This is a genomic window from Kocuria coralli, assembly GCF_008831305.1.
Lineage (GTDB): Bacteria > Actinomycetota > Actinomycetes > Actinomycetales > Micrococcaceae > Kocuria > Kocuria coralli.
Window position 1 is genome coordinate 1 of the sequence record NZ_ML708615.1, and the last position, 57671, is coordinate 57671.

47 protein-coding genes and 1 pseudogene (1 of these 48 running past the window's edge) are annotated in these 57671 nt (G+C 69.3%); 13 read left to right on the top strand and 35 right to left on the bottom strand.

Going from position 1 to position 57671, the window contains the following annotated elements:
* A pseudogene (locus tag FCK90_RS15525) lies at positions 1–364 on the top strand (hypothetical protein); the annotation flags it as partial.
* A 475-nt stretch (positions 365–839) separates the two neighbouring features.
* Here the strand turns inward: FCK90_RS15525 and nrdR are convergent.
* From nrdR to dinB, 25 genes are all read right to left on the bottom strand, one after another.
* Positions 840–1448, bottom strand: coding sequence for a transcriptional regulator NrdR (gene nrdR / locus FCK90_RS06165; RefSeq protein ID WP_158033435.1), 609 nt, complete (start codon positions 1446–1448; stop codon positions 840–842).
* A gap of 3 nt (positions 1449–1451) precedes the next feature.
* Positions 1452–2789, bottom strand: a complete 1338-nt coding sequence (gene hisD / locus FCK90_RS06170; RefSeq protein ID WP_246180050.1) for a histidinol dehydrogenase — start codon at positions 2787–2789, stop codon at positions 1452–1454.
* A 93-nt stretch (positions 2790–2882) separates the two neighbouring features.
* Positions 2883–6389 carry a DNA polymerase III subunit alpha gene (gene dnaE, locus FCK90_RS06175; RefSeq protein ID WP_246180052.1) on the bottom strand — a complete coding sequence of 1169 codons (3507 nt, stop codon included), beginning with the start codon at positions 6387–6389 and terminating at the stop codon, positions 2883–2885.
* A 209-nt stretch (positions 6390–6598) separates the two neighbouring features.
* Positions 6599–7537, bottom strand: a complete 939-nt coding sequence (locus FCK90_RS06180; protein ID WP_158033438.1) for an RluA family pseudouridine synthase — start codon at positions 7535–7537, stop codon at positions 6599–6601.
* Positions 7534–8238 carry a signal peptidase II gene (gene lspA, locus FCK90_RS06185; RefSeq protein ID WP_181954218.1) on the bottom strand — a complete coding sequence of 235 codons (705 nt, stop codon included), beginning with the start codon at positions 8236–8238 and terminating at the stop codon, positions 7534–7536. Before lspA ends, FCK90_RS06180 begins: the two co-directional genes overlap by 4 nt.
* 199 nt (positions 8239–8437) lie before the next feature.
* A complete protein-coding gene (locus tag FCK90_RS06190; protein ID WP_158033439.1) occupies positions 8438–9076 on the bottom strand; it encodes a DivIVA domain-containing protein in 639 nt (212 codons plus the stop codon).
* A 317-nt stretch (positions 9077–9393) separates the two neighbouring features.
* A complete protein-coding gene (locus FCK90_RS06195; protein ID WP_158033440.1) occupies positions 9394–9687 on the bottom strand; it encodes a YggT family protein in 294 nt (97 codons plus the stop codon).
* A gap of 5 nt (positions 9688–9692) precedes the next feature.
* Positions 9693–10328: a cell division protein SepF gene (locus FCK90_RS06200; RefSeq protein WP_158033441.1), complete on the bottom strand. Its 636-nt coding sequence runs from the start codon at positions 10326–10328 to the stop codon at positions 9693–9695.
* Positions 10329–10369: 41 nt separating this feature from the next.
* Positions 10370–11134 carry a YggS family pyridoxal phosphate-dependent enzyme gene (locus FCK90_RS06205; RefSeq protein WP_158033442.1) on the bottom strand — a complete coding sequence of 255 codons (765 nt, stop codon included), beginning with the start codon at positions 11132–11134 and terminating at the stop codon, positions 10370–10372.
* Entirely contained in the window at positions 11131–11883 is a 753-nt protein-coding gene (locus tag FCK90_RS06210; protein ID WP_158033443.1) for a purine nucleoside phosphorylase YfiH/LACC1 family protein, read from the bottom strand. Before FCK90_RS06210 ends, FCK90_RS06205 begins: the two co-directional genes overlap by 4 nt.
* A 134-nt stretch (positions 11884–12017) precedes the next feature.
* Complete coding sequence (gene ftsZ, locus FCK90_RS06215; RefSeq protein WP_158033444.1) at positions 12018–13259, bottom strand: cell division protein FtsZ; 1242 nt, start codon at positions 13257–13259, stop codon at positions 12018–12020.
* A 348-nt stretch (positions 13260–13607) separates the two neighbouring features.
* Positions 13608–14615: a cell division protein FtsQ/DivIB gene (locus FCK90_RS06220; RefSeq protein WP_158033445.1), complete on the bottom strand. Its 1008-nt coding sequence runs from the start codon at positions 14613–14615 to the stop codon at positions 13608–13610.
* Positions 14615–16063, bottom strand: a complete 1449-nt coding sequence (gene murC / locus FCK90_RS06225) for a UDP-N-acetylmuramate--L-alanine ligase (RefSeq protein WP_158033599.1) — start codon at positions 16061–16063, stop codon at positions 14615–14617. Before murC ends, FCK90_RS06220 begins: the two co-directional genes overlap by 1 nt.
* Positions 16064–16125: 62 nt before the next feature.
* Positions 16126–17259, bottom strand: a complete 1134-nt coding sequence (murG, locus tag FCK90_RS06230; protein ID WP_158033446.1) for an undecaprenyldiphospho-muramoylpentapeptide beta-N-acetylglucosaminyltransferase — start codon at positions 17257–17259, stop codon at positions 16126–16128.
* Positions 17259–18581 (bottom strand): putative lipid II flippase FtsW, encoded by a 1323-nt coding sequence (gene ftsW, locus FCK90_RS06235; protein WP_158033447.1) that lies wholly within the window; start codon positions 18579–18581, stop codon positions 17259–17261. The genes murG and ftsW overlap by 1 nt, the downstream gene beginning before the upstream one ends.
* A complete protein-coding gene (murD, locus tag FCK90_RS06240) occupies positions 18578–20101 on the bottom strand; it encodes a UDP-N-acetylmuramoyl-L-alanine--D-glutamate ligase (protein ID WP_246180038.1) in 1524 nt (507 codons plus the stop codon). The genes ftsW and murD overlap by 4 nt, the downstream gene beginning before the upstream one ends.
* Positions 20098–21267 carry a phospho-N-acetylmuramoyl-pentapeptide-transferase gene (gene mraY / locus FCK90_RS06245; protein ID WP_158033449.1) on the bottom strand — a complete coding sequence of 390 codons (1170 nt, stop codon included), beginning with the start codon at positions 21265–21267 and terminating at the stop codon, positions 20098–20100. Before mraY ends, murD begins: the two co-directional genes overlap by 4 nt.
* The gene (locus tag FCK90_RS06250) at positions 21264–22874 is read right to left on the bottom strand and encodes a UDP-N-acetylmuramoyl-tripeptide--D-alanyl-D-alanine ligase (RefSeq protein WP_158033600.1); all 1611 of its coding nucleotides are present in this window, start codon (positions 22872–22874) and stop codon (positions 21264–21266) included. The genes mraY and FCK90_RS06250 overlap by 4 nt, the downstream gene beginning before the upstream one ends.
* Positions 22871–24541, bottom strand: coding sequence for a UDP-N-acetylmuramoyl-L-alanyl-D-glutamate--2,6-diaminopimelate ligase (locus FCK90_RS06255; protein ID WP_158033450.1), 1671 nt, complete (start codon positions 24539–24541; stop codon positions 22871–22873). The genes FCK90_RS06250 and FCK90_RS06255 overlap by 4 nt, the downstream gene beginning before the upstream one ends.
* Before the next feature lie 280 nt (positions 24542–24821).
* A complete protein-coding gene (locus FCK90_RS06260; protein ID WP_246180039.1) occupies positions 24822–26657 on the bottom strand; it encodes a peptidoglycan D,D-transpeptidase FtsI family protein in 1836 nt (611 codons plus the stop codon).
* Positions 26654–27475 (bottom strand): cell division protein FtsL, encoded by an 822-nt coding sequence (gene ftsL, locus FCK90_RS06265; RefSeq protein ID WP_158033451.1) that lies wholly within the window; start codon positions 27473–27475, stop codon positions 26654–26656. Before ftsL ends, FCK90_RS06260 begins: the two co-directional genes overlap by 4 nt.
* Positions 27476–28453 (bottom strand): 16S rRNA (cytosine(1402)-N(4))-methyltransferase RsmH, encoded by a 978-nt coding sequence (rsmH, locus tag FCK90_RS06270; protein ID WP_158033452.1) that lies wholly within the window; start codon positions 28451–28453, stop codon positions 27476–27478.
* 292 nt (positions 28454–28745) lie between these two features.
* The gene (gene mraZ / locus FCK90_RS06275; protein ID WP_158033453.1) at positions 28746–29177 is read right to left on the bottom strand and encodes a division/cell wall cluster transcriptional repressor MraZ; all 432 of its coding nucleotides are present in this window, start codon (positions 29175–29177) and stop codon (positions 28746–28748) included.
* 365 nt (positions 29178–29542) lie between these two features.
* Positions 29543–29947 (bottom strand): DUF3040 domain-containing protein, encoded by a 405-nt coding sequence (locus FCK90_RS06280; RefSeq protein WP_158033454.1) that lies wholly within the window; start codon positions 29945–29947, stop codon positions 29543–29545.
* Between the two features lie 206 nt (positions 29948–30153).
* Positions 30154–31386, bottom strand: a complete 1233-nt coding sequence (gene dinB / locus FCK90_RS06285; protein ID WP_246180040.1) for a DNA polymerase IV — start codon at positions 31384–31386, stop codon at positions 30154–30156.
* A 175-nt stretch (positions 31387–31561) separates the two neighbouring features.
* Here dinB and FCK90_RS06290 point away from each other — a divergent pair, with 175 nt between their 5' ends.
* Positions 31562–32680 (top strand): polyprenyl synthetase family protein, encoded by a 1119-nt coding sequence (locus tag FCK90_RS06290; protein WP_158033455.1) that lies wholly within the window; start codon positions 31562–31564, stop codon positions 32678–32680.
* Positions 32681–32710: 30 nt separating this feature from the next.
* Here FCK90_RS06290 and FCK90_RS06295 read toward each other — a convergent pair whose 3' ends face one another.
* The gene (locus FCK90_RS06295) at positions 32711–33109 is read right to left on the bottom strand and encodes an Rv2175c family DNA-binding protein (protein ID WP_158033456.1); all 399 of its coding nucleotides are present in this window, start codon (positions 33107–33109) and stop codon (positions 32711–32713) included.
* A 212-nt stretch (positions 33110–33321) separates the two neighbouring features.
* On the opposite strand from FCK90_RS06295, the gene FCK90_RS06300 reads away from it, so the two are divergent.
* Both FCK90_RS06300 and FCK90_RS06305 read left to right on the top strand, forming a co-directional pair.
* Positions 33322–34500: a lytic transglycosylase domain-containing protein gene (locus tag FCK90_RS06300; protein ID WP_158033457.1), complete on the top strand. Its 1179-nt coding sequence runs from the start codon at positions 33322–33324 to the stop codon at positions 34498–34500.
* 113 nt (positions 34501–34613) lie between these two features.
* Positions 34614–36746, top strand: a complete 2133-nt coding sequence (locus tag FCK90_RS06305; RefSeq protein ID WP_158033458.1) for a protein kinase domain-containing protein — start codon at positions 34614–34616, stop codon at positions 36744–36746.
* Between the two features lie 35 nt (positions 36747–36781).
* Here FCK90_RS06305 and FCK90_RS06310 read toward each other — a convergent pair whose 3' ends face one another.
* The gene (locus FCK90_RS06310) at positions 36782–38176 is read right to left on the bottom strand and encodes a class II 3-deoxy-7-phosphoheptulonate synthase (protein WP_425481690.1); all 1395 of its coding nucleotides are present in this window, start codon (positions 38174–38176) and stop codon (positions 36782–36784) included.
* A 179-nt stretch (positions 38177–38355) separates the two neighbouring features.
* Positions 38356–39072: a lysophospholipid acyltransferase family protein gene (locus FCK90_RS06315; RefSeq protein WP_158033459.1), complete on the bottom strand. Its 717-nt coding sequence runs from the start codon at positions 39070–39072 to the stop codon at positions 38356–38358.
* Positions 39073–39261: 189 nt separating this feature from the next.
* Here FCK90_RS06315 and FCK90_RS06320 point away from each other — a divergent pair, with 189 nt between their 5' ends.
* From FCK90_RS06320 to FCK90_RS06330, 3 genes are all read left to right on the top strand, one after another.
* A complete protein-coding gene (locus FCK90_RS06320; protein WP_158033460.1) occupies positions 39262–40227 on the top strand; it encodes an alpha/beta hydrolase in 966 nt (321 codons plus the stop codon).
* A complete protein-coding gene (locus tag FCK90_RS06325) occupies positions 40224–40622 on the top strand; it encodes a hypothetical protein (protein WP_158033461.1) in 399 nt (132 codons plus the stop codon). The genes FCK90_RS06320 and FCK90_RS06325 overlap by 4 nt, the downstream gene beginning before the upstream one ends.
* Positions 40623–40725: 103 nt before the next feature.
* Positions 40726–42027, top strand: coding sequence for an MFS transporter (locus FCK90_RS06330; RefSeq protein ID WP_158033462.1), 1302 nt, complete (start codon positions 40726–40728; stop codon positions 42025–42027).
* A gap of 88 nt (positions 42028–42115) precedes the next feature.
* Here the strand turns inward: FCK90_RS06330 and FCK90_RS06335 are convergent, their stop codons facing one another.
* Positions 42116–43537: a mycothione reductase gene (locus tag FCK90_RS06335; RefSeq protein ID WP_158033463.1), complete on the bottom strand. Its 1422-nt coding sequence runs from the start codon at positions 43535–43537 to the stop codon at positions 42116–42118.
* A gap of 127 nt (positions 43538–43664) precedes the next feature.
* Between FCK90_RS06335 and FCK90_RS06340 the strand changes: the two genes are divergently transcribed.
* Positions 43665–44495 (top strand): ParA family protein, encoded by an 831-nt coding sequence (locus FCK90_RS06340; protein WP_158033464.1) that lies wholly within the window; start codon positions 43665–43667, stop codon positions 44493–44495.
* Between the two features lie 85 nt (positions 44496–44580).
* Here the strand turns inward: FCK90_RS06340 and FCK90_RS06345 are convergent, their stop codons facing one another.
* The 4 genes from FCK90_RS06345 to FCK90_RS06360 form a co-directional block, all read right to left on the bottom strand.
* Positions 44581–45153: a MerR family transcriptional regulator gene (locus tag FCK90_RS06345; protein ID WP_158033604.1), complete on the bottom strand. Its 573-nt coding sequence runs from the start codon at positions 45151–45153 to the stop codon at positions 44581–44583.
* Positions 45154–45476: 323 nt separating this feature from the next.
* Complete coding sequence (locus tag FCK90_RS06350) at positions 45477–46004, bottom strand: bifunctional nuclease family protein (protein ID WP_158033465.1); 528 nt, start codon at positions 46002–46004, stop codon at positions 45477–45479.
* Between the two features lie 68 nt (positions 46005–46072).
* The gene (gene ftsR / locus FCK90_RS06355) at positions 46073–46849 is read right to left on the bottom strand and encodes a transcriptional regulator FtsR (RefSeq protein WP_158033466.1); all 777 of its coding nucleotides are present in this window, start codon (positions 46847–46849) and stop codon (positions 46073–46075) included.
* Between the two features lie 58 nt (positions 46850–46907).
* Positions 46908–47375 carry an FHA domain-containing protein gene (locus FCK90_RS06360; protein WP_158033467.1) on the bottom strand — a complete coding sequence of 156 codons (468 nt, stop codon included), beginning with the start codon at positions 47373–47375 and terminating at the stop codon, positions 46908–46910.
* A gap of 459 nt (positions 47376–47834) precedes the next feature.
* Between FCK90_RS06360 and FCK90_RS06365 the strand changes: the two genes are divergently transcribed.
* From FCK90_RS06365 to cydC, 3 genes are all read left to right on the top strand, one after another.
* Complete coding sequence (locus FCK90_RS06365) at positions 47835–49436, top strand: cytochrome ubiquinol oxidase subunit I (RefSeq protein ID WP_158033468.1); 1602 nt, start codon at positions 47835–47837, stop codon at positions 49434–49436.
* Between the two features lie 135 nt (positions 49437–49571).
* Positions 49572–50603, top strand: a complete 1032-nt coding sequence (gene cydB, locus FCK90_RS06370; protein ID WP_158033469.1) for a cytochrome d ubiquinol oxidase subunit II — start codon at positions 49572–49574, stop codon at positions 50601–50603.
* A complete protein-coding gene (gene cydC / locus FCK90_RS06375; protein ID WP_158033470.1) occupies positions 50600–54157 on the top strand; it encodes a thiol reductant ABC exporter subunit CydC in 3558 nt (1185 codons plus the stop codon). The genes cydB and cydC overlap by 4 nt, the downstream gene beginning before the upstream one ends.
* Before the next feature lie 42 nt (positions 54158–54199).
* Here the strand turns inward: cydC and FCK90_RS06380 are convergent, their stop codons facing one another.
* The gene (locus tag FCK90_RS06380) at positions 54200–55279 is read right to left on the bottom strand and encodes a 2,3-butanediol dehydrogenase (RefSeq protein ID WP_158033471.1); all 1080 of its coding nucleotides are present in this window, start codon (positions 55277–55279) and stop codon (positions 54200–54202) included.
* Between the two features lie 159 nt (positions 55280–55438).
* Positions 55439–56095: a TetR/AcrR family transcriptional regulator gene (locus FCK90_RS06385; RefSeq protein WP_181954219.1), complete on the bottom strand. Its 657-nt coding sequence runs from the start codon at positions 56093–56095 to the stop codon at positions 55439–55441.
* A gap of 85 nt (positions 56096–56180) precedes the next feature.
* Between FCK90_RS06385 and FCK90_RS06390 the strand changes: the two genes are divergently transcribed.
* Positions 56181–57542, top strand: a complete 1362-nt coding sequence (locus FCK90_RS06390) for a YhgE/Pip domain-containing protein (RefSeq protein WP_158033473.1) — start codon at positions 56181–56183, stop codon at positions 57540–57542.
* A gap of 9 nt (positions 57543–57551) precedes the next feature.
* On the top strand, positions 57552–57671 hold the 5' portion of the coding sequence (locus FCK90_RS06395) for a DNA-3-methyladenine glycosylase I (RefSeq protein WP_158033474.1). It continues 480 nt past the right edge of the window; the window shows 120 of its 600 coding nt (coding positions 1–120); its start codon is at positions 57552–57554; its stop codon lies beyond the right edge, outside the window.

Consider the following 57671-nt stretch of genomic DNA (forward strand, 5'->3'; position numbering starts at 1 on the left):
GCAGGTCAGACACATCAACCCCACCACCGGAACCGAGATCACCACTGCAACCGGCCCCGACATCGAGAGCAGCACCGGTGCTGACCCCAGGGCTGAAAACGGCAACGAGACCGGGGTAAAACCAGCGGGACGGCATACCACCGGGGTGCAACAGGCCCCTGCCGGGGTACTGGAATGGACCTCCCCCACCGGGACTGTGCGCCGCACTGTGCCCGGAACCGCCACCTCGATCACCACCAGCTGGCTCACCGGATACCCAGACGGCCACGCCACCACCGGGCCGGCAGCGGCAGAACCGGGACCCCAAGGCCAAGCGGGCGGGCAGCCACAGGCGACCACCCCGGACGACCCACCACCCTTCTAAGCCCTCCCCCCCCTTGAGCGCCTGCGGGAGCCGTTATGGCGCCGTTGAATGAGCGCCCATATGGAGACACGTCCGGCGTAAGTCAGGCGAGGGACAGCACCACGGGAGCAGACGGGACTCGCGACCTCAACCGTGGTCGAGGTTTCCGCGGTATGTCCTGCAGGTGGATTCCCCCAGAAGCCTCAACTAAAGATTGACAATGCCGAGCAAGGTTCGGACTCAGGTTGAAAGTTGAGAGACGTGGTCTCCCCAGGGCACGAGGAGTCCTCATCCGTCATAGAGACAGCAAAAAGCCCGGCAGCTGTTGCGGCTTCCCCTCCGCAACCCCTGCCGGGCTTCGTGGCTTCAGTCTACGACCAGAAATTCCGTGAAAGCAACCCGGATCACGACGTTTTTCCCCTATCTATCGAAAAACCCGGGCGTGTCCCCGTCCTTTTCATAGGTCTGCGCTGACCTGCGGCCTCTCCCGAGAACCCTAAAGCAGACGTTCTTGTTCAGGTGAAGACTCTGTGTCGGTTGGGCGCTTCTTCCTTTGAGTACGACTCTGGACCTTAGCTTGAGGCTTAGCAGATACCCTGCGTGATCGTCGCGGAGCATGGCTCTCGCTCTCCACGAGTGCCTGCTGACCGACCGTCTGGTCCTGCTCCTGCCGCAGAATCTCGATCGCGGACTCGAAGTCGTCCAGGTCGTCGAACGCCTGGTACACCGACGCGAATCGCAGATACGCCACGACATCGAGACGGCGCAAGGGCTGAAGGATCGCCAGCCCGACCTCGTGGGCCTCGATCTCCGCGATCCCCGCGGAGCGCACGGACTCCTCGACCTCTTGAGCCAATTTGGCGAGATCGTCTTCCGTGACCGGCCGGCCTTGGCACGCCTTGCGCACACCAGCCACGATCTTGGATCGCTCGAAAGGCTCGGTCACCCCTGACCTCTTGATCACCGAGATCGAGGTGGTCTCCAGGGTCGAGAACCTGCGACCGCACGCGCTGCACTGCCGACGACGGCGGATCGCGGCACCGTCGTCCGTGGTCCGGGAATCCACCACCTTGGAATCAGGGTGCCTGCAGAACGGGCAGTGCATGAATCACCCTTCCCCGTTCCTGGTCTGATTCCCTCGGATCTCCACCGCGACCCCGTGGCTGGGCAGGTTCTCCGCCTCGGCCAGCGCCACGATGTCGTCCTGCAGCACGCTGAGCGCCTCCTGGGTGTACTCGATCACCTGCACCGCCTTCATGAAGCTGGTGGTGCACAGACCCTGCGCGTGCACAGCTGAACCACCCGTGGGCAGGACGTGGTTCGACCCAGCGGCGTAGTCGCCCAGCGGAACCGGGCTGTACGGTCCCACGAAGATCGCGCCGGCATTACGGACCCTCGCTGCCACCTGGCGGGGGTCAGCGGTGTGGATCTCCAGGTGCTCGGCCGCATATGCGTCTGCCGCTGAGATGGAGGCCTCCAGATCGTCGGTCAGCACCACACCGGACTGAGGGCCGGACAAAGCGGTGCTGATCCGTTCGGAGTGCCGTGCCTGGACCGCGAGTTCGCCGATGGCCTCCGCCACCGCCTCGGCCACCTCCGGGACGTGGGTGATCAGGACGGAGCCGGCGGCCGGATCGTGCTCGGCCTGGGAGATCAGATCGGCGGCGACGAAACGAGGATCCGTGGTCTCATCGGCGATCACGGCGATCTCCGTGGTGCCGGCCTCGGCGTCGACCCCCACGACCGAGCGAAGGAGTCGCTTGGCCGTGGCCACGAACATGTTGCCGGGGCCGGTGATGGTCTGCACCGGGTCCAGGACGTCCCCTGTACGATCATCCGTCACGCCGTAGGCCATCGCGGCCAGGGCCTGGGCCCCGCCGATGGCCCAGACCTCGTCCACGCCGAGCAGGCCGGCCGCGGCCAGGATGGTGGGATGCGGCAATCCCCCGAACTCGGCCTGAGGCGGGGTGCACAGCACCACGGAATCGACACCGGCTGCCTGGGCTGGGACCACGTTCATCACGACCGACGACGGATACACGGCCAGGCCACCCGGCACGTAGAGTCCGACGCGGGCCACGGGCGTCCAGCGGTGCACCAGCTTGGCACCGGGAGCCACCTCGACCTCGGCATCCGGCGGTCGTTGCGCGGTCGCGAATGCCCGGCAGCGTTCGATAGCGGACTCCAGGCCGTGGCGCACGGCGGGGTCCAGCTCCTCGACGGCGCGGCGTATCTGCGAGGAATCCACGCGGATCCGGTCCTGCTCGACATGATCGAACCGCCCGGCGTACTCGCGCAGTGCTTGCGCACCTCTTGAGCGGACATCGTCGATGATGCCGCGGACGGTCTGCTCAGCCTGATCCAGCGACTGCGGACTCTGGCGGGGCACCACAGCACGCAGCTGCGCCCAGCTCAGCTTCTGCCCGCGCAGGTCGATGGTACGCATGGTCGGCGCCGCGGTGGCAAGGGTGGTGGATTCTCGGGAACTCGCATTCACGTCATCCATCCTACGACCGGCGTCCAGTCGCCGGACGCGCCGTCAGCCCGAGACCTCCAGGCAGGCAGGCCCCAGCAGCACCTTCAGGTCACCGAACAGTGCGGGCGACGCGTCGACCCGGTACTGCGGTGGCAGGGACCAGATCTGCATCGAGCGCTGCGTCTCGAGATGCACCCTGACCTCCGAGTCCCCCCGGTGGTTGCGCAGCACCTCCGCCAGCGCGTTCACGGTCTGCTCCGTGGCCTTGTGCTCGGCCAGGGCGATCTTGACCGGGCCGGCGTGCCCGTCGGGATTGATCTCCGGCACGGTCAGTTCCATGGCAGACAGCGACGTCGACCCGTCGTCGCGCTTCTGCAGACGCGCCTTGACGGAACAGATCAGATCCTCAGCGAGAACCCCCGCGATCGGAGCGTAGGTCTTGCCGAAGAACATGATCTCCACGGAGCCGGTCCGGTCCTCGAGCTCGATGCGGGCGTAGGCGTTGCCCGACGATTTCGCGATACGTCGCTGCACCGAGGTGATCATGCCGGCCACGGTCACGATCGCGCCGTCGGGTTTACCGCCGTCCTCGGCCAGCAGTGCCTGCACCGTGGTATCCGAGTACTGGCCCAGCGCCTCGTCCAGCCCACGCAAGGGGTGGTCGGAGACGTAGAGCCCCAGCATCTCCCGTTCGAAGCACAGCATGTCCTTCCGCTCCCACTCCGGGACGTCCGGCACCTCGACGGCCAAGCCCTGGGACTCCTCGGCGACGTCGTCGCCTCCCATGGCGAAGAGATCGAAGGTGAACTCCCCGTTGGCCTCGTTCTTCTTCTGCGCGACCACGTCGTCGATGGCCTGCTCGTGGCACATGACCAGCGAACGCCGGGTATGACCCAGCTGGTCGAAAGCACCCGACTTGATCAGCGATTCGATGGTGCGCTTGTTGCACACCACCACCGGGACCTTGGAGAGGAAGTCGTTGAAGGAGGTGAAGCGCCCCTTCTCCTCCCTGGCCGAAGCGATGCCCTGGACCACGTTGGTCCCGACGTTGCGGACGGCTGACATCCCGAAGCGGATGTCAGTCCCGACAGGAGTGAAGTTCTCCACCGACTCGTTGACGTCCGGCGGAAGGACCGTGATGTTCATGCGCCGGCACTCGTTCAGATAGAGCGCCAGCTTGTCCTTGTCATCGCCCACGGAGGTCAGCAGGGCGGCCATGTACTCGGCCGGGTAATGCGCCTTGAGGTAGGCCGTCCAGTAGGACACCAGCCCGTAGGCGGCGGTGTGCGCCTTGTTGAAGGCGTAGTCGGAGAAGGACTCGAGCACATGCCACAACGTGTTGGCCGCGTCCTCCGAGTAGCCGTTCTCCTTCATGCCCGAGAAGAAGACGTCCTGCTGCTTGTCCAGCTCGGACTTCTTCTTCTTGCCCATCGCACGGCGCAGGAGGTCGGCCTGGCCCAGGGTGTAGTTGGCCACCTTCTGGGCCACCGCCATGACCTGCTCCTGGTAGACGATCAGGCCGTAGGTGGTGTCCAGGATCTCGGCCAGCGGCTCCTCGAGTTCCGGGTGGATCGGGGTGACCTCTTGCTGGCCGGTCTTGCGCAGTGCGTAGTTGGTGTGCGAGTTCACGCCCATGGGGCCGGGGCGGTAGAGGGCGAGCACCGCGGAGATGTCCTCGAACTCGTCGGGCTGCATCAGCCGCAGCAGGGAACGCATGGGCCCGCCGTCGAGCTGGAAGACGCCCAGGGTGTCCCCTCGGGCCAGCAGCTCGTAGGAGGCCTTGTCCCCCAGTTCCAGGGTCTCCAGGTCCAGGACGAAGCCGTCGCGGTTGAGCGTGATGTTCTCGAGCGCATCGGAGATGATCGTGAGATTCCTCAGGCCCAGGAAGTCCATCTTGATCAGCCCGAGACCCTCGCACGTGGGGTAGTCGAACTGGGTGATCACCTGGCCGTCGGCCTCACGGCGCATCAGCGGGATGATGTCGATCAACGGATCCGAGGACATGATCACGCCTGCCGCGTGCACTCCCCACTGGCGTTTCAGGCCCTCCAGGCCCGTGGCCGTCTCGAAGACCTTCATGGCCTCCTGGTCCTCCTCCAGGACCTCGCGCAGCTCCCCCGCCTCGTCGTAGCGCTTGGCGTCCTTCTTGTAGACGTCGGCCAGGGAGATGCCCTTGCCCATGATGTCCGGCGGCATGGCCTTGGTCAGCTTCTCACCCATCGAGAAGGGGTAGCCCAGTACGCGCGAGGAGTCCTTGAGGGCCTGCTTGGCCTTGATGGTGCCGTAGGTGACGATCATCGCCACCCGTTCGTCTCCGTACTTCTCGGTGACGTAACGGATGACCTCGGAACGACGGCGGTCATCGAAGTCGACGTCGAAGTCGGGCATGGAGACGCGTTCCGGGTTGAGGAAACGCTCGAAGATCAGCCCGTGCTCAAGGGGATTGAGCTCCGTGATGCGCATGGCGTAGGCCACCATGGACCCCGCTCCGGAGCCGCGCCCCGGGCCCACCCGGATGCCGTTGTCCTTGGCCCAGTTGATGAAGTCGGCCACCACCAGGAAGTACCCCGGGAAGCCCATCTGCTGGATGATGCCCTTTTCGTACTCGGCCTGTTCCCGGGCCTCGTGGGGGACGCCGTCCGGGAAGCGGTAGTCCAGTCCGGCGTCGACCTCCTTGGCGAACCAGGAGGCCTCGTCCTCGCCCTCGGGGACGGGGAAGACCGGCATGAACTTGCCGATCGACTCGTCGAACTCCACATGGCACCGTTCGGCGATCTCCAGCGTGTTGTCGCAGGCCTCGGGGTAGTCCCGGAAGAGGTCGCGCATCTCGGCCGCCGACTTGAGGTAGAACTCGTCGGCGTCGAACTTGAATCGTTTGGGATCGGCCAGGGTCGATCCGGACTGCACGCACAGCAGCGCGGCGTGGGCCTTCGCGTCCTCGGCGTGCGTGTAGTGGAGGTCGTTGGTGGCCACCAGAGGCAGATTGAGGTCCTTGGCCAGCTTCATGAGGTCCTGGTGGACGTTCTTCTCGATCCCCAGGCCGTGGTCCATGATCTCGCAGTAGAAGTTCTCGGGGCCGAAGATGTCCCGGAACTCGGCGGCGGCGTCGACGGCCTCCTTGTACTGGCCCAGGCGCAGACGGGTCTGGACCTCCCCGGACGGGCAGCCCGTGGTGGCGATCAGGCCTTTGCCGTACTGGTTGAGCAGCTCGCGATCCATGCGCGGCTTGTACAGCTGGCCCTCGAGGGAGGCGTAGGAGGACGCGCGGAACAGGTTCTGCATGCCCTGGGTGGTCTCGGCCAGCAGGGTCATGTGCGTGTAGGCACCGCCGCCGGACACATCGTTCCGGCCGCCTTCGGCGAACTTGACTCGGCTGCGGTCCGTGCGGTGGGTCCCCGGTGTCAGATAGGCCTCGACGCCGATGATCGGCTTGATCCCCGCCTTGTTCGCCTTGGCCCAGAAGTCGTAGGCGCCGAAGACGAACCCGTGGTCCGTCGTGGCCAGGGAGTCCATTCCGTTGGCGTGACACGCCTCGAACAGATCGTCCAGCCGGGCTGCACCGTCGAGCATCGAGTACTCGGTGTGCACGTGCAGATGCGTAAAACCCTTGCCCTTACTCACCCGAGGATTCTACCGCTCCACTCGGACAGGGTCCCTCAGGCGACGCCGGCCCCGCCGACGTCGAGTGCCCACACCGAGTGGTGAGTTGGGCCGCCCATCAGCGCTGATGGGCGGCCCGACTCACTACTCGGCGAAGTGGTTTTGTGGCAGCGTGCCAGTCACGGACCGCCGTCGCGCAAGGTCTCCAGGGCATAGTCGAGGTCCTGCGGATAGGGGCTCTCGAAGCTGACCCGCTCACCGGTGGCCGGATGCTCGAATCCGAGCCGCCGGGCGTGCAGCCATTGCCTGGTCAGGCCCAGGCCGGCGGCAAGGCCAGGGTCCGCGCCGTAGGTCAGATCGCCGCAGCACGGGTGGCGGAGGGCGGAGAAGTGCACCCGGATCTGGTGGGTGCGCCCGGTCTCCAGGTGCACTTCGAGCAGGGTGGCACGGCCGAAGGCCTCGAGGGTCTCGTAGTGGGTGACGGACTCCCGGCCGCCGTCGACCACGGCGAAACGCCATTCGTAGCCGGGGTGGCGTCCGATGGGAGCGTCGATGGTGCCCTCGAGCGGGTCCGGGAGCCCCTGGACGAGCGTGTGATACACCTTCTCGACCGTGCGCTGCTTGAAGGCGCGCTTCAGAGCCGTGTAGGCCCGTTCGGTGCGGGCGACGACCATGAGTCCCGACGTCCCGACATCCAGGCGATGCACGATGCCCTGCCGTTCGGCGGCCCCCGAGGTGCTGACCGGGATACCGGCACCGGCCAGCGCGCTGACCACGGTGGGCCCCTTCCACCCCGGTGAGGGGTGCGCCGCCACCCCGGCGGGCTTGTCCACCACCACGATGTCCGCGTCGCAGTGGATCACCTCGAACCCCGCCACCAGCTCCGGGGTGATCTCCGCCAGGTCGTTCTCCTCCGGCATCAGCACCGAGACCACGGTTCCGGACCCGAGCTTCTCGGACTTGCCGATGGCCTTGCCGTCGACGGTGACCTCGCGCTCGGTCAGGAGCCTGCCCACGACCGTGCGCGACAGGCCGGTGAGCCTGGCCAGCGCCGCGTCCGCGCGCTTGCCGTCGAGCTCCTCGGTGACCGTCACCGCCTCGAGGATGCGCTCGCTCATCGAGCGGGCTCCGACGGAGCCGGATCCCCGGAGGAATCGCCGTTGCGGGAAGCGCCGTCACCGGGCTTCGCATCACCGGGGTCTCGCCCGGCATCGGAGGGCAGCGCACCGGAGGCGGGTGCGGCGGAGCCGGCCCCCTCAGTCCGCTCCGCTGCAGCCTCCGTATCGCGTGCTGCGCCGGAGGTCCGGGTGCCGTCCGGCTCCCGCCCCGTCAGCAGCAACAGGGCGGTCAGGGCGATGCCGATCACCACACCGCAGTCGGCGATGTTGAACACGGCGAAGTGCTTGACGTGGATGAAGTCCACCACATGCCCGCTGGGGAAACCCGGCCAGCGAGTCAGGCGGTCCGTGAGGTTTCCGGTGGCCCCTCCCAGGACCAGCCCGAGCGCCACCACCCATGCCCAGCTGCGCACCCGCGGCAGGAAGATCACGATGCCCACGCTGACCACCGCCATGATGGCGGTGAAGATCCAGGTGTGGTCCTCCCCCAGCGAGAACGCCGCACCGGGGTTGAGGATGTAGTGCCACTGGACCCAGTCCCCCAGCACCGGAATGGTCTCCCCGAGCTGCATATTGCGCTCGACGTAGATCTTGGCCCCCTGGTCCAGGCCGTAGATCAAGGCCGCCGTAGCCAGGGCGCTCACCAGGAATACGGCCTTGCCACGGCGTGGATGCCCGTCGGCCTGCTCTGCTCGGGTCATCGGCTGCCTCTTGGTCTTCTCGGGGTGATCATGGTCAAGCTGTTCTGCTCACGATGTCTGCTCGCGACGTCTTCCCACGATCTCCGCTCACAATGCGGAGACGTTCGGGAAACACCGGCGGCCTCCCATCGTGCCACGACTCATCCGGAGGGGTGAGCCTGACGCGGTGGGAGGCCGCCGGTCGGAGAACCTGTGCGGATCAGGACTCGCTGTCCCCATCGACGACGGGCGGCGCGGTCTCGATCTCCTCCAGCTGTCCCGAGATGAACTCCTTGAGACGCTCGCGGTAGTTCTTCTCGAAGCTCCTCAGACCGCTGACCTGCTGTTCGAGAGCACCGCGCTCCTGCTCCAGGCTGGCCAGCACCTCGTCCTTGGACTGCTGCGCCTCCGCGATCATGCGCTCGGCCTCGGTGCGGCCGTCCGCGACGAGGCGGTCGTGCTCGGCCTGCCCGTTGGCCACGTACTCGTCGTGCAGGCGCTGGGCCATCGCCAGGACTCCCGCCGCGCTCTGGGCGCTGTCCCCGGCCGGTGCGGACTGGGGCTCGGGAGCTGCCGGTGCCGCGGGGGTCTCCTCCACCGCGGGAGCGCTCTCCTCAGCGGGCTTGGTTTCAGTGGGCTCGGCTTCAGCGGGCTCCTCGGAAGACGTCTCCTCGGCGGGCTGAGCGGGCGCCTCGCCCGATTCGAGCTGTTGCTTGAGCTCTGCGTTCTCCTGGTTCAGGCGACGAAGCTCCACGACGATCTCGTCGAGGAAGTCATCAACCTCGTCCTGGTCATAGCCTTCGCGGAACTTCGTCGGCTGGAACCGCTTGTTGATGACATCTTCAGGAGTCAAGGCCATGGGGTGTATCTCTCCTCATACGGGTCATTGCGAGGGCTTGCGCCCAGGACAGATGGATCATGTCTGGTGGTGCCGGACGGGCGAATCATTCAGGCTGCCCGGCAGCAGGGACGGCGACTACGAGGGGGGTAGTCCGTGTGCCCACCGCAATGGTCATGCTGTGGCAACAGTACATCGTCGGGCGTTATCGGCCGCATGCGCGATGATGTTGACTGCAACATTCCGCCGGGAGTCCTGCCGCGGACCGCGGGACCTCGGGACGGCGGATCCGGCTTCCTGCCAGAGCCGGCGGCGACGGTTTCCTGGAAGACAGGGGCTCAGGAGAAGAACATCGCCTGGACGACCCCGCGGGCGATGGCCAGGACGAAGATCATGACGGCCGCGGACAGGTCCAGGGCGATACCCCCCATGCGCAGGGGCGGGATGAGCCGCCGCAGCGGGCGCATGATCGGGTCGGTGATCGCGTACACCACGGAGGCGATCACGAGAACGATCCCGCGAGGACGCCAGCTGCGCGCCCAGGAGCCGACCATTTCCAGCACGAACCTCGTGAGTACCACCAGCACCAGCAGGTGCAGGACGACGTAGAGCAGGCCCAGGATGATGTCCACGCTGCTCAGCCCTCAGCCGCCTCGGGAATCTCCGTCTCGTCGGTGGAGGTGTCGATGACCTCTACGTAGGAGGGAGTCAGCAGGAACACCGTGGTGGTCACCCGCTCGATGGAACCGTGCAGGGCGTAGACCAGGCCGGCGGCGAAGTCGACCAGGCGCTTCGCCTCGGCCTCACCGAGGTCGGTGAGGTCCATGATCACGGGAGTTCCATCGCGGAAGGACTCGCCCACCGCCTTCGCGTCGTTGTACGAGCGCGGGTGCACGGTCGTGATGGTGCGCATGTCTTCAGCATCCTCTCGGGAGGTGGAGGGGGCACGCTTGATGGGCGTGACGGGTGCCCGGTACTCGGCATCGCGACGGGGTTCGTGCGTACCCTTCGCCCGTGCGCCCTGCTCGGCGGGATCCCGGCGCGCCGCGCCGGCGGGCCGGGTGGCGGGGGAACCGGCCGAGGCGGAGCCGGGCTGGGGCGCCGGACGCTGGGCGGCTTGCTGCTGAGGATGACGACGGTCCGGCTCGTCCCGAGGACTCCGCTCGGCCTGACGTCGTTCCGCGTGCCGGTCGTCGAGTTCTCGCTGCTCGGTCTCGGCATCGGGCTCTGCCAGGCCCAGAGCGATCATGGCTCGGCGCATCGACTGGCCCATGGACAGCACTCCTTGATTGAGGTTCGTGAGGGCGCATCCGGTTAGCCGACCGGACGCGCACCGAGAATACCGGAACCGACCCGCACGTGGGTGGAGCCCCACCGGACGGCCGCCTCCAAATCGGCGCTCATCCCCGCCGAGATGTGATCGGCGTGGGGATGGGCTGCCTGCAGCTCCGTGGCACAGCCGTAGAGCCGCTCGAAAGCCGGTTCGGGATCCGCGCCCAGCGGTGCCACCGCCATGACACCGCGCAGACGCAGACCTTCTTCTTCCGCGATCCTATCGGCAATCCGCTCGATGTCCTCCGGGAGTGCGCCGCCGCGGCCGGAAGTGCCGTCCAGGGAGATCTGGATCAGGCATTCCAGGTCCGTCGTGGCCGAAGGCCCCGGTTGCGCACGGCCTTCCTCCACGGCGCTCCGGTGGTTGCGCACGGCCTTGCCCAGTGCCGTGACCAGCGACGCCCGGTCCACGGAGTGCACCCGTGACGCATATCTCACGACCGAGTTCGACTTCTTCGACTGCAGCTGGCCGACGAAGTGCCATCTGGCCCGGGGTACCTCCAGGGCCTTGGCGGAGGCCTCCTGGTCGCGGTTCTCGCCCACGTCCGTCACGCCGAGCGAGAGCAACCGGCGCACATCCTGGGCGGGGAAGAACTTGGTGACCGCGATCAGCTGCGCGGGACCCGCACCGACCTGCCTCCCCTCCTCCGCCTCCGCCATACGACGGCGGACGGCGGTCAGGTTGGCACGAAGCTCATCGGTCCGGGGGTCATCACCCTGCACCTCGGGCAGGGATGCCTGCGTCATACGCGCTCCTTCGGCGAATTCGGAACGGCTGGCAGCGGGCCGGCGATCACTCCGGCGATCCGGCCGCTGCCGGGATCCCTCCTGTGGGAGGACAGCGCCTGATTCTCCACCGTGCACGACGTCGTCGGGGCGTCGGCGGGCCGGGAAGTCCGCACTCCCAGGGCATCGAGCACCCGCACCGCGGTGGCGGGAAGGTCCAGGCTGGGGGTCCCCCAGGAGGTCATGGCACGGATCCCCGGCAGCTCGCGCTCGGCCCCGGCGGCCATGTCCTCGGGCACCTCGTAGCAGGCCCCGCAGACGCTGGGTCCCACCAGCGCCCGGATCTCGACGGCTCCGCGCTCACGCATGGCCTGGGCGGTCGCCTGCAGCACCCCGGCCAGCAGTCCCGCCCGCCCGGCGTGCGCTACCGCCGTCACGCACACCCCGGCGTCGCCGGGGTCCGTGCCGGCGAACAGCACGGGGACGCAGTCGGCCACCATGACGGCCAGGGGCCGGCCCGCCGCGGACACCGCCGCATCGGCGGTGGGTACCGCGCCCAGATCCGCGGCATCGCCGTCGGCCACCGTGGCCCCGTGGACCTGGTCCAGGAACAGCAGCGACCCGGCTCCGGCCTCGAGATCGTGTTCCAGCGCACGACGACGTCGGAGCACGGCCCGCTCGTCGTCGGGAACATGCAGCGCCACATTGCCCAGCCCGCGGTTCGTGAAGCCGACCCGGGCCGGGCCCAGAGTTCCCCGGTACCAATACATGGCTTCAATCCTATCGAGGCCGCGGTGCGGTCCCGGACACGATGAAGGGCTGGCATCTCATGACGAGATGCCAGCCCTTCATCGTGTCCTCGGCGCCACCGGCGCTCAGCCCGCCAGGTCCGACGGGCGAGGGATCACTTGAGGAAATCCGGGAAGTCCAGGGAATCCTTGCGGTTGGGCGAGCCCTTGGCGGGCTCCTGCTCGGCCGGCAGGTCGACGTCGAAGCCCGCGTCGTCCGGGACGTCGTCGTTGGCCGGCGCCGGCCACGCCGCGGTGGAACCGGAGCGTGCTGCCGATCCCTGGCCGCCGCGCTGCGGGGAGCGTGCGATGTTGGCCGGCTGCCCGGCGCCCGAGCCGAAGGCGGCGCGGGTCGAAGCGGCCTGCTGCGCTGCGGCGGAGGTGTTGTTGGCGTTGGTCTCCGGAGACACGGAGTCGAAGCCGGCCGCGATCACGGTCACCCGGGCCTGGTCGCCCAGGGCATCGTCGATGACGGCGCCGAAGATGATGTTGGCCTCCGGGTGCGCGACCTCCTGCACCAGGCGGGCGGCCTCGTTGATCTCGAACAGGCCCAGGTCGGAGCCGCCCTGGATGGAGAGCAGCACGCCGTGGGCACCGTCGATCGAGGCTTCCAGCAGAGGCGAGGCGATGGCCAGCTCCGCAGCCTTGACCGCCCGGTCCTCGCCCTGGGCGGAACCGATGCCCATCAAGGCGGAGCCGGCGCCCTGCATGACGGACTTGACGTCGGCGAAGTCCAGGTTGATCAGACCCGGGGTGGTGATCAGGTCGGTGATGCCCTGGACACCGGACAGCAGCACCTGGTCCGCGGACTTGAAGGCGTCCAGCATCGACACGTTGCGGTCGGAGATCGACAGCAGACGGTCGTTCGGGATCACGATCAGGGTGTCGACCTCGTCGCGCAGCGTCTCGATGCCGTTCTCCGCCTGGTTGGACCGGCGGCGGCCCTCGAAGGTGAACGGCCGGGTGACCACGCCGATGGTGAGCGCCCCGAGGGACCGGGCGATGCGGGCGATCACCGGGGCGCCGCCGGTGCCGGTGCCGCCGCCCTCGCCCGCGGTCACGAACACCATGTCGGCGCCCTTGAGGACCTCTTCGATCTCTTCCTGGTGGTCTTCGGCGGCCTGACGGCCGACATCGGGGTTGGCGCCCGCGCCGAGTCCGCGGGTCAGCTCGCGGCCGACGTCGAGCTTGACGTCGGCGTCGGACATCAGCAGTGCCTGGGCGTCGGTATTGATGGCGATGAACTCAACGCCTCGCAGACCTTCTTCAATCATGCGGTTCACGGCGTTAACGCCACCACCGCCAATGCCGACAACCTTGATGACGGCCAGATAGTTCTGGGGAGTCGTGGTGTCCATGATCACCTGTTTCGCTTCGGGGGTCCGCCCGCCGGGACGAACGGTCTGCTTGAGGTGAGATCACACCGGCCGCACCCAACCTCATTAACTCTCAACTGGGGAGTGAATGTTTGGATGCCAGGGGATGTGAGCCCATCAATTTCTTCCACTCCAAAGAGTAGCAACGCCAATTCACCCACATGGCCATGCACGGGCGTGTTGGTCATCGCATACTGGCAATTTTCATCTTAAGCCTCAACATTCAACTCAGACTTTAGAGACCTGGAGGGTTGCGCCGCGTGCCCCGAGCAGCCGTCACCAAGCATCACCCGGCAGAGACCGGTCCCGAAACGCCTGGTCAGGGGGTGATTAGTCGAGGACCGGGTGCTCGGGCGAGGAGACGTCGTAGACGCCCACCGGCCCGGTCTGCTCTGCAGCGTCCACCAGCTGCGCCAGGACCTCGGCCTTGAGCCCGCCCTGGGTGCCGTCCCCCCACCGAACCGTGATGCCGCCGTCGAGCTCGAGCTCGACCGTAGAGTCGGACTCGGCACGTGCGGAGCCCACCTGCTCGAGGAGACCGGCGGGCAGGGTCGAGAGCACTTGCGCCACGGTGGCGAAGTCATCGGTCCCCAGGACATCCGGCCCGCCCTCCACGACGGGTACCTCTAGGTCCTCCTCGTCGGTCACGGTGCGCAGGACGGTTCCTTCCTGGTCGACGAGGCTCCAGGAGTCCCCGTCGAGCACGGCGGCGACCGGGACTCTCTCCACCAGCTGCACCACGAGGCGGTTGTCGGGCATGGTCATCACGTGCACCGACCGTACCTGCGGCAACGAGCCCACGCTGTCCATGACCTGCCCCTCGGAGATCCGCGTCATCGGCACGCCTTCGAAACGGCTCAGCTGGGCCCGGACCTCCTGCTCGTCCGTCAGCTGGGCGCCTTGGACGTCGATCGTGCGCACCGCCAGGAGCGGGGAGAAGAAGATCGCCCAGACCAGAGCGACGACGAGCACGAGGCCCACGACAGCCCCGGTCAGGCCACGCCGCCGCCGCCGTGCCTTCCGTGCCTCCGGCGTCAGGGCGCCGCCGCGCTTGCGGTTCGACGGGCCCTTTCCGCTCTGCACCTGGACCTTCCGGCGCCAAGCGCTGAACTTCCCGCCACCGGTGGGAACCGTCTCGTAGCGATCGCCGTCCAGCTCGGAGACCTTCGACCCGTTGTTGACCTTGACCTTGACGGGTTCGGAGCGGCCCTCGGGGTCGGAGACGTGCTCGGTGCCGTGCTCGGAGTGCGTACCGGTACCGGCAGGTTCAGGGGCCTCCTCCGCCGCGGGCCGCCGCCCACCCGGCCGCGGTTGATGCGGCCGCTGACTTCTCGGCATCAGGAGTCGTGTCCCGGCGCGTCGTCCTCGCCGGTGGCCGGCCGAGCGTCTTCCAGGGCGGCGAGGGCCTCGACCAGCTGCGGTCCGAAGGCGGTCACGTCACCGGCGCCGATGGTCAGGACCAGGTCGCCCGGCTCGGCAGCGCGGGCGATCTCCTCGACGGCAGCCCGGCCGTCGGCGGCCTCGACCACGTGCTCCCCCGCGACGTCGGTGATCAGGGCCGAGGTGACGCCGGGCTCCGGGTCTTCCCTGGCGGCGAAGATCGGCAGTACCCAGGCCCGGTCGGCGATACGCAGCGCCCCCGCGAACTCGGTAGAGAACGCCTTGGTCCGGGAGAACAGGTGCGGCTGGAACAGGGCGAGGACGCGGTGGGAGCCCGCGACCTTGCGTGCGGCGGTCAGCGCCGCGGCCACCTCCGTGGGGTGGTGCGCGTAGTCGTCGAACACCCGTACCCCGTTGCCCTCGCCCTTCAGGTCGAAACGGCGGGCAGAGCCGTGGAAACGGGTCAGCCCGCGCAGGGCGTCCTCGGCGGGCACGCCTGTGGCCCAGGCGACGGCGAAAGCCGCGGTGGCGTTGAGGACGTTGTGATCCCCCGGTACCGACAGACTCATCCGGTAGCGACGCGCGTCCGCGCCTTCGCCGACCACGAGGGTCGCGGTGGACTCCAATCCGTGGCCGCGGATGTCGCGGATCTCGATATCGGCGGTGGGATCGGTCCCGTAGGTCAGCACCTTACCGCCGGCTTCGCGGACGGTACGGGCGAGCTGGCGGGAACCGGGGTCGTCCTGGCAGGCCACCAGCGTTCCCCCCGGCCGTATGGTGCGGGCGAAGTGCTCGAAGGCCGCGAAGAAGGCCTCGCTCGAGGCGTAGTGGTCCAGGTGGTCGGGTTCGATATTGGTCACCACGCCCACGGAGGGCGCGTACTTGAGGAAGGAACCGTCCGACTCGTCGGCCTCGGCCACGAACCACTCCCCGTGCCCCAGGGCGGCGTTGGCCCCGAGGTCGGCCACGTGCGCGCCGATGGCCCAGGAAGGACGACGGCCGGCGGCCTCCAGCATCACGGCGATCATGGAGCTCGTGGTGGTCTTGCCGTGGGTTCCGGCCACGGCCACCACCTTGGAGCCGTGCATGCTCACGGCCAGGGCGTCCGAGCGGTGCACCACGGGCAGTCCGAGCTCACGGGCTGCCGCCAGCTCGGGGTTGGTCTCGCGGATCGCCGTGGAGACCACGACCGTGTCGACGTCGTGGATGTTCTGGGCGCTCTGGCCGACCGTGACGGTGGCTCCCAGATCCCGCAGCTGCGTCAGAGCCGGGGAGTCCTGAGCGTCGGAGCCGAGCACGGGGACCCCGTGCGCGAGCAGCAGGCGCGCGACCGCCGACATCCCGGCACCGCCGATCCCGATCAGGTGGGTCCGGCCCAGGTCCCGCGGGTTGGTCTCCACGCCCACGACCGTCCCCGTGGCGGGGGCGTCCTGCCGGGCTGCTCCGGTTTCCTTGTGTGTCTGAGCACTCACGCTCGTGCCTCCTGAAGGATCAGCCGCGCCATGGTGCGGTCCGCATCGCGGACCCCGGCACCTTCTGCGGCTCTGGACATCGCCGCCAGCGCTGGTCCGTCGGCGATGAGGGGAAGAATGTTGTCCCGGAACCACTGGGGGGTGAAGGCCTTGTCCTCTACCAGCCTGGCGGCGCCGGAGGCCACGAGCGCGCGGGCGTTGAGCGCCTGCTCGCCGTTGCCGATCGGCAGGGGCACGAAGACTGCAGGGAGCCCCACGGCGGCCACTTCCGACACGGTGGCCGCGCCCGATCTGGCCACCAGCAGGTCCGCGGCCGCGTAGACGTTCTCCATGCCGTCCACGTACTCCACCTGGGTGTAGCCGGGTGCGCTCAGCAGGGACCCGTCGTCGCCGTGCACCTGCTTGCCCGCCCCGGTGATGTGCAGGAGCTGCGCCCCCGCGGCGCCGGCCTCACCGGCCACCTGCGCGATGGTCCGATTGATCGACAGCGCACCCGAGGATCCCCCGGTCACGATGATCGCGGGCCTGCCGGGATCCAGGCCGAGTGCCCTGCGCGCCTCGTCACGGCGGGCGGTACGGTCCAGGTGCGAGATCTCCCGGCGCATGGGCATTCCCACGGTGCGCGCACCTGCCAGGGGGGTGTCCGGGAAGGCCGTCGCCACCACGGCAGCCCACCGGGCCCCGAGGCGATTGGCGATGCCGGGGCGCGCGTTGGCCTCGTGGATCACCACGGGCACCCCGCGGCGCCTGGCCGCCAGGTACATGGGCGTGCAGACATAGCCACCCACGCCGACCACGACGTCGGCCCGGGTCCGGTCGATCACGTCGCCGGCCTGCCTGACGGCATTGCGCAGGCGCAACGGCAGCTTGAGCAGGTCCGGCGAGGGCCGGCGCGGCAGCGGCACCCGATCGATGGTCTCCAGCGGCCACCCTGCGGCGGGTACCAGACGGGTTTCCATCCCCGACGCGGTGCCCACGGCCGTCACCGTCGCCGTGGGATCTTCGTCGCGGACCGCGCTGGCGATAGCCAGCATCGGGGAGATGTGACCGGCCGTGCCGCCACCTGCGATCACGACGGACGGTCCGTGGTCGCCGGTCCTCGGGCTGTCGGGGGAAGCCGTGGAGTTCATCAGATCCTCTCTTCCCGGGAGCGGAGGGGATGCACATTGCCGGGAAGGTCGTCGTGTCCTGGGTTCGGTCCGCCGTCGTCGCGGCTGCGCGGTCCGCCGGAGGAGTCCCTGGTGACCCGTGTCAGGGACATCACCACTCCCACGGCCGCGAGGCACATGATCAGCGAGGTTCCACCGTAACTAATGAACGGCAGGGGGACGCCGATCACGGGAAGCACCCCGGTGACCATCCCGATGTTCACGAACGCCTGGCCGATCAGCCAGGCCAGGATGCCGCCCGTGGTGACGCGCTCGAAGGTCGAGGTGCTGCGCAGCAGGACTCGCGCCATCGCCACCGCCATCACCGCGAAGAGCACGAGGATGAACACGGTGCCGATCAGGCCGAGCTCCTCGCCGATGATCGCGAAGATGTAGTCGTTGTGGGCTTCGGGGACGTAGTTGTACTTGGAGCGCGATTGCCCCAGCCCGACTCCCCACCAGCCGCCGGTGGCCAGCGCCGCCATGCCCTGCTGCGCCTGCCAGCAGGACCCGGCGACGTCGCAGTCGCCGGTGATCCAGCCGGTGACCCGCTCCATGCGGTGCGGCGCCATGACCACCGCGAGCGCCCCGAGGGCGGCCGCACCGAGGCCGGCGACGACGAACAGCAACCGCGGCGCCCCGGCGAAGTACAGGGCCGCGGCGTAGATCAGCCCGAAGATGATGGCCGTGCCGGCGTCTCCGCCCCACGCCACGCCGGCGAGCGGGAGGCCCACGATGGCCAGGGACGGCCACAGGAAGCCCTTGATCCCGCGGATCGTCCCCTCACGGCGGCCGAAGTACCAGCCCAGCATGATGGCCACGGCCAGCTTGGCCGCCTCGGAGGGCTGGAAGGTGAAACCGCCCAGGTTGATCCAGTTCTGGTTGCCGTTGACCTCGTAGCCGAACAGGATCACGGACAGCACCCCGGCGGAGGCCACCCAGAAGGCGACCGGTGCGAAGCGCCGGTAGACACGCGACGGCACGAGGGACAAGGTGAACATGGCCACGACCCCGAACAGGCCCAGGAACGCCTGCCGGGTGAAGTAGTAGAAGGCGGACCGGTCCGCCGAGATCGACTCCACCGCCGAGGAGGAGAGCACCATCATGCAGCCGAAGGCGAAGAGCAGGATCGCGCTGGCAGCCAGGGCGTAGTACGAGTGCACGAGGGGTCCGTCGTGCACCCAGTCCCAGATCCGGCGCAGGATGCCCGCCCCGGCCGCCGGAGGGCGGTACCGGTCGGAGTCCTCGTCCGCGCGGCGGACCGCGCTGACGGTACTGGACTTCGAGCCACCCCGCGGGCTCATGACAGGCGCTCCACCAGGGCCGCCACGCTGTTCGTGAAGGCGTCGCCGCGGTGGGCGTAGTCCCTGAACTGGTCCATCGACGCCGCCGCCGGGGCCATGAGCACGGTGTCACCGTCCACGGCCACCCGCTGGGCCGATTCGACGGCCCGCGCCATCACGGCGTCGCCGTCGTGGAGATCTATGCCGTCCACGGGGATCACCGGAACCTCCGGGGCCAGCTCGGTCAGGGCGGCCAGGAGCTTCTCGTTGTCCGTGCCGATCACCACCACGGCTCGGAGGCGTTTGGCGTGCCGGGCCACCAGGTCGTGGGTGTCCGTGCCCTTGGCCAGGCCGCCGGCGATCCACACGACCGAGTCGAAGGCCGAGAGGGAGGCATCGGCGGCATGCGGGTTCGTGGCCTTGGAGTCGTTGACCCAGACCACGCCGTGGGTCTTGGCGACAGGCTGGATCCGGTAGGCCCCGGGCTCGAAGGCCCGCAGTCCCGTCCCGATGTCCTCGGGGTCCACGCCGGCGGCCCTGGCCAGGGCCGCTGCGGCCAGGGCGTTGGCCACACCGTGCACGGTGGGCACCGGCTTCAAATCCGTCACCGCGGCCAGCTCGAAGGCCTGGTTCCGGCGATCCTGCAGGAACGCACGGTCGACCAGCAGGTCCTCGACGACGCCGAGCATGGAGGGCTCGGGGTGGCCCGCGGTGAACCCGATGGCCCGGCAGCCTTCGACCACGTCGGCCTCCTCGACCATCCGCAGGGTGCGTTCGTCGGCCGCGTTGTAGACGGCGGCCAGCTTGCAGTTCTCGTACACCCGTGACTTGTCGGCCACGTACTCATCGAACCCCCCGTGCCAGTCCACGTGGTCCTCGGCCACGTTGAGGCACACGGCCGCCAGCGGCGACAGGGAGTACTGCCAGTGCAGCTGGAAGCTGGACAGCTCCACGGCCAGCACGTCGTATTCGACCGGGTCCCGCAGGGCGTCCAGGATCGGGGTCCCGACGTTGCCGACGGCGATCGCCTTCAGGCCCCCGGCCTGGAGCATGGCCTCGGTCATCTGGACCGTGGTGGTCTTGCCGTTGGTTCCGGTGATGCACAGCCATTCCGCGGTCTTGCGCCCCGCGCGTTCGCGGATCCGCCAGGCGAGTTCCACGTCTCCCCAGATCTGCACGCCCTCTCCCACGGCGGCCGCCAGCAGCGGGTGCCCGGGGCGCACCCCGGGGGAGGTCACCACGAGTTCGGGATGCATCCCGTCGACGGCGGGCAGCGCAACCATCGCCGGCTCGCCCAGCAGCACCTCGGCGGCGCCGACGATCCTCAGGGTCTCCGCCTTGGCTCGGTTCTGCTCGGAGTCCTGCCCGTCCACGACGACGACCCGGGCGCCCAGCTCGATCAGGGTGTCCGCGGCGGCGAAACCGGAGATCCCGATGCCCACGACCACCACGCGCAGGCCCTGCCAGTCGGCATCCCAGCTGGTCAGCCCCTCGAGCCTCGCGTCGTTCAGGACCGGATTGGCGTTACGTGCGGCAATCACCGGAAGCTCCCCCCGTTGTGGATCAGCCATTCACCGTAGAACACGGCCAGGGACACGGCGACGAACAGACCGGCGATGATCCAGAAACGGACCACCACGGTCACCTCCTGCCAGCCCTTGAGCTCGAAATGATGTTGCAGGGGCGCCATCTTGAAGATGCGCTTGCCCCCCGAGATCTTGAACCAGCCCACCTGGAGGATCACCGACACGGTGATCAGCACGAACAGCCCGGCCAGCGTCACCAGCAGCAGTTCCGTGCGGGACAGCACGGCGAACGCCGCCAGCGCGCCGCCCAGGCCCAGCGACCCGGTATCGCCCATGAAGATCTTGGCCGGGGAGGTGTTCCACCAGAGGAACCCGATCAGGGCCCCGATCAGGCCTGCGGCCAGCACGGCCAGATCCGACGGGTCCCGGACGGTGTAGCACAGCGCGCCCGTGGTCGGATCGGAGCACAGGTTATCGCTCTGCCACATCGAGATCAGCAGGTAGCCGGAGAACACCAGGATGGCCGTTCCCGTGGCCAGGCCGTCGAGCCCGTCGGTGAGGTTCACGGCGTTGGTCGTCGCCGTGGCGATCAGGTTCACCCAGATCACGAACAGGATCAGTCCCACGATCACCAGGGCGACCGTCCGCCCGGAGGTGAGCGCCTCGACGAGGCCTCCCGAGAACTGCCCGAATCCGAGATCCAGCGGGGTGTCCCGGGTCGTGGAGATCGCCGTGGACCCCGGGGTCTGCCCCTCGCCATTGGGGAACAGGAGGGCGAGCACGCCGAAGGCCGAGCCGATCAGGCCCTGCAGCAGGATCTTGCCCTTGGGCGTCAGGCCGAGGTTCTGCTTCTTGGTGATCTTGGTGAAATCGTCGATCGCGCCGACGAAGCCCATGCCCAGCATCAGGAACAGCGCCAGCAGCCCCGAGATCGTGGGGCCGGTCCACTGCCCGGTCAGGAGGCCGACCACCAGGTGCGAGATCAGATAGGCCACGGTGGCGGCGCCCAGGATGGCCACGCCGCCCATGGTGGGGGTGCCCCGTTTGGTCTGGTGGCTGGAGGGCCCGTCCTCCCGGATGAACTGTCCGTAGCCCTGCCGCTGCACCACCTTGATGAACGCCGGCGTGCCGAACAGCGAGAGGACCAGGCCCAGGAAGCCCGCTACGAGAATCTGGATCATGAGGGGTTCACCCCTGTTTCCGCGTCCCGGCTTCCGCCGTCGGAGGCGTCATGGTGTCCGGGCCGGTGGGAATCACCGGCGGAGAGCCACTCCCCCGTGACGCTCGGGGCGTCGTTGGCTGCGGCCGGTTCACGGGCTGTGGCACCGTCCGCCGCGGCCACACGGTCCCCCAGGCGATTGAGCCCTGCGGCGTTGGAGGACTTGAACAGGACGATGTCCCCGGGGGCCAGCTCCTCCGCCAGCAGGGCCTCGGCGGCCTCGGCGTCGGGGACCCAGGTGGCCTCGTTGCCCCACGAGCCCTCCAGATGGGCGGCGTTGTACACGGGCCGGGCCACCTCGCCCACGGCGATGAGCTTGGAGATGTTCAGCCGCACCACCTGCCGTCCGATGGCGTCGTGTTCGTCCACGGAGACGTCCCCGAGCTCCAGCATGCCGCCCAGGATGGCCCAGGTGCGCCGTGACGGCTTGTCGCCACGGGGGCGCCCCAGTTCGGCCAGGGTCTGCAGGGCTGCGCGCATGGACTGCGGGTTGGCGTTGTAGGCGTCGTTGATCACGGACACCCCGTCGGGGCGCTCGGTCCGCTCCATGCGCCAGCGGCTGCCGGCGCCGCGATTGCGCAGGGCCCCGACGATCGTCTCGGGCGCGATCCCCGAGACGAAGGCCGCGGCCGCGGCCGCCAGGATGTTGCTCACGTGATGGGCGCCGATCAGCCCGGAGACCACACGATGCTCCGACCCGTCCGGGAAGTGCAGCGTGAAGGAGGGGTGGCCGTCGTCGTCGGTGGAGATGTCCGAGGCGCGGACCCTGACGTCATCCGCTGCGTCCGGGCCCTGACCCTCCCCGGTGCCGAAGAGCACCACGGGGGCCTGGGTGCGGGTCCGCATGCCGCGGACGCGGGGGTCGTCCTCGTTGAGCACGGCCACCCCCTGAGGGGTCAGGGACTCGACCAGCTCGCCCTTGGCGATCGCGATGTTCTCCACGCCCCCGAACTCGCCGGCATGCGCCGAACCCACGCACAGGACCACGCCGACGTCGGGGCGGGCGATCCCGCACAGGTACTCGATATTGCCGATGTGAGTGGCCCCCATCTCGACGACCAGGTACCGGGTGTCCTCCGTGGCCGTGAAGACGGTGAGGGGCAAACCGACCTCGCCGTTGTAGGAGCCGCGCGGAGCCACGGTGGGGCCCTCCGAGGCGAAGATCGAACGCAGCAGGTCCTTGGTGGTGGTCTTGCCCACCGACCCGGTGACGGCAACGACCTGGAGCTCCCGCCGTTCCCGTAGATACTCGACGACCCAGTGCGCCAGGGCGCCCATGGCCTCGACCACATCGTCCACCTGGACGGAGGGGAAGACGGTGGCGTCCTCGGCGGCCACGGGCCGTTCGACGAGCGCGAGCCTGGCTCCGCCGTCGAAGGCCTTGCCGACGAACACGTGGCCGTCGGTGACCTCCCCGGGCTTGGCCACGAACAGCGTCCCGTCCACCACTTCGCGGGAGTCGGTCGTGACATGGTCGATCACGGGTAGCTCGGCGTCCGCCACGTTGTCCAGTCCGAGCACGGTTCCTCCCGTGATCTCGGCGATGCGGTGCGCGTTGAGGGGTATCACCTGCGCTCCCACCGTCCTTCCTGCATCTCGTCAAGCGCTGCGCGCAGTTCGGCGCGATCGTCGAGCGGATGGTCCACACCGGCGATTTCCTGAACGGTCTCATGCCCGCGTCCGGCCACGATCACGGAGTCCTGGGGTCCGGCCATCTGCACCGCGGACCGGATGGCCACTGCCCTGGGTGAAATCTCATACACCTCAACGGCGCGTGCGGTGCCGGCTTCGACCAGCGATCGTGCCCCGGCCGCCACCTCCTCGCGGATCGCCGCCGGGTCCTCGCCGTGGGGGTCGTCGTCGCTGATGATCACCACGTCCGCCTCGCGTGCGGCGATCTCGCCCATCAGCGGGCGTTTGGTCCGGTCCCGGTCGCCGGTGGCCCCGAAGACCAGGATCACCCGGCCGTCCCCGTCCGGCGGGTCCACGGCAGCCAGCGCCCGTGCCAGGGCATCGGGGTTGTGCGCGAAGTCGACGACGGCGGTGGGCTCCGTCCCGATGAGCTGCATGCGCCCTGGGACGTCCGTGGTGAGCGGGTCGTCGTCGTCGAGGACCCGCTGCAGGGTCTCGAGCTCGACGCCCGAGGCCAGGATCATCAGAGCGGCCAGGGCGGCGTTGGCCACGTTGAACTCGCCGGGCAGTCCGGTGCTGACCCTCAGGGAGCGGCCGTCGCGGTGCACGAGTTCGAAGCGGTGGCCGATTCCCCTGCGGGACATCGAGCGCAGCGTCCAGTCCGCACCGCGCCGGTCGGGGTCCTCCTCGCGGTCGGCCACCACGCCCCCGCGCATGGCGAAGACGTCCACGTTCTCCGCCCCGAGCTGGGCTCGGGCGTGGCGGGCCATCCTGATCCCCCACTCGTCGTCGTCATCGGCCACGGCGATCACCGCGCGCTGCGTCCGCTCCGGCGTGAACAGCTGGGCCTTGACGCCGAAGTAGGCCTCCATGGTCCCGTGCAGGTCCAGGTGGTCCTGGGTGAGGTTGGTGAACCCGGCGACGTCGTAGCGGATGCCGTCCACCCGGTGGAAGGCGATGGCGTGGGAGGAGACCTCCATGGAAGCGGCCGTCATGCCCGACTCGCGCATGACCGAGAGCAGGGCGTGGACCGTGGGCGCCTCCGGGGTGGTCAGGCGCGAAGGGATCCGCTGCCCGCCGGCGAGGATCTCGATGGTGCCGATCAGGCCCGTGGTCTCCCCCAGGGCGCGCAGGATCGAGTTCGTGAAGTAGGTGGTGGTGGTCTTGCCGTTGGTACCGGTCACGGCGAACAGCGAGAGCCCGCTGCCGTCCTCGGGCTGGGAGTCGTACACGGCCCGAGCGATTGCGCCGACCTGGGAGCGGGGGTCGGGGGTGACGACGACGGGCAGGCCGGGGTCGGAGCCCAGGATCTGCGCGCCGGCGGGGTCCGTGAGCACGGCCGCGGCGCCGGCCTCGCGCGCCGAGCGCGTGAAGTCCGCCCCGTGGAACCGGGCACCCGGAAGCGCGGCGTAGAGGTCACCGGAGCGCACGGAGCGGGAGTCGATGCTGACCCCCGAGATGGCGATCTCGTCCGGATCGGCGTTCTGCGGGACGTGGAGCAGCTGCCCACCGGTCGCCGAGGCCAGGCGGCTCAGGGCTACCGCGGAGACGCCTGCCGGCCGCAGCGACGCGGCATCGGTGGCGATCTCCGGTGAGTTCTCCATACTCTCCAAGGTGTCCTTCCTGACATGCCTGACATGGTGCCGGACGGGGCCGGCTCTGCTCTTCGAACGTTCGATACGCACGGGGTCCGCCCTCCGGCCAGGCTCCGTGCATCGACCATGGCGGGGAGGGCTGCGGGGGTCCGTTCCGGGCTTCAGCCGAGTCTAGCGATCTCGTCCCGCCTCGGCCGTACACGTCGGGCGAGCCCTGCGTTTTCTCCTCCCGTGTTCTCTTGCCCGTGCTCTGTTCGGGTTCATCGGTTCGGGTTCATCGGTTCGGGGGTCAACCAGACGCAGTCCCTTCGTTGCGACCGGCGTCCTTGCCGAAGAACTTGGGAAGGGCCACGGGCTCAGTGGTGGAGGGGCTGACGCCGTAGTGCCTGAGGACCTCTCCCATGATCTGGCTGAAGACCCCCGATGCGCCGATGGTGCGGACGTCTCCCTCCGGGCGCTGCAGCGTGACCGCGACGATGTACTGCGGGTCCTCCATGGGCGCCATACCCACGAACGAGGTGGTGTAGCCGTCGTAGCCGCCCCGCTCCCCGGGGGACTCCGCGGTGCCTGACTTGCCGCCGGCCCGGTAACCCTCGACGGCGGCGTCCGGCGCGCCGCCGACCGTCACCACGGACTCGAGGATTTCCAGCACCTCGGCGGCCGTCTCCTCGGAGACCACTCGCCGGGGCTCGGCGGGGTCGGGGGCGGTCCGGGTCCCCTCGGAGTCGATCACCGCTTCCACGATCCTCGGTTCGACCAGGACCCCGCCGTTGGCGATCGCCTGGAAGATGGTGGCGGTGCGCAACGGCGTCTGGGAGACGCCCTGCCCGAAGAGCACCGTGTACTGCTGCCGGGTGTCCCACGCGGTCCAGTCGGCCAGCAGGCCGGTGCTCTCGCCGGGGATCTCGATACCGGTGGCGGCCCCGACGCCGAAGTTCCGCAACCACTCGTAGCGCTGCTCCGGGCTGAGCTCCCGGCCCACCTCGACAGTGCCAGTATTCATCGAGTCCGCGATCACCCCGGCGAACGTCCTGTCCTCCGCCCCGTGGTCGAAGGAGTCCGTGAACGTCTGTCCGTCGATGGTCAGCTCCGCGGGGACGGGCACCTCGCTGAGGGGCTCGATCTTGCCCTCCTCGAGGGCGGCGGCCGCCGTCAGCGTTTTCTGGGTGGAGCCGGGTTCCACGGCCGCGCTCACGGACCGGGGCGAGTAGTCGCTCTCGTCGTCGGTACGCCCCGGATCGTTGGGGTCCACCATGCTGGAGTCCGCCAGGGCGAGCACCTTGCCGTCCGATACCCGCAGGACGACGGCGGTACCCCAGTCGGCATTGAGCTGCTGGACCCGTTCCGCCACGGCCTCCTGGGCGTAGAACTGAACGTCGCGGTCCAGGGTCAGCTGGATATTCGATCCGTCGACCGGGGACTCCTCGTCGTGCGGGGCGACGGGGATGCGCACTCCATCGGCACTGATCTCGAACACCCTGCTGCCGTCCTCGCCCCTGAGCAGGTCGTCCTGGGAGAGCTCGATGCCCGCGAGGGCTTCGTTGTCACCGCCCATGAAACCCACCACGGAGCCGCCCAGCTGACCGTTGGGGTAGCTGCGCTGGGACACCGGTTCCGCGGTCACGTAGCCCAGCTGCAGATCCCGGACGGAGTTCCACTGCTCGGGTGTGGCACCGCGGTAGAGGTATTCGAAGTTCGCGTCCCCGTCCAGGGCGTTCTTCACGTCCTCGTCGGGGATCTGAAGGATGTCCGCCAGGTCCCGGATGGTGTCCAGGACGGTATTGGTCTCCGAGGAGCCGTCCGGGTTGCGCACGGTGATATCGCCCACCAGCGTCTGGTCCACCGCGATGTCGTAACGCTGGATGCTGCGGGCGAGCACGGAGCCGTTCCGGTCCAGGATCTCACCGCGCAGCGCGGGTAGCGCCTCCCGGCGCAGGCGGGCGTTCTCCGCGTTCGCCGCCCGGCCGCTCAGGTCCATGCCCTGGACCCAGACCAGGCGCACGGCCAGCACCACCAGCGCGACCAATCCGAGGACCAGCCCGATGAACTCGCGCCGGTTGACCTGCTCATTGGTGAAGGGCGCGTATCCGTCCCGCGCGCCGTCGAAGTCGTTCGTCTCGCTCACTGGCCACCCCCGGCGGGCGCGGCGGGCTCGGCTGCTGCCTGCTCGCCCTGGGCCTGGTCGCCCTGGGCCTGGTCGTCCTGAGCCTGGTCGTCCTGGACCCGGTCGTCCTGGACCTGGTCTCCGTCCTGCGCCGGGGCGCCGGTGGGGACTCCCGACGGCGACGGGGTGGCCGTGGCGCTGGACGGCGTCCGCTGCTGGGGGGCGGGGATGGACCCGCCGTGCAGGTCGACCTCGGACTCGGCGTCGTTCGCCGCGCGAAGCTGCTCGTCCACCTGCGCCTGCGTTTCCGGCAGGGCGTCGCGTCGTTCCCTGGCGAGGGCCGCGGCGCGGTCGGCCACGGCCGATCCGCGCTGCACGGGCTGATCCACCAGGACGTCGTTGTCCTCACCGGCCGCGGCCGGCTCCGGGTCGCCGGTGACCTCGTCGCTGGTCAGGTCCACGACGCCTTCGGAGGTGGCGGAGACCATGCCCTCGTCGGAAGCGGCGCGGGCGAGGTTCTGCGGCGCCTGGTAGAACTCAAGGTCCTGGGTAAGAGCCTCGGCCTCCTGGGCCAGCGAGCGCTCCTGGGCCCGTAACTCCACCAGCCGGTACTGACCGTCGCTGATCCTGACGTTGAGCAGCAGGATGACCGTGAGAGTCGCGATGATCGCCATGACGGCGACCACGATGGGCATGAACTTCGACCATCGGCGGCGGGCGATCGCCCGTCCGGCAGCGGCCCCCGGCCGGGCCTCGCGAATCCGGCTGCGCAGTCGCTGAAGGCGGCCCTGCCTGCCCTGGGGGCCGGGCGAGGGAGCCTTTGCCTTGCGTTGCGTCATTTACGTGTTCCTGCTTCTGATTCTCTCTGCTGCGCGGAGCCTTGCCGAAGCCGCCCGGGGGTTGGCCTCGATCTCCTCCGGTGTGGGGGTGTGCGTTCCACGGGTGAGGATCTTGAACGTCGGTTTGTGCTCCTCCAGTTCGACCGGCAGGCCCTTCGGGGCTGTGGACACGGAACGAGCGGCGAGTTCCCGTTTGACGATTCTGTCCTCCAGCGAGTGATAGCTCATGGCAACGACTCGCCCGCCGAGGCTGAGAACATCCAGGGCACGTGGAATCGCGCGGGTCAGAACTTCAAGTTCCTGATTAACTTCAATGCGCAGAGCCTGGAAGGTCTGCTTGGCGGGGTGCCCTTTCTTGCGCTGCACCGCTACGGGCACCGCGGTGCGGATGACCTCGACGAGCCCGCCCGTGGTGGTCAGCTCCTCGCTCTGGCGGGCCTGAACGATCGCGCGCGCGATCCGGCCGGCGAAACGCTCCTCCCCCCAGTCCCGCAGGATGCGGCGCAGGTCCGCCTCCGAGTACGTCGCCAGGATCTCGCGAGCCGTCAGGGACGCGGTGGCGTCCATGCGCATGTCCAGCGGGGCGTCGTATGAGTAGGCGAATCCCCGCTCGCGCTCGTCGAGCTGCATGGAGGACACGCCCAGGTCGAACAGGATCCCGTCGGCCCGGGTGAAGCCGCAGCGCTCGAGTGCCTCGGGGATCTCGTCGTAGGTCGTATGCACCGGGTGGAACCGGGAGCCGTAGGGGGCGAGGCGTTCACCGGCGAGCGCCAGGGCCATGGGGTCACGGTCCACTCCGACCAGCTGGGCCGCGGGAAAGCGCTCGAGGATGGCCTGGGAATGGCCGCCCATGCCCAGGGTGGCATCGACGACGACCGGTTCGCTCCGGCCCTCCAGTCCCGGCGCCAGCAGATCCAGGCACTGGTCCAGCAGCACCGGAACGTGCCGCTCGGAGGTAGGGCGCGCTGCATCCGACATATCTGCTCCTAGAGACCGGCTGCCCGGGATGGGCGGGGGGTAGACACGCGCCATCGCATGCGGGGTTTTCGGTGCATCAGCATACTGGTGAGTCGGGCTCCCAAGACGAACACCGCACCGTGAGCTACGAGACCAGAACCCCGCCCGCTGACCGCCTCTCGAATCCGGCCTGGCTCAGGGGAAGGTGAGTCAGGACAGTGGCGGCAGTGCGGGTGGAGATCTCGTCACGGAGATCCCGATGCGGTGTACGACCACGCGCGATGACAGCTATTCGGTTGCTGCAGGGACTGTTCTAGAACAGCCCCGGGATGACCTCGTCCTCCGTGTCGGAGAACGCCGACTCCTGCTCCGCCAGGTACTGCTCCCATGCCTGGGCGCCCCAGATCTCTGCCCGGGAGCCGGCACCGACGACGGCCAGTTCCCGATCGAGACCTGCGTACTGACGTAGCGGGGTGGGAATGGTGACCCGTCCCTGCTTATCCGGCACCTCATCGGAGGCGCCTGAGAGAAAGACGCGGATGTAGTCACGGGCCTGCTTGGACGACAACGGGGCCGCCCTCATCTGCTCGTGGACCTTCTCGAACTCGGCGGCGCTGAAGATGTAGATGCACCGCTCCTGTCCGCGAGTGAGCACCAGACCGTCCGAGAGTTCCTCGCGGAACTTCGCCGGAAGGATCAGACGCCCCTTCTCGTCCAGGCGTGGTGAGTACGTCCCGAGGAACATGCTCACCGCCTCTGTCCGAAAGGATTCCTCCTCTGCCTCTCTCCTGTCCCCCACTTTACTCCACTTTCCTCCCCGGTCAACGCAGGACGCCCTCGACTGGGCGAAATCGGTCTGCCCGGCACCTGGGCGCGGACACCGGCGATGCGGCATTCGTGCTGGTCGCAGCGGGGTGGAACCGCCTGTGGAGCGTAGTGGAGGCCGTGTGGGGGTGAGGTGGAGGACTTAGAAGGCGTGAGGAGTCGGCCGGTGGGAGGGAAGCCACGAGAGGATCGGCAGAGGCACGAAGAAGGCCCCGGACCATGAAGGTCCGAGGCCTTGGTGCCGGAGGTCATCCGGCGGCGGGAGTCTTCCTCCCGGCTGTGCTGCTACTGGCCGCTGGAACGGCGTTCATCCCACTTGTTCTCGAGATTGCGCATGAAGCCCGACGACGTTGACGGCTTGGCGCTCTGCGGCGAAGGCCCGGACTTGGGTTTGGGACCGTTCTCCGCTTTCGGCTTGGACTTTCCGGCGCCATGCATGCTGGCCCAGTAGACGCCCAACGCCATGATCAAGAATCCGAGGACACCCAAGGGGACGAAGTTCGCCATCACCCCGCCGATGACGACTCCCAGACCGATCACACCCAGAACGGCTCCGAGCACGATCGCTCGTGTCGAGAACGTCGGCCGGACCGGCCGCGCGTCCATCTGGCTGGCGAACTGGGGATCGTCAGCATTTAGCTGCTGCTCGAGTTGGGCCAGCAGCTGTTGCTCTCGCTCCGATAGAGCCACGACGTCCCTCCTTAGAACTGGTGAGCCCGTTTGGCATCCAGGGGTTAAGATTCTACGCCCTGTCAACCATCTTGGTTACAAGACTACCCTCCTGGAGCCCGTCACGGTATGTCCGCGAAACTCTGTGGAGAGAACTGGCAGCTCCCGTGCAGAGACCGCTTCCGCGACCGGCATCGGGGAGGACCGCGACGAGGGGCCGAGCCCGCTCACTGCGTCGGTTCGCCCTCCTGCCGACGGTTCCGGGTGCCGCGGTGACCGAGCATCGAGGCCGGCCCCAGACCCAGGTCGCCGAACCGTTCCCGGGCCCTGTCCATGGCGGTCTCCACCGCGGTCCAGTCCTCTTCCCGGCCGTCGAGGCTCAGCTGCACGGCGGCGTCGTCGTCCTCGAGATGCTCGGCACGGACGCCGATGAGCCGCACAGGCGCCGGGAGGGGAAGCTCCTGGGACAGCAGCTCATGAGCGTGGGTGTAGAGATCATGACCCGATGAGAACGGCTGCCCGACCGTGTGCGACCGGGAGATCGTGGTGAAATCCGACCACCGGAGCTTCAGCCCCACACGCCTGGCCCTGAGCCGGTGGGAGCGCAGCCTGGCGGCCGTCCTGTGGGACAGGCTCAGCAGCTCACGGCGGATGAGGTCGAGGTCATCGACGTCCTGCTCGAAAGTGCCCTCCGCGCCCAGGCTCTTCTCCTCTCGGACCGGGGTCACGGGGCGCGGATCGTGCCCGTTGGCCAGGGAATGCAGGTGGGCTCCCGCCGCGGGTCCCACCAGGTGGGCCAGACGGGCGGGAGACTGCTCGGCCAGATCCCCGACGTAGCGCAGCCCGGCGCCCTGGAGCACTTTGGCCGTCTTCTCCCCCACTCCCCAGAGCGCGTTCACCGGCAGCTCCGACAGGAAGGCCACCGTGTCCTGGTGATCCACCAGCAACAGCCCGTCCGGCTTGGCACGGGTGGAGGCGATCTTGGCGAGGGTCTTGGTGGCACCGATGCCGATGGACGCCGTCAGCCGCGTGCGCTCCAGGATCTGCCGGCGCAGGAGACGGGCGATCCGCACGGGCGGCCCCAGCCGCCGCACAGCTCCCGAGACGTCCAGGAAGGCTTCGTCGACGCTGATCTGCTCCACGCGGTCGGTGATCTCGTGGAACAGGTCCATGATCGCCTGCGAGTACTTGGGGTAGGCCTCATAGTGGGGGGTCAGCACGGTGCCTTGCGGGCACATGGCCCGGGCCCGCGCCAGCGGCATGCCGGATCGGACCCCGAAAGCACGGGCCTCATAGGAGGCCGAGAGCACCACGGAGCGGTTGGACTGCGCGGCCACGATCACGGGCTTGCCCACCAGCTCGGGGTGCTCGAGCAGTTCGACGGCGACGAAGAACATGTCCATGTCGACGTGCATGATCGCCGTGCGCCGCCACGCGGCGAGGTCGGCCTCCGTGGCCACTGCTACCCCTCCCCTGTGCGAGTGCGAATTCCTCTGCGGCTGCGGACCGGTGCCCGGTCCGGCAAGGGACTTCGTCTACCCTGAACGGGTGCAGACCCGCCAGGACCTGCGCACATACCGAAATCTCTACTGCCATCAACCTCTACTGCCATCGCGTAGCCGCTAGGAGCCCGCAGTGTCTCAGGACAGCATCGCATCCACCTCCGACAACACAAGGGTGAGTGCGGAGACCGACGGTTTTCTCGAGCGCCTCTCGGCAGAGCTGTCCCGGTGGTTCGAGCTCCAGACCCGGGAGGCCGCGGAGATCACCGATGCCGCCCTGCCCCTCGTCGAGGCCGTCGCGGCCCTGTCGACGGGCGGGAAGCGGCTTCGGGCCCAGTTGCTCTACTGGGGCTGGCGGGCCGCCGGGGGCGCCAGGGAGTCGGAGATCCCCGTGGTGGCCGCGGCCTCCCTGGAGCTGTTCCAGACAGCGGCGCTGATCCACGACGACGTCATCGATCGCTCCGACACCCGCAGGTCCATGCCCAGCGTGCACAAGTGGTTCGAGGCCATCCACATGAGGCGGGGCTGGGACCTGGAGGCACCCCATTTCGGCACCTCGTCGGCGATCCTGGTCGGCGACATGGCCCTGACCTGGTCCGAGCAGCTCTTCAGCCGCGCCCTGGCCATGGCCGGCCATCCCGCCGAGGCCGCCGCCGACTTCGCGACCATGCGGACCGAGGTCATGATCGGGCAGTACCTGGACATCCACGCCGAGGTGGCCGGGCCGGACGTCCCCCGGGAGCTGACCGTCCAGCGGGCTCTGGACGTGCTCCGGTTCAAGTCGGCCAAGTACTCCGCCGAGCATCCCGTGGCGCTCGGGGCGCTGCTGGCCGCCGCCCCGGAGGAGTTCGTGGAGCAGTGCCGCGCCTTCGCCCTGCCGCTGGGCGAGGCCTTCCAGCTGCGCGACGACATCCTGGGGATCTTCGGAGATCCCGTCACGACCGGGAAGCCGGCCGGGGACGACCTCAGGGAGGGCAAGCGGACGGCCGTGATCGGACTGCACTTCGAGATGGCGGACCACGACGACGCCGCCCTGATCTCCTCCGTCCTGGGCCGCCAGGACCTGCAGGACGACGACGTGCGCTCCGCCCGGGAGGCCCTGCGCCGCAGCGGTGCACTGGCGGCCACCGAAGACATGGTCGGCCGGCTCACCGACCGGGCGTTCACCGAACTCGAGCGCCTGCCCACGGATCCCCTGGCCAAGGCCGCCCTGCTGGGGATCGCCAGGGCCGCGGTGAAGCGCGACAAGTGACCTGCGCGCCCGGACGAGCCGGGCGAGGGGTCACCAGGCCATGGCCTGGGCCCGGCGCCGGACCTCGGTCTTGCGACCGGCATGCAGCAGGTCGATCGGCCGGCCCGGCAGGGAGTCGTCGGGGGTCAGAAGCCAGATCGCGGCTTCGAGGTCCGTGAAGCCGGAATCGCGCAGGACGGAGACGGTCCCATGCAGCGGATCGAGCAGCCTCCCGTCTGCCGTCAGGACGGCAGGGATTCGGCGGACCCCGTCGGAGGGGTCGCGGAAGGCGAGGACCGCACCCTCGTCGACCCACGAGTGCACCCGCGTGACGATCACCTCCATGGCCTCGGCGACGTCGGGGATGGTGATCCAGGTCTCCACCAGGGCGGCGAGTTCGTCGAACTGCTCAGGGGTGAAATCTTCTTGACGATGCTGTGACTTCTTCACGGAGACCAGGGTGCCACGGCGGCCCGCCGACACGCACGTGGCGCGCTGGATCGGCACCCCGGCGTGACCGGGAACGCGCTGCGCACGGCGTTGGTGGCGAGGACTCCCGGCGCGTGCTGTCCGAGGTCCGCACCGCCACCGGGTACCCTCGGGAACCGCGGCCATGTTCGCTTCCCCTGGCCGTTCCCCAAGTCCCCCGAGGTCATCTCCGCATGTACCGCAGTACCGAGGGCCACGATCCGCAGCGCGAGACAACGCGGTCGGATTCTTCGGCGCGCCCTTACAGAGTCCACGCCACCCGCACAGCGACCACCATGGCGGCCCTGGCCGCCCTGAGCCTGAGCGGGGCCCCCGCCGTTCACGCCCAGCCCGCGGCGGAACAGCCCGCTGCCACCCAGGACGATCCGAGACCCAGCGGCCCGGTCCGCACCGTCGTGCCCGGAGATTCCCTGTGGTCGGTTGCCACGGCGCACGGGATCTCCGTGGACGAGCTCATGGAGTACAACGATCTCTCCGGTGACGCCGCCCTCGAGCCGGGGCAGCACCTGCGCCTGAGCCCGCCCGATGAGGAACCCGCCCCCGAGGCCCCCGGCCCCGATGCGGGCGCTGCAGAGGATCCCCATGACGTTCACGCCGAGGACCAGATCGGGGGTCGGGCGGAGGACCCGGCGCGATCGGGCCTCGACTACGAGGTCGTGCCCGGCGACTCGCTCTGGGACCTGGCCCACCGCCACGGGGTCACCGTGGCCGAGATCATCGAGGCCAACGATCTGGACGTCTCGGAGAGCCTGAAACCGGGGCGAGTGCTCCAGATCCCGGCTCCGGCCGACGACGCGGCAGGCACCGGTGGCGATCAGCCGGATCACCGGGATGAGCGGGCCGGCGACGGCGGGACCGCGCAGGTGGTCAACGACTTCCCGGGGTACGACTACGACGACCGCACCGTCGCCGCAGCCAACGAGCAGCTCGAACAGCTCGGCGAACGCCCGTCCGTGTCGCCCGCCCAGGTGCAGGATCTGGTGCGCTCCACGGCCACCGACATGGGCGTCGATCCCGCCCTGGCCCTCGCGCATGCCGAGCAGGAATCGGGCTTCGACCACCAGGTGGTCTCCCCCGCCAACGCCGTCGGCGCCATGCAGGTCATCCCGTCAGCCGGCGAGTGGGCCGAGGGCCTGGTGGGCCGGGACCTGGATCTGCTGGACCCCCGGGACAATGTGATCGCGGGGGTGGCCATCATCCGCGAGCACGGCAAGAGGGCGGAGAGCCGGGACGAGGCCATCGGAGCCTACTACCAGGGACTGCACGGCGTTCAGGAGTACGGGATGTACCCGGACACCAAGAGCTACGTCTCGGACGTGAAGGCCAAGCTCAAGGCCTGGGAGCGCTCCTGAGGCCCGCCGTCGTCCCGTTGCCCCCCGGGGAACCGGAGGGACGGGAGGCGGGCCCACGGACACAGGATCGGCGGCTTCAGCGGTCATCCAGGGCACTGACTTAGTGTTGTCATGTGCAAAATGCTCATGAAGATCACCTGACCGGGACCGTGCTGGAAGGCCGGTACACCGTGGGCCCCCGCATGGCCCGCGGTGGCACGGGGGGTGTCTACCGCGCCGTCGACGAGCGCCTCGATCGCACCGTCGCGGTCAAGATCATGCACCCCCACCTCACCGAAGACCCCAATTTCGTGGGTCGTTTCGCGCGCGAGGCCCGCGCCGCCGCCCGGCTGTCCCATCCCCATGTCGTCGCGGTGCTGGACCAGGGCCGCACCGACGACGGCCTGGTGTTCCTGGTCATGGAGTTCGTCGAGGGCGGCACCCTCCGCGACGTCCTGAACCGCAAGCACTTCCTGACGCCCGGTCAGGCGCTGGAGCTGCTGGCTCCGATCCTGGAGGGGCTGGCCAGCGCCCACCGGGTCGGCCTGGTGCACCGGGACATCAAACCCGAGAACGTGCTCATGCGGACCGACGGCACGGTCAAGGTCGCGGACTTCGGCCTGTCCCGCGGCGCCGATCAGCACACCACCACGGGCGCCGTGCTCGGCACGGTGGCCTACGCCGCCCCCGAGCTGGTCAAGGAGCAGCCGGTGGGCACCCGCTCCGACGTGTATTCGGCGGGGATCCTGGCGTGGGAGATGCTCGCCGGCAAACGCCCCTTCCAGGGCAGCCCCCTGATGATGGCCCGCGCCCAGGCCGAGGACCTCGTCCCCGCTCTCTCCGACGCGGTGCCGGGGATAGCCGAGGGAGTGTCCGCGATGGTCGCGGGATGGACGTCGAAGTCGCCCGGCGACCGCCCGGCGGACGCCGAGGTCATGGTCGCCCAGCTCGCCAGACTCCGTCTGGAGCTGGACGAGACCGCCCTGAGCCACGTGCCCGCCGGCTGGGAGCAGGGCCCGGGGCCGCTCGCACCGGTGCTGGCCGATCCAGGGGCCTCGGTGCTGCCCGACTCCGCTCCGGCCACCGGGCCGGTCGAAGAGCTCCGCGATCTCGGCGGCCTCCGGCAGGGCGAGGCTCCCACCGAGGCGATCGGGCGGACCGAAGCGATCGGCCAGGCCACGCCGTGGACGGATCCGGCCGGCCCCACGGAGGCCATATCGACGACGGCGGAACCAGACCCCGCCACCCCCGTGAGACCGGGCACGGGTGACAGCGCACCGGCTCCGCCGGCCACCCAGATCATGAGCACCACCGCGCCCGCGGCAGGAGCCCCCGCCGGCACGCCATCGGCACGGGATCTGGGCGTCTTCGACGACACCACGAGCATCTCCGCACTGACGGACGAGGCCGGGAAGGCCACGGACCGGGAAAGATCCGCCGGCGATCCCGGGGACTCGTCGTCAGGCGCCATGCCCTCGGCATGGGGCCGGCTCTCGAGCCGGATAGGCGGCAAGGAGGCCGCGGACACGGACGCCTCCGGGGCCCTGGTGGAAAGCCGGTCCGATGACCCCGCGAAGCCGACCGTGCGCCTCACGTCCTTCGCCCCGTTGCGGATCGTCGTGATCCTGGCTCTGACAGCGCTCCTGGTCTCCCTGGCGGGCTTCCTGGGATGGCTCCTCGGGTCGGGGAGCCTGCGGACGGAGCAGATCCCCTCCGTTCAGGGAACGAGCACCGAGCAGGCTGAGGCTCTCGCCGGCGAGCAGGGGTTCGGCAACGTCAGGGTGTACGAGCAGGCCAGCACCGAGGTCCCAGCGGGCACCGTCATCGGCACCCGCCCCGGCGAGGGCACGCAGATGCGGGTTGGCGAACAGCTGTCGATCCTGGTCTCGACGGGACCCGAGCAGGTATCCGTCCCCGCGCTCGAGGGGCTGAGCCAGGACGAGGCAACCTCCCGTCTCGACAACGCAGGGCTGACCGCCGGGTCGGTCAGCAGCGAGTTCTCGGAGTCTCCCGAGGGTTCGGTCATCGCGGTCTCCCCCGCCGTCAGCACGCAGCTGGATCAGGGTTCCGCCGTGGACCTCACCGTCTCCGCGGGAGCCGAGCCCGCCGAGGTTCCGCGTGTCGTGGGCTCTACCGCGGACGACGCGACGTCACGGCTCGAAGAGCTCGGCTTCACCGTCGAACGCGAAGACGTGGCCGGCGGCTACCTGGGCCGAGTGGTCGGCCAGTCTCAGGACGGCACCGTCATCACGCTGCGCGTCATCTGAGCATCCGGCCGACCACACGGTCAGGTCGCGTCGCCTCAGCTCTCGCGGGCCAGGTATCCCGCGACCAGGAACGCGATCTCGAGGGACTGCATGTGGTTCAGGCGGGGATCGCACAGGGTCTCGTAACGGTCGGCGAACTGCGATTCGTCGACCGCGGTGGATCCGCCGAGGCACTCGGCGACGTCGTCGCCGGTCATCTCCACATGCAGGCCGCCCGGGTGGGAGCCGATGGCCTGGTGCACCTCGAAGAAGCCGCGGACCTCGTCGACGACGTCGTCGAAGTTACGGGTCTTGAACCCCGACGGCGTGGAGACGGTGTTGCCGTGCATGGGATCCGACACCCATACGACCTTCGCCCCGGAGTTCTCCACGGCCTCGGCCACCCGCGGGAGGTTCTCCCGGATCTTGGCCGCGCCCATCCGGGTGATGAAGGTCAGGCGGCCCGGGATGCGATCGGGGTCGAGCTTGTCGATGAGCGCCAGAGCATCGTCGGGCGAGGTCGAGGGGCCGAGCTTCACGCCGATCGGGTTCTGCAGCCGGGAGAGCAGGTCCACGTGCGCGTCCTCCAGGCCACGGGTGCGTTCGCCGATCCAGAGGAAGTGCCCGGAGGTCCCGTAGGGCAGGTGCGTGCGGGAGTCGATGCGGGTCAGCGCCCGCTCGTAGTCGAGCAGCAGCGCCTCGTGGCCGGTGAACAGCTCCGTGGTCTTGAGCGCGTCGAAGTCGGCGCCGCAGGCCTCCATGAACTTCACGGCGCGGTCGATCTCCCGGGCCGTGGATTCGTAGCGGGAGTGCGCCGGGTTGGAGGCGAAGCCCATGTTCCAGGAGTGGACGTGGCGCAGATCGGCGAACCCGCCGCCGGTGAACGCCCGGATCAGGTTCAGGGTGGAGGCGGAGGTGTGGTAACCGCGCACCATGCGCTGGGGGTCGTGGGCACGTGCCTCTTCCGTGAAGTCGAAGCCGTTGACCATCTCACCGCGGAAGGTCGGCAACGTCACTCCGTCGCGCGTCTCCTCGTTGGAGGATCGCGGCTTGGAGAACTGCCCGGCCATCCGGCCCATCTTGACCACGGGCATCGAGGCACCGTACGTGAGCACGGCGGCCATCTGGAGCAGGGTCTTCACCCGTGCGGTGATCTTGTCCGCCGTGGCGCCGTCGAAGGTCTCGGCGCAGTCGCCGCCCTGCAGGAAGAACGCACGGCCCTCGGCCACCTCCGCCAGACGCGCCTTCAGCGTGTCGACCTCGCCCGCGAAGACGAGCGGCGGGACGATGGAGAGCTCCTGGACGCTCGCGTCGAAATCCGGGTGCTCCGCCCAGGTGGGCTGCTGGTCCGCGCGCAGCGAACGCCACTCATCCAGCCCATAGGTGTCAGCCGCAGGCTTGGGGCCGGGCTGGAAGGGCAGCTGAGAGGTGTCTACGGAAACCTGGGTCACGGTATTGCGTCCTTGAGTCGAAGCCCCGGGCCGGCCACCGAGGCGGCCTCCCGTGGCAGGGGTGTGATGTGGGCCGGCGCGGGCGGGAGCACGGGGTCATCCGGCCTCTCCCTCGTCGGCACGCGGCATCTACGCTACCTCAGCCGACGGCCGGCGGGAGCACGGGGCGGCTGGCGGATTCAGGTCGTGCGCCCCGGCTTCTTGGCCAGCCGGCGTTTGACGTCGGCCGCGTAGGCCTCGACGTACTCCTGGCCCGAGAGACGCTGGATGGCGTGCACGATCTCGTCGGTGATCTGGCGCGCCGCTTCGCGCTCGTCGGTTCGCCCGCGCAGGTGCGAGAAATCCATGGGCTCGCCGAAGATGGTGGTCACCCGGAACCCGTTCTTCTGCCGCCACGGGGCGGGGAAGGCGGTGCCGAGGGGCTGCACCACATCCGTTCCCACCATGGCGATCGGGATCACCGGGGCGCCGGTCTCCAGCACCAGCCGGGCCACCCCGATCTTGCCCCGGTAGAGACGGCCGTCGTGGGACCGGGTCCCCTCCGGATAGATTCCCAGCAGTTCCCCCTCGGCCAGTTTCCTGCCCCCGGCGGACAACGACGCAGCCGACTTCCGGCCTCCCGACCGATCCATGGGGATCTGGTTGATCGCCCGGAAGAACCAGGCCACCACCTTGCCCTTGAGGCTCTTCCCCACGAAATAGTCCGACTTGGCCAGGAAGAAGATCTGCCGCTTCACGGCGATCGGCATGAAGATGTGGTCCGAGGCGGACAGATGGTTGCTGGCGAGGATCGCCGGGCCGCTGGCGGGGACGTTCTCGGCCCCGACGACCTTGGGGCGGAAGACGAGGTTGACGATCGGGGTCACGACCCAGTCCTTCAGGAACATGTAGACCATGTGGCCCGCACTCCTCCAACTTTTCAGGCGAATACCGCATCCCGCTGAGGTCACGACGGCGGTGGGTCCGTGAGCGATTCCGATGCAGTATCTCACGTCACACATCGCTCCCGGGACGGTAGCGGCGCGGGCTCCCGCACCGCGCGCTGCGCGTGGGGGAACGCACCCCGGCAATGAGAGCATGGGTGCATGACCGATGCCGTTCACGATCCGACTACCTCCTCCGCGGACGCCTCCGGCGGGGTGGCTCTGCCCACCGAGGCCGAGCCGCGGCTGGCCTTCCGGATTCCGCGGCAGAGCGCCGCGCCCGCGGGCCCGGGCCGTTCCGACGACGCCAGCGTGGGCGTCCTGGTCCTGCACGGGTTCACCGGAGCCGTTTACGGGGTCCGCGACTGGGCGCTGAGCCTCTCACCCCGCTATTCGATCAGTGCACCGGCCCTGCCCGGGCACCGCACCACGTGGCAGGACCTGGGCCGGACCACCTGGCGGGACTGGTACGACCACGCGGCGGATGAGCTCGCGGAGCTTCAGGCCGAGCACGACCGGGTGGTGGTGGCCGGGCTCTCCATGGGCGGTGCCCTCGCGTTGCGTCTCGCCCAGGACTTCGGGCGCGAGACCGAGGGCCCGGGCGCCGCTCGCGCCACCGGATCGGCGGGCCGCCGCCCCGTCGACGGCGTGGTCGTGGTGAACCCCGCACTGTCACTGCACCGGCGGGACGCACGGGCGGCGAAGCTCGTCAGCCGCTTCCTGACCTCCACCGCCGGGATCGGCAACGACGTGGCCAGGCCGGGTATGAGCGAGCACGCCTACCCTCGGACTCCCGTGGCGGGCGTGGTCCAGCTGAACGAGCTCATGGCCGTGACCACAAGGGATCTCGGCCGGATCCAGGCCCCGGTGCTGGTGCTCCGGTCCCGGCAGGACCACATCGTCTCCGACGCCTCCCACCAGCGGATCATGCGCCGCTGCTCCGGGCCGGTGGAGACCGTGGTGCTGCCCCGCAGCTATCACATGACCACGCTCGACCACGAGGCCGGGGTCGTCAACGCCCGGACGGGCAGGTTCGTCGACGCCGTGGCCGCGGGCCTGTGCCCCATCACGGGGCTGCCGCTCGCGGACCCGGCCGCGTCCCCCGGCACCGGAGGCGACCTCACGTGAGCACGCCGGACCGCGATCCCCATGCCGACGAGCGGGCCTGGGAGGAGATCGTCGAACGGCTCCGGGGGCCGGCGCACGGCCCTCTCGGCGAGAACGGCCTGGAAGAGCTGGAAGAGGACGGGCCACGGGACTACGAGCTGGCGGAGGACCCCGACGAGGACTGGCAGCCGCCGGATCCCGGGGACGTCACCCTCGGGCTCAGTTCCGGGACGATGACGGCGTGGGGCGTGCTGGTCCTTGTGCCTGTCGTCATGGTGGTCCTGGCGTTTATGATGAACGGTCTGCCGTGGTGGCTGTGGGTTCCGGGACTCGCCGTGGTGATCTCCTCGATCGCCTCGTTGCTGCGCAAGCTGCCCGAGGACCGAGACGACGGCGACGACGGCGCCGTCGTCTAGCAGCCGGCCCCGCACGCTCCCGGCTGCTTCCCCGCCCTTTCACCGCCCCTTCACCGATCATCCCTGATCGTCTCCGATCGCCAACTCGCAGGAGTCCCGCACCATGACAGCAGGTCAGCAGACACCGCCCTCGCCGCAGCGCCTCAAGGTGGCCCGGGTGGCCATCTCCGGGTTCTTCCTGGTCAACGGCGCCGTCCTGGCCAACCTGCTGCCCCGTCTGCCCGAGGTCAAGGACGCGTTCGAGCTGACCAATACGCAGTTCGGCTTCCTCGTGATCGCCATGCCCCTGGGCTCGATCCTCTCGGGCATGGCTCCGGCTCCGCTCATGCGCCGCTTCGGTTCCGGGCCCGTCGCCGGGATCGGCTCGGCGCTCCTGGCCGCCCTGGTGGCGGTCGCGAGCATCGCCGGTGGCATCGGGGGCGGCGCCTGGCTCCTGGCCGCCTATGTCGCCCCGATCGCGTTGGCGGGCATGCTGGACGCGATCGTGGACACGGCTCAGAACGCCCAGGCCATCGACCTGCAGAAGACCATGGGGCGGTCCATCCTGAACTCGATGCACGCCATCTGGAGCCTCGGGGCGATGCTCGGCGGTCTCATGGGCTCCGCCGCCGTGGCCCTCGGCGTCCCGCTCACCCTGCATCTGAGCCTCAGCGGGCTGCTGTTCGCGGCGCTCGCCCTGGTGGCGCAGCGCTTCTCACTCCAGCGCGCCGAGATCGGCGGCCCGCGCCGGGTCGTGGTCGATCCCGACGACGGCCCCCGGCCCGCGCCGCACGCCGCGGCCGATGCGCCGTCGCCGTCGTCCTCGAAGATCCGTCCCGTGGTGATCGTGGTCATGATCAGCGTCATCGCGATCGCCGGGGCCATGGTCGAGGACCTGGGCATCAACTGGTCCACGCTCTATCTCATCCGGGTGCTCGAGACCCCCGCCGCGGCGGCCGGCATGGGCCTGGTGGCCATGATGGCGGCGCAGTTCATCGGCCGGCTGCTGGGCGACCCCATGGTCGACCGGTTCGGCCGGGTCCGGATGGCGCAGGCCGGCGCCGCCATGGCCGCCGCGGGCGTGGGAGTCGTGGCGGTCGCACCGCATCCCGCGGTGGCCATCCTGGGCTTCGCCCTGGCCGGCTTCGGCTGCGCGACGCTGGTTCCCTCGGCGTTCCACGCGGCCGACTCCGTGCCCGGGCTGCGACCCGGGGCCGGCCTGACGCTGGCGGGCTGGCTGCTGCGCACCGCGTTCCTGATCGTCTCCCCGCTCGTGGGCGTGATCTCCGACTCCGTGGGGCTGAGGCTGGCCATCCTGATCGTCCCGTTGTGCGCCCTGATCGCGGTCCTGGTCTCCGGCGCCCTGAAGGAGCGAGAGACCGCCCCGGCCACCGAGGAGCACGCCGCGGCGAGCACGCGTTCGTAAGCGTCCCGCGGGGCATCGGGAACCGCCCCACGCCCCGGCTGTCGGCGGCGCGGTCCGCCGCAGCGGGCGGACCGGGGCTGCCAGCGGCCTAGTCGAGCTCCAGGCCCAGCAGCGCGTTCTCCACGACTTCCGCCAGGGAGGGGTGGATCCAGTACTGACCACGGGCCATCTCGTGCGCGCCCAGACCGAAGCTCATAGCCTGGATCAGAGGCTGGATCAGGATCGAGGAGTGCGGGCCGATCAGGTGGGCGCCGAGCAGCTCGCCGGTGGCCCCGTCCGCGATCACCTTGCAGATGCCGGTCCGGTCCTCCATGGCCCATCCGTAGGCGACATCGCCGAAGGCCTGGGACTTCATGGTGATCCGGGTGCCGTGCCGGTCCGCCCATTCCCGCGCCTGTTCCTCGGTCATACCCACCGCGGCGATCTCCGGGTGGGTGAAGACCGCCGAGGGGATGTAGCGGTGATCGGAGGCCACCAGTTCGTCGGGATGCAGGGCGTTGTGCGCGACCACGCGGGCCTCGTGGTTGGCCACGTGCTTGAGCTGCGAGGGCGACGAGACGTCCCCGAGCGCCCAGACGCCCTCGAGGACGCTGCCGTCCGTCGCCAGGACCCGCTGGTACTCGTCCACGCGCAGCAGCCCGCTGCCGGGATCGACGGCCAGGTCGGCGGCGGACGGGTTGAGCAGATCGGTGTTGGGCCGTCGGCCCGTCGCCATGAGCACGATGTCGGCGACGTCCTCACGGGTCGACTCCTGGCCGTTCTCGTCCCTGCCGCTGGAACGGACGGTGACGGAGCCGTCGCCGTTGTCCGTGATGGCTTCCGGCGCCCATCCCAGCTGCAGGTCCCACTGGCTGGAGGCGCATTCGCGGAAGCGCTCGGCGATCTCGGCATCGTGGGAGCGCAGCAGCCGCGTGGAACGGTTCAGCTGGGTGACCCGGGAGCCCAGGCCGTGGAACACGTGCGCGAACTCGGCGGCGATGTACCCGCCGCCGACGATCACGATGCGCTCCGGCAGGGACGGAAGGCGCATGACGGTGTCCGAGGTGTGCACCTGGGACAGGTCGATGCCAGGGATCCGTGGGACCGTGACCCTGGATCCGGAGGCCACGACGATCACGGGGGCAGTGAGCTCCTCGCCCGAGGCCGTGACGAGGGTCTTGGGCCCCGTGAAGTGGGCGTACTCCTGGTACACGGTCACGTTGGACAGCGACTTCCGGTACTCCAGTCCCCCGGCCGAGATCGCATCGATCCGGCCGAAGATCCGGTCCCTGATCGCCGGCCAGTCCACGTCGGCGGGGCCCACCGTCACGCCGAGCCGGCCCAGTTCCCGGCCGGACTGGGCGACCTCCGCCGGGTACACGTACATCTTCGTGGGGATGCAGCCCACGTTGATGCAGGTACCCCCGAAGGTACCGCCGTCGATGAGGCCCACATCCAGCTGGTCGTATTCGGGTGTCAGCAGCGAGTTCCCGGACCCGGAGCCGATGATGATCACGTCGTGCCTGCGCATCTGACTATCCTAGGTCCGCCAGAAGGTTACGCCTGCCGCCCGGGTGCCCGGGCGGCCTCGTTAGGATGCTCCGGGGCTCATCGAAGAGCTCAGCGCCCGTCCCGCCCGCCACCAGTTGAAGGACCCCGTGCAGATAGTCAGTGTCTCCAGCCTCAAGGGCGGAGTAGGAAAGTCCTCCGTCACCCTCGGGCTCGCCTCCGCGGCGTTGGCCGACGGGGTCCCCACCCTGGTGGTGGATCTCGACCCCCATGCCGATGCGACCACCGGGCTGGGAGTGCACGCCACCTCCGAGCTCAATGTCGGCAGGGTGCTGGCCAGGCGGAGCAAGCCCGGCGCCATACGCGCAGTCGCGGTCTCCTCCCCCTGGGTCACGCGGGAGACCGGCGACGGCGGGAAGCGGAGACTGGACGTAGCACCGGGCTCCTCGGCGTCATCGCCACTGGATCGTTCGACGTACCGTGCTGCGGACCTGTCCCGCCTGGTGCGCGCCCTGGAGGGCATGGCGGCCGACTACGAGCTGGTGCTGATCGATTGCCCGCCCAACCTCAATGCCCTGACCCGGATGGCCTGGGCCGCATCGACGAAGGTGCTCTCCGTCGCGGAGCCTTCCCTGTTCTCCGTGGCCGGCACTCAGCGCACGATGACGGCGATCGCCCACTTCGAGCGGGACAGCCCGCGGGCCGTGGGTTCAGCGGGGGTCGTGGTCAACAGAGTGCACCCGGACGCGCGCGAGCACCGTTTCCGGGTCGATGAGCTGAACGAGCTCTTCGGGCCGCTGCTGGTGGCTCCCGTCATCCCGGAGAACCAGGTCTGGCAGCGTGCGCAGGGCTCCGCCTGGCCCATCCACCGGTGGCCCGGAGCCGACGCCGAGGACCTCGCGGATCGTTACACGCAGATTCTGAGGGGGCTGCTGGCCACGGGTGCGCCAGCGGAGGAGCATGCATCCGCCGGTGAATGAAGACAGGTGAATGAAGACAGCCGAGCAGAGTGCAGGGGTGCCGTGAAACCTGACGTGCGGTGAGGCCGGGTGAGGCGGCCGGGCGTCAGGAGACGTTCTGCTGCCGGCGCGCCCGCCGGGCCGAGAGCTCGTCCCCGGCGTACTCGGCGGCCTCGCCGTCGCCGCTGGCCTCCGGCAGACTGGCCAGGCTTCCCTCGACCTCACGCCAGACCCGGCCCACGGCGATTCCGAAGACGCCCTGGCCGCCCTGGACGAGGTCGATGACCTCTTCCTGAGAGGTGCATTCGTAGACGGAGGCGCCGTCGCTCATCAGGGTGAGCTGGGCGAGGTCCTCGATGCCGCGGACCCGCAGGGCCACGACGGCCGAGCGGATCTGCTGCAGGGAGACCCCGGTGTCCAGCAGGCGCTTGACGATCTTGAGCACCACGATGTCGCGGAAGCTGTACAGACGCTGCGTCCCCGAGCCCTTGGCGCTGCGCACGGTCGGTTCGACGAGCTCGGTACGGGCCCAGTAATCGAGCTGTCGGTAAGTGATACCCGTGACTTTGCACGCGGTGGCACCGCGGTAACCGACGGTGTCATCGAGCGCCTGCCGCTCGTCGTCGAAAAGCACGCCCTGGGTGCCCCCTGACAAAGAGGTGAACACGGGGAGCTGCAGTTCTTCGGCAAGCGGGGCATCGACGTGATCGGTGTCCTTCACGCGGATCCTCCCGGGCTTGGCGCCGCTCCGATGGGGAGAGCAGCGGCATGTTTGACGGTGGTGGCGGGTCTTCTGGAGCCGGCTGATGAGCCTCGGCACGGGGCAGGGAACCTGACAAAAAACCAACTTGACTGTGACGGTAGACGGGCCGGGCACGCTAATCAAAGACCCCGGCCTCCAACGCAATCGTGTCGCGGGCGCCGGCAGGCTGCGCCGACCCGGACGAGCCCTGGAATCTGGCCCCACGAGGGTGTTTGGCCGCTCCCTGGAAGCGGCCAAGATCACTTGAGGAAATCTTCCGGATCCACCGTGTCCAGGAAATCCCGGAACTGCCGCATCTCCTGCTCGGTGCCCTCGCCCGTATCGCCCGGGGACGCGTCGTCCGTGTCCTCGCGGAGCTCGCCGTCGCCGGTCATCACCAGGCCGGCCTGCTCCAGCACCGCGTCCGAGCACAGGATCGGGCAATCCACCCGGGCGGCCAGGGCGATCGCGTCGGAGGCACGCGAATCCACCACGGACCCGTCGTCGAAGACCAGCGCCGCGTGGAAGACCGTTCCCTCGACCGTGTGGATGCGGACCTTCTCGAGGCTGCGGCCCAGAGTCCTGGCGACGTCCAGCAGCAGGTCGTGCGTGAGCGGCCGCGGGGGCTCCACCCCCTGGATCGCGAAGACGATGGACGTGGCCTCGTTGGTCCCCACCCAGATGGGCACGTGCCGCCGTCCCTGGGCCTCCCGAAGGACCACCACCGGTTGCGACGAGGGGACGTCCAGCCGCACCCCGGCGATGTCCATGAGATGTTCTCGCTGCATGATGGGCCACCCCGTTCCAGTCCTTGCGGGCTCACGCTTGAACCCGCGTCCGGCTTCCCGGCTCGGGCCTAGTCCTCGTTCGACAACCGGCCCTGCACCGACTCCAATCGTCCCACGACCAGAGAGGCATGGATACTCAGGCACAACTGGGTGATCTCGCCGGCCCGCTCGCTGGCGCGCCGCGCCGCCACGGGGGTGCGCTTGGCGACGTCGGGGGCGATCGCCTGCTCCACGAGCCCGATCTCCCGGTCGGCCGCCTGCCGCAGCGTGCGCAGATGGCGGGGCTCCACCCCATGGTCGCGCAGCGATCGGGCGGCGCCTGCGATCACCAGATCATGCCGGTCGAAGCCGCCGGGACGCTCGTGAATGAGGCCGAAGCTGATCAGCTCCCTGACCAGGGGGATCCCCGCCCCCGACTGGCGGCACAGTTCGCGCATGGTCAGCGGCTCGGCGTGATCCCCCGCCGCGGCCATCGGCGCCGTCGCGGCCGGTCCGGCTCCTGCGGAGTCGGGCTGCCCGGAACTCCCCGCGGAGGTCTCGCCCTGTCGTCCGGAGGGTGATGGCGCCTGACCGGCGTCGTCATCACCGGATCCCTGGGGCTCGCTGTCGGCGAGCGCTTCGAGCTGGCCGGCGTCCGAGAGCTCGCGGATGACCTTGAGCGGCAGGTAGCGCTCCCGCTGCAGGACCAGGACCCGGCGCAACCGCTGGAGGTCCTCGGGTGAGAACTTCCGGTAGCCGGACTGCGTCCGGGCCGGATGCAGCAGTCCCTGGTCCTCCAGGAAACGCACCTTGGAAGCGGTGACGTCCGGGAAGTCGGACTGCAGTTCCTTGAGCAGGGCACCCATGCCGATCCGCCGAACCTGTGTGGATTCGGCGGACTCGCGGGGGCCTGTCGGACTCACGTCAGGGGCGGGACTCGGCGGTGCGAGTCGAACGGTAGAAGATGAAGCAGAACTTGCCCAGGCGGACCTCGTCGCCGTTGTTCAGCAGCACCGAGTCCACCCGGTCGTTGTTGACGTACGTACCGTTCAAGGAGTTCTCGTCGACCAGTTCGTAGGAGTTCTCCCGGCGGATGAAGCCCGCGTGACGACGGGAGACCGTGACGTCGTCGAGGAAGACGTCGGCCTCGGGGTGGCGGCCCACGGTGACCTGGTCGGTGTCGAGCAGGAACCGGGAGCCCTGGCCATGCGACTGGCCGTGGGAATCGACCTGCACCAGCAGGGCGCTGCTGGGCGGCAGCGCCTCGATCGCGGCCTGTTCCTCCTCTGAGAGCCGGTGCCCGGCTGCCTGAGCCAGGATGTCGGAAACGATCTGGATGGAGGTTGTCTCCGGACCGGCAGACGGGGTGTTGCGCTCGGACGGCGTGGTCATGATTCCCGTACTCCTCCTCTGAGGCTCATATCAGTGATGCTCGGCGACCCCACGGGGAAGGGAAGGACCATGCCGATCGGACGTTCTTCGGGGACTTCTCCCAGGCCATCCCGATGGCTACTGTGAAGTACCTCGCCATAGTCTAACGGTGCCGGCGGAGTTCTCGACGTTCACCGCGCGACGGCACCTCCATTCCTCTGCATTCGCCGGGTGTTCCGGCCCCGTACTATCGCACCGGCATCCCCGCGCCGTCATGAGACGACAGTCACGATCAAAGCGGGGCCGCCCGGGGCTCGTGACCGTAAAATTACCGATATATTTCTCATGTACTACGGAGTGACCGGGGTCCCCTCCGCGTGGATCCCGCAGGCCTTCATCTGATGGGCGCCGCCTACCAGGCGACCTCAAGGACCTTGCCTCGAAGGTCCGGGCTGCCATCACCCCGGACGGGAGTCTTGTATGGATCCGCTGGAAATCGCCCGGTGGCAGTTCGGTATCACCACCGTCTACCACTTCATCATGGTTCCGCTGACCCTCGGCCTGGGGCCGCTGGTCGCGATCATGCAGACCCTGTGGGTGCGCACCGGCCAGGAACGGTACCTGCGCATGACCAAGTTCTGGGGCAAGATCTACCTGATCAACTTCATCATGGGCGTGGCCACGGGCCTGGTCCAGGAGTTCCAGTTCGGCATGGCCTGGAGCGAGTACTCCCGGTTCGTGGGCGACGTCTTCGGGGCTCCGCTCGCGATGGAGGGGCTGCTGGCCTTCTTCTTCGAGTCCACGTTCATCGGCCTGTGGATCTTCGGCTGGGACCGACTGAAGAAGGGCGTCCATCTCGCGTGCCTGTGGATCGCCGTCATGGGGTCCGTCGCCTCGGCCTACTTCATCATCGTGGCCAACTCGTGGATGCAGCACCCCGTGGGGGTCGAGCTGATCGACGGACGGCCGGTCATGACGGACGTGGTGGCGGTCCTGACCAACAACACCGCCATGGCAGCCTTCACCCACGCCCTGTTCGGCGCCGTGGGCGTGGGCTCCGCCCTGCTCGTCGGCATCGCCTGGTACCACCTGTGGCAGCGGCGTCGTGACGGCATCGACACGGTCGACGCCGGTGGGCGGGTCATCGTGGGCGAGAACCCCGAGCTGCCCGGCCGGGACAGGACCGACCACGCCGTCTGGCTCCGGTCCCTGCGCCTGGGCGCGGTGGCCGCCATGATCGGCTTCGCCGGTGTGGCGGCGACCGGCGACATCCAGGGCAAGCTGATGTTCGAGCAGCAGCCCATGAAGATGGCGGCGGCCGAAGCGGCCTGCCACGACGGGACCAGCTTCTCCGTGCTCTCCGTGGGCAACCTGGGCGCGCAGGACTGCGACGAGGTCCAGGGGCTCATCGAGATCCCCGGGCTGCTGTCCTTCCTGGCCAAGGGGGACTTCACCACCGAGGTCGACGGGGTCAACACCCTGATCCCCGAGTACGAGGAGGCCTACGGGACCAACCTCCCGGACGACCCGCTGTACGGGGAGCGCGCCGGGCAGGAGATCGACTACCTGCCCCTGATGGAGGTCACCTACTGGGGCTTCCGGATCATGATCGGCTTCGGCGTCGCCGCCACCGGTTTCGCCGCCGTCGCCCTCTGGCTCACGCGCAAGGGCACGGTTCCGGCCTCCAAACCGCTCATGTGGCTGGCGGTGGCCTCCATCGGAGCGCCCTTCGTGGCCAATATCGCCGGATGGGTGTTCACGGAGATGGGGCGCCAGCCGTTCGTCGTGGCCCCGAACCCGGATCCCAGCGGCGTCGACGGGGTGTTCATGTACACCGCGGCGGCCGTCTCCCCAGGCATCACGGGCGAAGAGGTGATCTTCTCCCTCGCGGCGCTGGGCAGCGTCTACCTGGCACTGTTCGTGGTCGAGCTGCTGCTGCTGATCAAGTACGTGCGCGGTGGCGTCGCCTCGGCCATGCCCCAGCTGGGGCACGCCGGCGATGAGGACGGCCATGGGGACGACGGGGACGGCCCGCCGGGTGGCAGGCGTTCGGAGGACGACGTCCTGGCCTTCGCGTACTGATCCCGCGCGAGACGACGACCGCACCCGAGCAACCGCAGCTGAGACGACCACCGCCGAGGCAACCGCATTCGAGACGACAGTCAGCCCCCGTGCTGACCGGGAGCCCCTCCCAGGGCCCCAGCGAGGAGTATCCCCATGGACGTCCTGCCCGTGATCTGGTTCGCGGTCATCGCCTTCCTCTGGACCGGGTACCTGGTCCTGGACGGCTTCGACCTCGGCGTCGGCATGCGCATCTGGGCTCGCGGCGGGAGCGAGAAGCAGAAGCGGCTCATGCTCAACGCGATCGGCCCCGTGTGGGACGGCAACGAGGTCTGGCTGATCACCGTGGGGGCGGGCACCTTCGCGGCGTTCCCCCTGTGGTACGCCTCCTTGTTCTCGACCCTCTACATCCCGCTGACCCTGGTGCTGCTGGCCCTGATCTTCCGGGCCGTGGCGATCGAGTACCGCGGCAAGCGGCATACGCAGCGCTGGCGTGCCGGATGGGACCGGGCCCTGGGCTTCGGGTCCTTCTTCATCGCCTTCGGGATCGGGGCCATGCTGGCCAGCACCACCCTCGGCCTGCCGATCGACGCCAACGGGGACCGGGTGGGAGGGCCGTTCGCGTGGCTCTCCTGGCACGCCCTGCTGGGCGGGCTGGCCGTGGCCGGCTTCAGCTGGGTCCACGGCGCGGCGTTCCTCACCGTGAAGACCTCCGGTCACGTCCATGAACAGGCCCGTCGTGCAGTCGTGCGGTGGATGCCGTGGGCCGTGGCCCCTCTCATCGGATGGGTCCTCGTGGTCCAGGTACGCCACGGTTCCACGGTCAGCTGGTTGCTGGTGGTCTTGGCCGTGATCGCCCTGGTGGGCGCGTGGGCCGCGGCATATGTCGACCGCGACGGCTGGGCGTTCACCGGTCTGGCGGCCTTCCTGGTCGCGGGATCCGCCGCCATCTTCACCGCGGTGTTCCCGGTGCTGGTGCCCTCCACCGTGGACGGGGCCTTCGACCTCACGGTGTACAACGCCTCGAGCGGTTCCTACGCCCTCACGGTGATGACCTGGATCGCCGGCGTGGCCCTGCCCCTGATCCTGGTCTACCAGTCGTGGAGCTACTGGGTCTTCCGCAAGCGGCTGACGGAGCAGCACATCCCCGATGCCCATGACTTCCTCCCCGCCATCCTGCGCCGATGACGGCCGAGCCCGGCGGCGCTCCGCACCTCAGCCGAGGCCCCCGTGCCGACTCCCGCGAGGACCGGTCAGCCGGGGCTGACCGCCTGGGGCCGGGCGGCCTGCGGTCCGTGGCGGTCTTCGGCGTCCTGGGCGTGCTGAAGGCGCTCGCCCTGGTGCTGATCGCCGAGGCGCTGGCCCGCGGAATCGTGGCCGCTCTCGACCAGGACGGCGCCGCCCTGTCCGGCGCCGTCGCCCTCGGCCTGGCCGGAGCCGTGCTGCGCGCCGCGCTGATCTGGGCCCATCGATGGTTCGCAACGCGAGCTGCCGTGACCGCGAAGCAGAGCATCCGGCACGGCATCGCCGCGGCCGTGCTCCGGAACGGGGCCGCGGCGCCGCCGGACGGTCCCCCTGCCGTGGCCGGCTCACGGGCGGGAACGATCTCCGCCGTAGCCGCGATCGGCCTCGACGAGCTGGACGAGTACTACCGCTCGGTGCTGCCCACGATGATCTCCGCCGTGGCCGTGCCGGTCGTGGTCGGGTTGCGGATCCTGTCCGTCGACTGGGTGAGCGCCCTGATCATCGTCCTGACCATTCCCCTGGTGCCGATCTTCATGATCCTGGTCGGGCAGCATTCCCAGGCCCAGGCCGACTCCGCCTCCCGGAAGCTCCAGCGGCTCTCCGACCACCTCGTGGAACTCGGGCGGGGGCTGCCGGTCCTGGTCGGCCTGGGCCGGCTGGACGACCAGGCCGCCGCCCTCGACCGGATCGGCGTGGCGCACAAGGACGCGACCATGCGCACCTTGCGCACGGCGTTCCTGTCCTCCCTGGTCCTGGAGCTGATCGCGACCATCTCCGTCGCCGTCGTGGCGGTCTTCATCGGGGTGCGCCTGATCGACGGCTCCCTGCCCCTCAGCGTGGGCCTGCTGGCACTGGTGCTGGCTCCCGAGTGCTTCCAGCCGTTCCGTGAGCTGGGTGCCGCTTTCCACTCCTCCCAGGACGGCCTGGCCGCGCTGCGCCGTTCCCGGGAGCTGACCGCCGGAGCGGAACCGGGCGATGACGCGACGGGTGACGCGACGGGCCCCGTCCGGCTCGAGCACCTGAGCGCCGGGTACGGCCGCTCCCCCGTTCTCGACGACGTGACGGCGCACTTCCCGGCCGGAGCCATCACCGCGGTGACAGGTGCCAGCGGCTCCGGGAAGTCCACGCTCCTGGCGGTCCTGGCGGGGTTACTGCCACCCTCGGAGGGAACGGTCCAGGGCGTCGACCCGGACCGCCTGGCCTGGGTGCCCCAGCACCCGCATACCGTGGGCAGGACGGTGCGCGCCGAACTCGAGCTCTACGCGCCGGGCCCCCGAGCCGTTCCGCCCGTGCTCGCCGAGCTGGGCCTGGAGGCCGTGGCCGATGACGACCCCGCCCGGATCAGCCCCGGTGAGCTGCGGCGGGTCGCCGTCGGGCGCGGCCTGCTCCGAGTGGCGGCGGGAGCCGACCTGCTCCTCCTGGACGAACCCACCGCCCACCTGGACGATGCCTCGGCGCGGGCCGTGCTGGAGGCGCTGGCCGGCGTCGTCGGCAACCCGCAGGTCACGGTGGTCGTGGCCTCGCATGACGACCGGGTACTGCGCATGGCCGGCTTCCGGATGCGAGTCGGCCGGCAGGGCGGGACCCGACTCGCCCCGGATGCCGGGCACAGTGCTCCTGGGCCGGAGGCCGTCTCCGGTCCAGCCGCACCGGAGCCTGGAACGGACACGACGCCGAACCGCGCCGCAGGTGCGGAAGGGCCGACACGGCCGGCGGTGACGCCGCCCGGGACGGTCCAGGCCGAGTTCCGGGCCTTCCTGAGGCCCAGTGCCTGGCGCTGGGTGGGTGCGATCCTGCTCGGCACGGCCGCCGCGCTGTTCGCGGCTTCCCTGACCGCCCTCTCGGGATGGCTCATCGTGCGCGCCGCGCAGCAGCCGCCCATCATGTACCTCATGGTGGCCATCGTGGGCGTGAGATTCTTCGGCATCGGCCGGGCCGCGCTGCGCTACGCCGAACGCCTGGTCACCCACAGCGCCGTCTTCACGTCGCTGGTCGACCTCCGGTCGAGGATCTGGGCGGGTCTGGCACAGCGTGGCCTGTCCACCCGGGCGCTGGCCACGGGGCCGTCGGCCATGGAGTACCTGGTGGTCGCGGCCGACAGGGTCCGCGACCTCACCCCGCGGGTCCTGCTTCCGGCGGCCGTGGCCGTCACGACGGCCGCCGCCTCGTGGATCGCCTACGGGCTCCTGGTGCCCCGGGCGCTCTGGGTGATAGTCGCCGCCGCCGTCATCAGCGTGGTGATCGCTCCTGCGGTTGCGGCACTGGCCGACCGCGCGGCGGCCCAGGCCGTCCTGGAGTCCAAGGCGCGCATGACCCGCGAGTTCGTCGCCATCGTCACCGCGGCGCCGGAGATCAGGGCCAACGGCATCGGCGAGCGGGTCCTGTCCCGTGTGACCGCCCTGGACGAGACCGCCGCACGGGACGCCAAGCGGGGTTCGTGGGCCCTGGGACTGGGTGAGGCGCTGGTTGCCCTGGCCACCGTCTCGGCCGCCGTTCTCGTCCTGGGACCCGCTGCCGGTGCACTGGCGGCGGGCGACATCACCGAGCCCATGGTGGCCGTCGTCGCGCTGCTTCCCCTGGGACTCACCGAGCCCTTCAGCGGCGCGGTGGCCGCAGCCCAGCAGGCGCCCGCGCTGCGCGGCGCCCTGGCGCGAACCGCCCGGGTGACCGTCCCATCAGGTGCGTCCCGGCCACGGCCCGAGGCGTCTGGCCCGACGGCGCAGGATCCGACCGGGCAAAAACCAGCCGGGGACCGGTCCCCGGCTCTGCGCATCGAAGGCCTCGCGACCCGTTGGCCGGGAGCCGGCGACGATGCCTTCGGCCCCCTGACCGCCACCGTCCGGCCCGGGCGATGGCTCGTGATCGAGGGGCCTTCCGGAAGCGGCAAGTCCACGCTGCTCGCCACGATCATGGGACATGTGGCTCCCTCGGCCGGTTCCGTCGCCGTGGCCCGAGGGACGATCTACGGGCCGGAGGGCGACGGAACGGCCTCGGTGGACCTGGGCGGGAACCCCGCCGCGGCCCAGGGACTGGTGGTGTGGTGCCCCCAGGAGGCCCACCTGTTCGCCTCGACCATTCGCGGCAATCTGGCGCTGGCCCGCTCCCCCGAGGAGGCACCCACCGACGCCGAGATGGTTCAAGTCCTCCGGGCGGTGGGACTGGGGCCGTTCCTGGACGACCTTCCGCGGGGACTGGACACGTGGGTGGGCAGCGGGGGCTCGGAGCTCTCGGGCGGGCAGGCTCAGCGGCTGGCCGTCGCGCGCGCACTGCTGGCCCCGGGCAAGGTCGTCCTACTGGACGAGCCCACCGCCCATCTGGACGCCGACGGCGCCCGGGAGCTGATGGACGACCTGCGATCGGCGCTGGCGGAGCGGATCGTCGTGCTGGTCACCCACCACACCGAGGACGTCTCGGAGGAGGACCAGCGCGTCAACTTCCAGCGCCGGAGGACCGCCCCCGGCTCTCCCGCACCGGCCCCGGCGGAGATCAGCGGGTAGTGCTCCCGCCAGGGACGGTCAGGGTCGGTGTGCCGCGGTGGCTCAGAGACCCTCGCCGCTCGGGGACACGAGGATCTTGACGGCGGTCTCGTTGTGGTTGATCAACGTGTCGAAGCCTTCGTCGACCAGGTTTTCCACGGCGATCCTGCCCGTGATGAACGGCTCCAGATCGATCTTGCCGGATTCGACCAGCTCGATCGTCGCGGGATGCGAGTTGACGTAGGCGATCGTGCCCCGCAGGTCGATCTCCTTCATGACCAGCTTGTGGATGTCGAAATCCGAGCGCTTGGCCCAGATGGAGACGACCACCAGCACCCCCGTGGGACGGAGGGCGTCCATGAGGGTGTCGAGCACGATCTGGACCGACGTGCACTCGAAGGCGACGTCGGCGCCGCGCCCGTCCCGGGAGAGCTTCCGGACCTCATCCGCGACGTCCACCTCGGTCGGGTCGAGGGCGTGGTCGGCCACCCCCGCCTCGATGGCCTTCTGCCGCCGCAGCGGTGAGAGCTCGGAGACGACCACTGTGCAGCCGATCGCCTTCAGGACGGCCGCCGTGAGCAGGCCGATCGGGCCCGCCCCGCCGATGATCGCCAAGTCGCCCTCTTGGGCCCCGGACCGCTGGACCGCGTGGTAACCCACCGAGAGCGGCTCGATCAGGGCCGCCTGGTCCAGAGGAAGATCTTTGCTGATCTTGTGGACCCAGCGCCGCCTGACGGAGATCTTCTCCCCCAGCCCTCCGCCGCGACCGGCCAGGCCGATGAAGTTCATGTTCGCGGACAGGTGATAGTCCTTGGACTCCGGCCCGGTGTCGACGTCGTCGCCGATGATGTACGGCTCGACCACGACGTGATCGCCGACCTCGAGGTCCTCCACGCCGTCGCCCAGCGCGTAGACCACTCCGGAGAACTCATGCCCCAGGGTCACAGGCGCCGTCTCCCCCGAGATGGGGTGCGGGGTGTCGTGCGTGGGGCAGAAGACGGGACCGTCCTTGTACTCGTGCAGGTCGGTGCCGCAGATGCCGCACCAGGCGATGTCGATGCCCACCTCGCCGGGCCCCACCGTCGGCTCGGGGATCTCGTCGATGCGGATGTCCTCATGGCCGTAAAAACGTGCTGCCTTCATGCGCTGCCACTCCTTCGTCAACCGACTCTGCCGGCGGAGCGGGCCCCGCCCACTTCAACATAGTCCCCGCGTCCCCGTCCCCTGCCGATGTTGCCGCTCCTTGGCACGCCGAGGTACCGGACGACCTCCTCCTGTCGTCGCCGTATTCCGACTGCCGGACTACCGGGTGCCTGAGCCGCCGGCTTCGGCCTCCGGGCTGATGACGGTGAAGGCCTCCCACGTGGCCGAGATCAGCCGGGCTCCGATCCCGCCTTCGGACGTCATGCGGCGGCCCAGTCGCAGGAGCTCGCCGTCCCAGACGGCGATCAGCAGCCGGGCCAGGTCCGTCTTGGGAAGCGTATAGCTCACCCCGTGCCGGCCGACGGTGGCCAGCACCTCCGCAACGGCCGCGACGATCCGCTCGTATTGCTCGTCCACCGCCAGGCGCAGCTGCTCGTCCCGGTCCGCGGCCAGGTGCATCTCCAGCCGGAACCCCTGCCATGCGCCGTCCTCAGTGAATCCGGTGAGCGACTGCAGGACGAAGCCCAGCACCTCCGCCATGGGCACCTCCCGAGCCAGCTGCCGGTCGACCTCCGCATGGAGCAGGTCGACCAGATGGTTCACGCGGTATTGGTAGACGGCCACGGCGAGTTCGGTCTTGGACTCGAAATTGCTGTAGAAGGCTCCCCGCGTGAAACCGGCCGCCGCGCACAGGTCGGCGACGCTGGCGGCCTCGAGCCCCTTGTGCACGAAAACCGGGGCGGCTTCCTCCACGAGTTTGCGCCGGGTGGCCACCCGGGACCGCTTGACCGCTTCTGTGTCCGGAGTCTCACTCATCGCCGTCGTTCCCTTCTCGACCATTTCAATACACAAGTGTATCGTCCTATCTCAGATTTCAATACACCAATGTATCGAGGTACGGATGACTTCTGAGAGTTCTCCCGCGAAGACTGCACATCACAAGGCCACGCTCTGGGACATGCCCCGGACCGTGCGCTGGATCCTGCCCCCGGCGGTCGCCCTGATCGTCGGATTCCTGGGCATCCTGCTCTACCTCGGCGGACTCGGCTCGCCGACCTCCCATATGGAGGACATGCCCCTTGCCGTGGTCAACCAGGACGAGGGCACCACGGTCTCCGATCCGGACGGCTCTCAGCACGACGAGAACCTGGGCAACGATCTGACCGGGTCGCTGATCCAGGAGGTCAACGACAGCGGCGAGTTCGACCTGCAGGAGATGTCCCAGGACGAGGCCCACGACGCCCTGACGCGCGGGGATGTCTACGGGGCGATCGTGATCCCGTCGGATTTCAGCGCACGGAGCATGGCGCTGATCCCGGCCGCAGTGGGCGGTGACGGCGACGGCGCCCAGCCCACCATCGAGCTGATCACCTCCCCCCAGGCCGGTTCCATGAGCTCACGGCTGGTGACGGAAGGAATCACCCCGGCCCTCGGCCAGGTCTCGGACACCATCGGCCAGGAGCTCTCCTCGGCCGCGGACCAGCAGGTCCAGGCGCGTCAGGATGCCGGACAGCGGGTCCCCGATGTCACCGCCGTCGCACAGGACGTGCTGAAGGACCCGGTCCAGATCGACACCCACGCCTGGCAGGATCTGGGCGAGGGCACCGCCCTGGGCATGGGGCCCTTCTACTGGTCCATCGTCCTGCTGGTGGTCGGCCTGACGGGCAGCATCGCCGTCAGCACCCTGGTGGATGGCATCCTCGGCATCGTGCCCGTCGAGATGGGGCCCAGCTTCCGCACGTATCGCACCGTGGCCCTCTCACGCTTCGCGACCCTCTTCCTGAAGTGGGGCATCATGGCCGTCGCCGGTGCCGCCACGGCCGGCGTGATGATGTTCGCCGCTTCGCTCGTCGACATGCCCATGCCGCACGGCGGACTGCTCTTCCTGATCAGCTGGCTGTCGATCTGCACGGTCTCGGCGGTCACGATCGGGCTGCTCACCGTGGGCGGGAGCATCGGCATGATCCTGTCGATGATCTACCTGATCTTCCTCGGCCTCCCCTCGGCTGGCGCGGTGGTTCCGGTGGAGGCCCTGCCCGGCTTCTTCGCCTGGCTGGCGAGGATCGAGCCGCTGCACTACACCTGGCTCGGCGTCCGCGACGTGCTGTTCTTCAGCGCGGAGGGCAGCTCCGGACTGGGCACCGGAGCCTGGGGACTGCTCGTGATCATGGTCTGCTTCCTGGCCGCAGCCGCCGCGCTGTCCCCGCTGTGGGACCGGCTCTCCGGCCGGCGGGGCGCGGGCCACGGTGCTCACACCGCGTAGATTGGCGGCATGACCACGGAGACGGGACTCGTGACCGGCGACGACGGCCTGGCCCGCCCCGGCTGGGCGGCCGCCGACGACCTCATGCGCGAGTACTACGACACCGAGTGGGGCATGCCGGTCACCGAT

Excerpts from the sequence above, each read along its gene's own strand:
- nrdR (WP_158033435.1), bottom strand. The coding sequence starts at position 1,448 with ATGCACTGCCCGTTCTGCAGGCACCCTGATTCCAAGGTGGTGGATTCC.
- hisD (WP_246180050.1), bottom strand. The coding sequence starts at position 2,789 with ATGCGTACCATCGACCTGCGCGGGCAGAAGCTGAGCTGGGCGCAGCTG.
- dnaE (WP_246180052.1), bottom strand. The coding sequence starts at position 6,389 with ATGCTCGACGGTGCAGCCCGGCTGGACGATCTGTTCGAGGCGTGTCAC.
- FCK90_RS06180 (WP_158033438.1), bottom strand. The coding sequence starts at position 7,537 with ATGAGCGAGCGCATCCTCGAGGCGGTGACGGTCACCGAGGAGCTCGAC.
- lspA (WP_181954218.1), bottom strand. The coding sequence starts at position 8,238 with ATGACCCGAGCAGAGCAGGCCGACGGGCATCCACGCCGTGGCAAGGCC.
- FCK90_RS06190 (WP_158033439.1), bottom strand. The coding sequence starts at position 9,076 with ATGGCCTTGACTCCTGAAGATGTCATCAACAAGCGGTTCCAGCCGACG.
- FCK90_RS06200 (WP_158033441.1), bottom strand. The coding sequence starts at position 10,328 with ATGGGCCAGTCGATGCGCCGAGCCATGATCGCTCTGGGCCTGGCAGAG.
- FCK90_RS06205 (WP_158033442.1), bottom strand. The coding sequence starts at position 11,134 with ATGACGCAGGCATCCCTGCCCGAGGTGCAGGGTGATGACCCCCGGACC.
- FCK90_RS06210 (WP_158033443.1), bottom strand. The coding sequence starts at position 11,883 with ATGTATTGGTACCGGGGAACTCTGGGCCCGGCCCGGGTCGGCTTCACG.
- ftsZ (WP_158033444.1), bottom strand. The coding sequence starts at position 13,259 with ATGGACACCACGACTCCCCAGAACTATCTGGCCGTCATCAAGGTTGTC.
- FCK90_RS06220 (WP_158033445.1), bottom strand. The coding sequence starts at position 14,615 with ATGCCGAGAAGTCAGCGGCCGCATCAACCGCGGCCGGGTGGGCGGCGG.
- murG (WP_158033446.1), bottom strand. The coding sequence starts at position 17,259 with ATGAACTCCACGGCTTCCCCCGACAGCCCGAGGACCGGCGACCACGGA.
- ftsW (WP_158033447.1), bottom strand. The coding sequence starts at position 18,581 with ATGAGCCCGCGGGGTGGCTCGAAGTCCAGTACCGTCAGCGCGGTCCGC.
- mraY (WP_158033449.1), bottom strand. The coding sequence starts at position 21,267 with ATGATCCAGATTCTCGTAGCGGGCTTCCTGGGCCTGGTCCTCTCGCTG.
- FCK90_RS06255 (WP_158033450.1), bottom strand. The coding sequence starts at position 24,541 with ATGGAGAACTCACCGGAGATCGCCACCGATGCCGCGTCGCTGCGGCCG.
- ftsL (WP_158033451.1), bottom strand. The coding sequence starts at position 27,475 with ATGACGCAACGCAAGGCAAAGGCTCCCTCGCCCGGCCCCCAGGGCAGG.
- rsmH (WP_158033452.1), bottom strand. The coding sequence starts at position 28,453 with ATGTCGGATGCAGCGCGCCCTACCTCCGAGCGGCACGTTCCGGTGCTG.
- mraZ (WP_158033453.1), bottom strand. The coding sequence starts at position 29,177 with ATGTTCCTCGGGACGTACTCACCACGCCTGGACGAGAAGGGGCGTCTG.
- FCK90_RS06300 (WP_158033457.1), top strand. The coding sequence starts at position 33,322 with ATGTACCGCAGTACCGAGGGCCACGATCCGCAGCGCGAGACAACGCGG.
- FCK90_RS06315 (WP_158033459.1), bottom strand. The coding sequence starts at position 39,072 with ATGGTCTACATGTTCCTGAAGGACTGGGTCGTGACCCCGATCGTCAAC.
- FCK90_RS06320 (WP_158033460.1), top strand. The coding sequence starts at position 39,262 with ATGACCGATGCCGTTCACGATCCGACTACCTCCTCCGCGGACGCCTCC.
- FCK90_RS06330 (WP_158033462.1), top strand. The coding sequence starts at position 40,726 with ATGACAGCAGGTCAGCAGACACCGCCCTCGCCGCAGCGCCTCAAGGTG.
- FCK90_RS06335 (WP_158033463.1), bottom strand. The coding sequence starts at position 43,537 with ATGCGCAGGCACGACGTGATCATCATCGGCTCCGGGTCCGGGAACTCG.
- FCK90_RS06350 (WP_158033465.1), bottom strand. The coding sequence starts at position 46,004 with ATGCAGCGAGAACATCTCATGGACATCGCCGGGGTGCGGCTGGACGTC.
- ftsR (WP_158033466.1), bottom strand. The coding sequence starts at position 46,849 with ATGGGTGCCCTGCTCAAGGAACTGCAGTCCGACTTCCCGGACGTCACC.
- FCK90_RS06360 (WP_158033467.1), bottom strand. The coding sequence starts at position 47,375 with ATGACCACGCCGTCCGAGCGCAACACCCCGTCTGCCGGTCCGGAGACA.
- FCK90_RS06365 (WP_158033468.1), top strand. The coding sequence starts at position 47,835 with ATGGATCCGCTGGAAATCGCCCGGTGGCAGTTCGGTATCACCACCGTC.
- cydB (WP_158033469.1), top strand. The coding sequence starts at position 49,572 with ATGGACGTCCTGCCCGTGATCTGGTTCGCGGTCATCGCCTTCCTCTGG.
- cydC (WP_158033470.1), top strand. The coding sequence starts at position 50,600 with ATGACGGCCGAGCCCGGCGGCGCTCCGCACCTCAGCCGAGGCCCCCGT.
- FCK90_RS06380 (WP_158033471.1), bottom strand. The coding sequence starts at position 55,279 with ATGAAGGCAGCACGTTTTTACGGCCATGAGGACATCCGCATCGACGAG.
- FCK90_RS06385 (WP_181954219.1), bottom strand. The coding sequence starts at position 56,095 with ATGAGTGAGACTCCGGACACAGAAGCGGTCAAGCGGTCCCGGGTGGCC.
- FCK90_RS06390 (WP_158033473.1), top strand. The coding sequence starts at position 56,181 with ATGACTTCTGAGAGTTCTCCCGCGAAGACTGCACATCACAAGGCCACG.